We start from the raw sequence: 56985 nt of genomic DNA on the forward strand, positions 1-56985 counted from the left end.
TCCTTCTAGTCGCGCGTTTGTCAGCCCCGAGTGCCAGCGCCTGACTACCGCTTTAGCGTGTCGCTCAAGTGTCTCCAGCGCTTTCCCCATCGGCTTCAGTAGAGGCTTCTCAGAAACTGCTGCTTTCATGATTTTTAGGTAGTTCGTGATCCGCCAACGCGCTGCCCTGGGCGTTGACGCTTTCTGGATCCAGCTTAACTTTTCCTTGATCACCCAAGCATCGGCCGTGGCGCTCTGATCGGCAACCAGCTCCTGAAGTGCCGATATCTGTTTAGGTGTGTGGTTCTCATTTTCCAGGCTCTTCAACAGTGCCCAGCGCAGCGACTTGGGGTGTTTCTGCTCGCGGCGTTCTTTCTTGCGCACCTCGTCCAGTCGCTTGGTGAAGGTCTGCACGATATGGAACCAGTCGACCGTTACCTCCGCCTTGGGAAGAGACTCGGTGACGCCACTAAGGAAAGCAGGTGACATGTCACAGACAACCTCGACCACATTGTCCACATCGCCACCATGAGCCGCCAGGAAGGCACTGAACGCCTTGATGGTGTCCTTGCCGCAGCCTGGAACAGCGAAAATCACCGGTTCCTGCTTGCGCTGCATATCGAGGAACACGGTGACGTAACGATGCCCGCGTCGGGACGCGGTTTCGTCCACGCCAACCATGGTCACATTGGACAGATCCAGCTCTCCCAGCATGCGGTTCACGTAGTGGTGCACGATGCGCCATAGTCGTTTGTCGGAAATCTCCAACTGCCGGGAGACAGCCAGCACTGGCATCTCCTTGACGAGCGACATGGCCGCCTGCTCGAACAACAGGGTAAAGTCACTGCCGGGCCGCGCCCAGGGCACCTTTATGCGTTTGACGCCATGTTCAGGACACTTTGTACGAGGGACGCGAGCATGCAAGTAACAATGGTGCTGAAAGAAGTTCAGATGTCGCCAGGTTTTGTCAGCAAAGTCGTGGGCTTGGCAGGCCTTACCGCACTCTGGACAGGGATAGAGGCTGCCACGCTCCGCCTCGACATACAGCTCCAGGCGGTGAGGCGACGCAGCGGTATCCAGGTGCTGATCCTTGAGAATCCAGGGCGCTTCCAGGCCAAGGCCGAGTGTTAAAATCTGGGTGCCGTCCATGTCGTACCTCCTGCTAATATGGAGGCAATATTCTGGCTCAGCTCAGGGGGGCGAATTCCACACCCAACGACGAAGAGCCTTTTAAGGTTTCAACTATTTAGCAAGGATGGATTATGGAAAATGCGCCAACAGTGAGCATTCGAAGTATGATGGAGCAGTTTTTAAAAGACCGCTTCGATACCAAAACGGAAAAGCTGACACCTGATGATCCAAAATACCAAGCGCTTGTCGAGCAGTTTCAGTTCGATACCTGGATCAACGATGCGGCAAGGCGCGTTGGCCAGCTGCAAGTGGTTACCCATTCTCTCAAACCGATTCACCCTGATGCGAAAGGCTCTAACCTTTACGCTCCGCCCGAATCTTTAAATCATCATAAATTTGTCGGCAGTCATACGCTTCCCACTGATTTTCCAGGTGATGTGGTAGGTAACGCCGCTGCGCTGGATGTTTATAAATTCCTGAAGCTGGAGTTTGAAGGAAAGTCGCTACTTGAACGTGCCCTCGGAAATGATGCTGAGTTTGCCAAAGCGTTAAGCGATAACCCCGAACAAGCTCAGACGTGGATCAGCGCCTTTGCGGCGATTACTGAGCCGCGTGGCGAACATGCCTCACATACCCGAGGGAAACAGCTCTATTGGCTGGTAGGTGATGATGCTTTAGAAGAGGAAGGTTTCCACCTGTTAGCACCGCTCTATGCGACTTCGTTGGCGCATCGCGTCTTTCAGACCATCAACCATGACCGCTTTAGCGACGAGGCCAAAGAGGCACGCAAAGCCAAACGGGAAGGCAAATACGCTGAGCAAGCGGTACACAATTATCCCAACTTGGCGGTGCAGAAAATGGGCGGCACCAAGCCGCAGAATATCTCGCAACTGAATAGCGAGCGGGGCGGTAATAACTACCTATTGGCATCGCTGCCGCCCAGTTGGAATGTCCGCGATATTCGCCCTCCACTAAAAGTAACCTCGGTGTTTTCTGACCCTGGGGTCTTCGGCAGTCGTTCAGCGGTACGCTCCCTGATTAGAGACCTCAAACGTTTTCTTGAAGCCAATCCCTCCTCTGACATGCACACTCGTGACTTGCGCGATGATTACACTGCCATGTTGATGGATGAGCTGGCGCTGTTTGCCATGCAGATGCATAGCCTGCCTGCAGGTTGGAGCGACGATGAAAAGTGCGAGTTGTCGGCAGAAGAAATTTACTGGCTAGACCCAGGCCGTGCCGAGGAAGATGCCACTTTTCGTGAAGCGAGAAACAGTATGGAGTGGGCAGAGGTTATTCGTCATCGCTTCGCTAACTGGCTGAATGCTGCGCTAGGTGGAAAGCTACCCTTTGGTGATGTGGAGTTCCGTCACTGGCAGAAAACGTTAGCTAATGATGGCACACACCAGCGCCTGTTGGATCGAGATCGCCGTTGGATGGAAACCCTCATGGAGGATCTCGATAATCTGCCAGGAGGCGATGACGATGAGTAATGTAAGCAACCTTCTGGTGCTGCCGCGCCTAAGGGTGCAAAACGCCAACGCTATTTCCAGCCCGATGACCTGGGGCTTTCCTGCCATGAGCGCCTTTGTTGGCTTGATGCATGCCCTGGAGCGCAAGCTATGTGCCGCAGGCACGAATATTGCCTTCGAACAGGTGGGCGTTATCTGCCACGACTTTGAAGCGCAGGCAACCGAAGGCGGGTATATTCGCGGCTTTCACCTCACCCGCAACCCGATAGACAAAACAGGCGGCACAGCGGCTATTGTAGAAGAAGGGCGCATCCACTTGGATATCACCCTGGTCTTCGCGGTTGATACCGCCGCTGATGAAAATGAGCGCGGCCAGATTGTCGAAAAAGTCGCTGAAACCGTAGCGGGCATGCGTATTGCCGGGGGCAGTGTGGTGCCTAACCGCAGCGTGCCCAGCTACAAGCAGCGCCCGCAATGGGTCTCGCTGGATGACGATGAAGACAAAAGGCAGAAACAGTTCGCCAAACTTAAACGCCGTTGGCTGCCGGGCTTTGCGCTCACCCTACGCGATGACTATCTCACCGAACACTTGCAAACGCTGCAACAGCACAACCCCGAGGCCAGCTTGCTGGATGCCTGGTTAGATCTCTCGCGCCTTAACCATGACTGCATCTTGGAAAATGAAGGCGAGCCCAACGAGAAGCCCGTTTGGCAAGTACGGCGCCCTTATCGCGGCTGGCTGGTGCCAATTCCTGTGGGTTACGGCGCTATTTCTGAGCTTTTTCAGCCTGGCGACGTGGCTAATGCCCGTGATGCCAGTACCCACTTCCGCTTTGTCGAAAGTCTCTATTCAATGGGCGAATGGGTTAGCCCGCACCGTATGAAGCAACCCGAAGACCTGCTTTGGTATCTGGATAATGACGTAGACGCAGGGCTTTATCGACTCAACAACGATTACCAACATCGTGCCACGGCACAGTAAAAAAGGAGCTTTACCATGGCCAAGAACGATACCCTTAAAACTGCTTCCGTCCTCGCCTTTGAGCGCAAGCTTGACCCCTCCGATGCGCTGCTCTATGCCAGCAGCTGGGCTAACCGTGAAGATGAGCCCCAGTGGCAGCCAGTCGCGGTGCGAGAAAAATCGGTGCGTGGCACTATCTCCAACCGTCTTAAAGCTAAAGACCAAGATCCTGCCAAGTTGGATGCCGCGATTGAAAACCCCAACTTGCAAACCGTGGATGTCGCCACGCTGCCCCATGATGCGGATACGTTGGTTGCCCGCTTTACATTGCGCGTATTAGCTGGCGCCGGAACCCCATCGGCCTGCAACAACGCCGTGTACCAAGCCAAGCTGGAACAGGCGGTTGCGGAGTACAAACAAGAGCAAGGTTTTGCTGAGTTGGCGCACCGCTACGCCAATAATCTCGCCAATGGTCGATTCCTGTGGCGCAACCGCATCGGGGCTGAGCAGGTAGAGGTCAGTATCCGCCAGCTTGCCCAAGGTAAAACCACCAAAGAGTGGACCTTTGATGCGCTATCGCTTTCCTTACGTGCTTTTGAGGACACTACCGAACTTAAAGAGCTAGCCAGTGTTATCGCCCAGGCGTTGGCCGGTGAACAGCACTTACTGCTTGAGGTAGTGGCCTATGTACGCGTTGGCGGCGGCCAGGAAATTTTCCCCTCCCAAGAGCTGATTCTTGACCGAGGCCGTGGCGATAAAAGCAAAACGCTCTATCACGTGGGAGGCGTTGCAGGCATTCACTCCCAGAAATTGGGGAATGCCATTCGAACCATTGATACCTGGTATCCGGCAGAGGCCGATGAAGATCTTGGCCCCATCGCGGTAGAACCCTATGGTTCCGTCACCACCCAAGGTAAAGCCTATCGCCAACCCAAGCAGAAAGCCGACTTCTATTCATTGCTTGATAACTGGATGATCAAGGATCAGATGCCGCCAACCGAGCAGCAGCACTTTGTGATGGCAACTCTAATCCGTGGTGGTGTGTTCGGCGAAGCGGGGTGAACCATGGATCACTATATTGATATCCGGTTAAGGCCCGACCCGGATTTCCCAGAACCCATGCTAATGGGCGCACTGTATAACAAGTTGCACCGGGCGCTTTTCGACCTGGAAGCAACGGACGTAGGCGTTAGCTTTCCCCTGCATAAGCACGGTGTTCGCGCCCGTACCTTAGGTAGCCACTTGCGCCTGCATGGCAGCCATGTGCGACTTGAAGAGCTAATGAATGCTAGCTGGTTACAGGGGATGCGTGACCACACCCTCGTCAGCGAGATGCTTACGGTGCCTGCCGATGCACAGCACATCAATGTGGCACGTAGGCAGTTCAATACAGGTAGCCCGAGCCGAGCAAAACGCTACGCCAAGCGGCATAGCATCTCGGAAGACGAAGCGCGGAGGATCTACGCCAAGTTGGCCGAAAAACGTATTGAACTGCCGTTTGTACAGATCAATAGCCGTTCTACCCAGCAGCGTTTTAGCCTGTTTATCGAACATGGCAAACCGCAGGAAAAGCCGGTGGCGGGTTCGTTTAATCACTATGGCTTAAATGCCATCGCTACCGTGCCCTGGTTTGACCCTTTTTTCCAGCATGAAAATAGGTAACCAATAATCAACCACTTAGCGGTATTGCTCAAAAAAGGGTAATACCGCTTTTTTCTACCAAAGTTCTTTAACAATCAGCACATTATTTTTGATATGCTCTAGTTGGCTGCCGCCCAGGCAGCTCAGAAATCGAAACGGGCGAAACAGCAACGTTTCTCGCCGTTGGCTGCCGCCCAGGCAGCTCAGAAAGACTATTACAGACGGCAAGTGCGTCACGCCCTGTTGGCTGCCGCCCAGGCAGCTCAGAAAAGCTACGGCGCGGTCGAAGACGGCGACAAACGGTTGGCTGCCGCCCAGGCAGCTCAGAAATATCAGTTAAGTTGCTGCTAAGTCGCTGCATTGTTGGCTGCCGCCCAGGCAGCTCAGAAATTCACCGAAACCATCGTTGGACGAAAGGAGCCGTTGGCTGCCGCCCAGGCAGCTCAGAAAACTTCACGAGTGACAGATTCAAGAGTAGGAGCGTTGGCTGCCGCCCAGGCAGCTCAGAAATAGCTGCCCAGGAAGGAAAAAGCGTAAAGGAAGTTGGCTGCCGCCCAGGCAGCTCAGAAATATGCAGGTGGTGTTTCTGCCTGTACTGACATGTTGGCTGCCGCCCAGGCAGCTCAGAAACTCACAAATAGCCAGCACCGCCTCGAAAGCCGCGTTGGCTGCCGCCCAGGCAGCTCAGAAATGTCGGCATGAGTTCGGCGGGCGCGGCCCTGCGTTGGCTGCCGCCCAGGCAGCTCAGAAAAGACCCATCGGGCAGTGTTGTCGTGCTGCCGCGTTGGCTGCCGCCCAGGCAGCTCAGAAACATCCGTCCGGCTGTGTTACCACCGACTGGGGGTTGGCTGCCGCCCAGGCAGCTCAGAAAATCAAACAGAGACCGGATTGATGAATAGCCGAGTTGGCTGCCGCCCAGGCAGCTCAGAAAAAAAGGCATGTAGGCGTCTAGTGCGGCCTCAAGTTGGCTGCCGCCCAGGCAGCTCAGAAATCAACCATCTCATCAGTAGCCTCAACGGGTACGTTGGCTGCCGCCCAGGCAGCTCAGAAATTCAAAAGTCCGTTGATGACGTTTGCCGTTACGTTGGCTGCCGCCCAGGCAGCTCAGAAATGATGCCAGTTCCCCACTGCGCACCTGCTCAGGTTGGCTGCCGCCCAGGCAGCTCAGAAAATCGCGCCCAATCGTGTGGTGATTGCGCAGTAGTTGGCTGCCGCCCAGGCAGCTCAGAAAGGACGGATGGGCCGACGGGTTAGGGCACCATCGTTGGCTGCCGCCCAGGCAGCTCAGAAAGTTGATCGAAGCGGCGCTCTGTGTGCCGTTCAGTTGGCTGCCGCCCAGGCAGCTCAGAAACCGACCAGTGACGCGCTAATCCGAACCCTAGAGTTGGCTGCCGCCCAGGCAGCTCAGAAATGCCGTTGATGCTGGTTTTAATCTTTCTGGTCGTTGGCTGCCGCCCAGGCCGCTCAGAAACGTTTGCGCTGGCTGCAAGAACACTCGCTTGAGTTGGCTGCCGCCCAGGCAGCTCAGAAACTCATTGAGTGAAGAATCAGGATAAGGAAAAGGTTGGCTGCCGCCCAGGCAGCTCAGAAACTGGGGATCGGCTCGCAACACTCGGCTGAAAAGTTGGCTGCCGCCCAGGCAGCTCAGAAAAGCACCCGCCAAAGCCCGCACAATAAATTGAGGTTGGCTGCCGCCCAGGCAGCTCAGAAAAGCGGCAAGAAAGGCAAAGAGCTGATTGCCAGGTTGGCTGCCGCCCAGGCAGCTCAGAAAATATCGAGTTTCCGTTGGTACCAGTGCTCAGCGTTGGCTGCCGCCCAGGCAGCTCAGAAAATCAGGTGTGCCGTCACAATTTGCTGCTGGGTGTTCGCTGCCGCCCAGGCAGCTCAGAAAACGCAGAGTAAGGTGCCCCGCACTGATTGCACGTTCGCTGCCGCCCAGGCAGCTCAGAAAATATGATGACGGATTACAGCAAGCCCGTTCAGGTTCGCTGCCGCCCAGGCAGCTCAGAAATTTTCCAGCCATAAAAATCGACGAAGAGCCGCGTTCGCTGCCGCCCAGGCAGCTCAGAAATGGTCTGGTGTTTGCTGATTCTATTCGTGTTGGTTCGCTGCCGCCCAGGCAGCAGATCCCCGCGGAGAAATTTCTGGTGTTGGTAATGCTGTCGGGGCTTGTGTGCTTCTTCCCTACGCGTATAGGAGGAGCGACCTTTCCTGCAGCAGCAAGAACACCAAGGTCAAAATGGATTCCCGCTAAAAGCATGCGGGAATGACGGGTTCGAGGGCATGCGGGAATGACGGGTTCGAGGGCATGCGGGAATGACGGGTTCGAGGGCATGCGGGAATGACGGGTTCGAGGGCATGCGGGAATGACGGGTTCGAGGGCATGCGGGAATGACGGGTTCGAGGGCATGCGGGAATGACGGGTTCGAGGGCATGCGGGAATGTCGTGGTGGGGCGTGGGATTTATGGCGTAAGGCTGAGACGCACAGCTAACATCAATCTGTTATGTATCTGCATGGCTGATAACTAATAGCGTCCTCAAAGGTATACAAACACTGCTCAGGAAACGCTTCTGGTTCCTGGTCGGTGTCAATGGCTGCTGCGCGACGAGCATCTGCGTAGGCTGATTGCATAAGGTTGGGGAGCATGGTTTTGAAGCTGGGGTTTTCGTTCAGTAGGCGCAGCGTTTTGTGTTGTGCATCCTCAATGGTTAGCCGTTGGCTGCGAGTACGATTTTCTGGTTGCTGCTCCCATTTCAGCAGGTGCATCAACAGGCGTGCCAGCTGGTTGATTAACGCGCGACGCTCGCGTTTGGCAACGCTTTCAATTTCATCTGCTAGATGTTCAATATCCAGTTTTTCCAACTTTCCAGTGCGCAGTAATTCCGTTTGCTCCAGCGCCCAGGCATGGGTGTCGTGCTCGTATTGAACGGTCATTGAGTGGTCATCCTGTTAGCGGGTCAGCATCGGCTATAATAATGATAACCCCGCACGCGCGCGAAGGAGCCGCCACATACCCATTTTTGTATTCAGTACTGGTTGACCGATATAAATAGAAGGCGCTAGGTTTGTCTCGGTGAGCCAAGAGACCAATAGTCGCCTGGTGTACCCTGCGTTAGCAGATGAGGTATCTGGGGATGGCGAACCAGCATTGGCTTACCCTGCGGCTGATCTTAACTATCATACCCTTGGGTGCATTTGACTGGCGCAGGGGCATAGCATGAAACTGGAATTGTCTTCTTTTGAAAAGGCGCTCGCTTCGCTGGACGAGGCGCTGGCGGAATATGACCGCACCCAAAACCAATTCGTCAAAGACGCCTGCATCCACAGGTTCGAGTACACCTATGAATTGGCCCACAAATGGAAAGTGGATGTGATTGACCTGAATGCCGTTTCGCCACAGTTTCGGGCGATTGTAGAGCGGCAAAGAGCTGGCGGCTTGATCAAGCCAGGCTCAGACAACTGATCTAACCTAGCCTCAACGCCTCTTTATTCATCCCCTTGCTGATTTTCTTCATCCCAGCGTTCAATGCTGCGTTTGTTGTCCGGCAGGCGGACGATGTCGCCCAACTGCAGGTCGTGGTGGCTTTCCTTGCGTTCGCCGCTGGGGGTGATGAGAGCCACAACGCTGGCGATGCTGACGGCGTCATCCTCGCGGTAGGTTTCTACCTTGACGCGCACATTGCAGCCTTTGTAGCGGGCAGAAAGGATCTCGCCCGGGTAAGGGGTGTCGGGGTTGAGGTTGGCGGTAACGCTGTCGCCGTCGGTGGCGTCCCATTCGATGTGCTTGTGCATGATTACTTCCTTGGCAAGAGAGGGTGGTGGAACCTGGCTGTCTGGCAGCTGACTGACAACGCCCAGGCAGCCTGGTTGGCAATACCTACACCCTAGCACATATGGGGTGGGAGAAAGGGGAGTCGACCAGAGGGCTGCAATAAACTTATTGCACTTATTTGGTGCGTTAAGGTTTTTTGATGTTCTTTTATGGTGCGCCAATAGTTGTCTTAGGCGGTTTTTAGTGTCTTTTTGGGACTGTGAAATACTTTTTGCCCTTTTATGTGGCATTAGCTGTTTTTCTTGAATTAGCTAAAATATAATAAAAACAATATTTTATAATTTTTATACCCTGTATTGGTGCGTGGTTGGCATGCAACATGCATTATAAATGCTAGCGGCTAATGTCATAGGCAGTGGATGCCTGGACGTGCTAAAACAGTAGCCGATTTAACGTTGCACCATGTTTTACCTGTTCTGCGTTTTGCCTGATTGGTCATGTAATACGCAATGTTCAAACGGGTGCCCAGATACGCTCAGTTTCGCTTAAACCGGAGGACACCATGTCAACCAAGACAATTGCACTCATCGAAGAAAACGACATCAAGTGGGTCGACCTGCGCTTTACTGATACTCGCGGCAAGGAACAGCACGTGACGATCCCTGCGCGTGACGTTGATGAAGAGTTTTTTGAAAACGGCCAGATGTTCGATGGTTCCTCGATTGAGGGCTGGAAAGGCATCAACGAATCCGACATGATCCTGCGTCCAGATGACGGTACTGGCTACCTGGATCCCTTCACTGAAGACGCTACCCTGGTGCTGCGTTGCGATATCATCGAGCCTGCTACCATGCAGGGTTATGATCGTGACCCGCGCTCCATCGCCAAGCGCGCTGAAGCCTACCTGCAGTCTACCGGCCTGGGCGACACCGCCTTCTTTGGCCCAGAACCTGAGTTCTTTATCTTTGATGAAGTACACTGGAAAGCCGATATTGAAGGCGCCATGTACAAGATTTCCTCGGAAGAGGGCGCCTGGTCAACAGACCGTCAGGTGGAAGGCGGCAACCTGGGTCACCGTCCGCGCGTGAAAGGTGGTTATTTCCCGGTTCCGCCGGTGGACAGCTTCCACGATATCCGTGGTGCCATGTGTAACACTCTGGAAGCTATCGGCCAGTCGGTAGAAGTGCATCACCATGAAGTGTCCAACGCCGGTCAGAACGAAATAGGCGTCAAGTTCAACACTCTGGTGAAGAAGGCTGACGAAGTTCAGGAAATGAAGTATGTGATCCACAACGTGGCACATGCTTACGGCAAGACGGCTACCTTTATGCCCAAGCCGTTGGTGGGCGATAACGGTTCCGGTATGCACGTGCACCAGTCGTTCTGGAAAGACGGCCAGAACCAGTTCGCCGGTGACGAGTACGCGGGCCTGTCTGAAATGGCGCTTTATTACATTGGCGGTATCATCAAGCACGCACGCTCACTGAACGCCTTCACCAATGCGTCCACCAACTCCTACAAGCGTCTGGTGCCGGGTTTTGAAGCGCCGGTCATGCTGGCCTACAGCGCGCGTAACCGTTCAGCGTCTATCCGCATTCCGTACACCGCCAGCCCCAAGGGCAAGCGTGTCGAGCTGCGTTTCCCTGATCCGACCGCCAACCCCTACCTGTGCTTCTCAGCCATGCTGATGGCCGGTATCGACGGTATCAAGAACAAGATCCACCCTGGCGATGCGATGGACAAGAACCTGTATGACTTGCCGCCGGAAGAAGGCAAGGCCGTGCCCACCGTTGCACACAGCCTGGATCAGGCGCTGGAAGCCCTCGACGCTGACCGCGCCTTCTTGACCGAAGGTGGCGTTTTCACTGATGAAATGATCGATGCCTACATCGAACTGAAGGGTGAAGAAGTTGAGCGCCTGCGCATGGCAACTCACCCGATCGAGTTCGACATGTACTACAGCTGCTAAGTATAAAGCACTGACGCTGATCTGAACTGCTATTATCACCCAAGGGGAATAACCCGAGGTGATCAGTTACAAACCCCGCCTCGGCGGGGTTTTTTCGTTAGGGGGCGATAATGGCCAATCAAACAGCAGACAGAAGAGAGCGGTGGCTGTGGGCGGCGTTGCTAGGAAGTGCCTTGCTGGTTGGGGCACCACCGCTAGCGGCCCAGACGGTTTATCGGGTGGTGGATGAGCAGGGCCGTGTGACCTTTACCGATAACCCGGAGCGGGGCGGTGAAGCCGTGGTGCTGGCGCCACTGCCGGGGGTTTCTTCCTCATCGTCTGCGTCGCCACCGGCTTCCCAGCCTTCAGGCAAGCGCTCCCCCGGCCCGCCTTTCATGCCCTATGACCGTTTTACGATTGCCTACCCTGCCCATCAAGCGCGCCTGAATAGCGCTGCCACAGCGGTCGAAATTGCCCTAAGCCCGGCGCTGCGTGACGATCATCAGCTGCGTTTGCGCCTTAATGGTGAAATCAACCAGAGTGCGATGCACAGTGACGCCTTCTGGATGGCCAATCTGCCCGCCGGCGTGCACCAGCTTCAGGCCGAATTGCTGGATGCCCAGGGGCGGGTGCGCCATCAAACCCCGATGGTGCGGTTTCACGTTGCACCATAATGGTGCTTTGGTAAGTGAGTCATGAGCACCATCCTGGCGGTAAGAAGGCTATTTGAGCGTGATTAGCCGCGTTTCCCCGCTAGGTTAGCAAGGTGCGCTAAGTTGGCGCGCTTTTTGCAGATCCATCACCATGCCATTCGATCACAGGTAGTGATATGTACCAACGCTTGCTTGAACACCTCACCACAGCAGTTCTGCTACTGGATGGCGACCTGAAGGTGCGGTGGATGAACCCGGCGGCAGAAGCCCTGCTGGCGGTGAGCATCAGCCGTGTGCTGGGGGCGCGGTTGGAAGGGTTGCTGGGCGAGGAGGAGGCGATTGAGGATGTCCTGATCAAGGCCCGTGATGCGTTTCATCCCTATACCCAGCGTGAAGCCCGGATTATCCCGATGAGCGGTGAGCCACTGACGGTGGATTACACCGTGACACCGCTGTCCGCCGATGAGCTGCTGTTGGAAATTGAACCCCGCGACCGGCTAATGCAGATTTCCCGCGAGGAAGCACTCACCACCCGCCAGGAAACCATCAAGGTGCTGGCGCGCGGCCTGGCCCATGAGGTGAAAAACCCACTGGGCGGTATTCGCGGGGCAGCGCAACTGTTGGAGCGGGATCTGGCCGACCCGGCGCTGAAGGAATTTACCCATATCATTGTTGAAGAAGTTGACCGCCTGCGTGACCTGGTGGATTCCATGCTTGGGCCTAATCGCATGGTTCAGCATTCGCCGGTCAATATTCACAAGGTGCTGGAACGGGTGCGTACCTTGTTGATTGCCGAGCACCCTCAGGTGCGCATCGAGCGCGACTATGACCCCAGCCTGCCAGATCTGTCGGGGGATGAAGCTCAGATGATCCAGGCGATTCTCAACGTTGCCCGCAATGCGGTGCAGGCGATGACCGATGCTCAGGTTGAGGCGCCCAGGCTGGTGTTACGCACCCGGGCACGCCGGCAGTTTACCCTGGGGGCAGAGCGGCATCGGCTGGTGTGTGATGTGGGGATCATTGATAACGGGCCGGGGGTTCCGGAGGCACTGCAGGAGACGCTGTTCTTCCCCATGGTGTCCGGGCGCGCGGAAGGCAGCGGGTTGGGCCTGTCGATTGCCCAGTCGATCCTGCATCAGCACCAGGGCCTGATTGAATGCGAATCCCAGCCGGGACGGACTGAATTTCGTTTATTGATTCCCCTGTTTATTGATGGCTCAACCTGATGAGCCATTTATCGATTTGTTAGTTGATTTCACCGGAGAAGCGCCATGACTGAAGTTCACTCGACCGATGTTGCTCGCGTGGTGATTGTGGACGATGACCGCGCGATTCGTTGGGTACTGGAGCGCGCCCTGGCGCAGCCCGATCTGGACGTTGAATGTATTGAACGTGCGGATACGGTGCTTGAGCGCCTGATTGCCGAGCCACCGGATGTCCTGGTCACCGATATCCGCATGCCGGGGATTGACGGCTTGAACCTTATGGCGCGGATTCGTGACGCCCATCCGGACCTGCCGGTCATTGTGATGACCGCGCACTCGGATCTGGACAGTGCCGTCGCCTCCTATCAGGGCGGTGCCTTTGAATACCTGCCCAAGCCCTTTGATGTTGATGAAGCCCTGGCGCTGGTGCGCCGGGCGGTGGCCCATGCCCGCGAGCGCCAGCGGCCGGTCAGCGTGCCGGAAGGCCTGAACGCTGAAATCATTGGCGAGGCACCGGCCATGCAGGAGGTGTTTCGCGCCATCGGGCGGCTGTCGCATTCGCATATCACCGTGCTGATCAATGGCGAATCTGGCACCGGCAAGGAGCGGGTAGCCCAGGCGCTGCATCAGCATAGCCCGCGTTCGGGCAAGCCGTTTATTGCCTTGAATATGGCGGCGATTCCGCGCGATCTGATTGAATCTGAGCTTTTTGGGCATGAAAAAGGCGCCTTTACCGGGGCGGCGGCCCAGCGCCAGGGGCGGTTTGAACAGGCCAACGGTGGCACTTTGTTTCTGGATGAGATTGGGGATATGCCCGCCGAAACCCAGACGCGCCTGCTAAGGGTGCTGGCGGACGGCGAGTTTTACCGGGTAGGTGGGCATACGCCGGTTCGAGTTGATGTGCGGATTATCGCCGCCACCCACCAGAATCTGGAATCGCTGGTGGAAGACGGGCGTTTTCGCGAAGATCTGTTTCATCGCCTGAATGTGATCCGCGTGCATCTGCCTCGTCTGTCGGAGCGGCGCGAGGATATCCCCCGCCTGACCCGCCATTTTCTGGCTGAAGCGGCCAAGGAGCTGGCGACAGATATCAAGGTGCTGACACCCGAGGCGGAAGCGCACCTGACCCATCTGCCCTGGCCAGGCAATGTGCGTCAGCTGGAGAACATTTGCCGCTGGCTGACCGTCATGGCCTCCGGGCGGGAAATACTGGTGGAAGACCTGCCCCCGGAGCTGCGCGAGGCCGACACCCTGGAAGGCACTCTGCACGGTGATTGGCGCAGTGCCTTTCGCAGCTGGGCTGATCAGGCCTTGGCCGAAGGGCATACCCATCTGCTGGAAGAGGCCGTGCCCGATTTTGAGCGGATTTTGATTGAGACAGCGCTAAAGCACACGGGTGGGCGCAAAGGCGAGGCCGCCGAACTGCTGGGCTGGGGGCGTAATACCCTGACTCGAAAGCTTAAAACGCTGCTGCCTGCGCTGGCGGATGAAGTTTAAAAGCTATTAAGCTGGCGCCATAGGGGTCTTGTTATGTAACCTTAGTTAACAATTAACCTTCTGAAGAGCATAACAACGATGCCTATGGGCCAAGAGCGCCGCAGCCAGCCGGGGTTGGCCAAACCCGCTGATTCTTCATGGTTGGCGAGCACCTACACCTCATTACGGGACACCCTGACCAATCGCCACCATAGCCGTGATTTTGTGTTTGCCCATGCGTTTTATATGCGCAGCCGGGTCATGGCAATGGGGATCATCTTTCTGGTGATGTCGCCGGTGTGGCTGCTGGTGGATCAATGGGTGCTACCCAGCGGCTTGTTGCAGACAACGCTGGTGGGGCGCTTGCTGATGATGGCAGGGTTTGCCGTTGTGGTGTGGTGGGCCTGGCGCAGCGAGGATAATATCCGGCGAATCCGGTTTAGCGCCGGCGCCCTGCTGGCCTTGCCAGCACTGTTTTATCTCCTGGTGTTAACCCTGGTGCCGGATAATCACAGCTCGGCCCTGGTCGGCTACAGCTTTATTCCGTTCTTGCTGGTGGCGGTGTTGAGTGTGTTTCCGTTCACCCTGGTGGAATCACTGCTGGCTGGCCTTCTGTTGCAATCCCTGCTGGTATTCGCCCAGCACATAGACGGTAGCTGGATGACGCCCGCCGGACTGGAAGCCCAGTGGCTGATGTTTACGCTGCTGGCGGTGACCCTGACGGCTAACCATTTCCAGCTAAGCCTTTTATTGCGCCTTTATCGCCAGGCAACCCATGATGCGCTGACAGGCCTGCTTAACCGTGGGGCGTTGGAAGTCCGGCTGGCGGAAATCGAGCGTGCAGAAGCCAATGGCGGCAAACCGGTACCTTATGCGGTACTGATGATGGACATCGACCATTTTAAACGGGTCAATGATGTTTACGGCCATTCCGTTGGCGATAAGGTGCTGCGTGAGTTTGCTCGTTTGATAGCGCTACAGGTGCGCTCAGGCGACTTTGTGGCCCGCTATGGCGGCGAGGAATTTGTTGTCATACTGCTCGGTGCCAACGCCGAAGATTCAGCCCGGATTGCAGAGCGCATTCGTGACACCATCGAAAACGCCACCCTGTTTGATCACGATGGCAACCAAGTGGCTATCACCACCAGTATTGGCGTGGCCTGCCCGCGTTCACCGCAACATAGTGAAATCACTCTCAAACAGGCGGATGACCGTCTCTACAAGGCCAAGGAAAATGGCCGTAATAGGGTGGTCAGCACCGATTAATCAGAACAGGTTAATCAAAAGCGGTATTGCAGCTCAGGCTCGCTTTCCCAGGTGCCGCGTCGGGTGCCGTCGTCGTTCAATACAACGTAGCTTGCGCTTCCCCAGTGGCGCAGGCCGCGCATCAGGCGCATGGCGGCTTGCGGGCTGGTTGCGCTGATAACGCCCAACTGGGTGCCGGGTTGGCGCCACAGCTGCCCGGCTGGCGTGTCATCCTGTTCCTTTACTGGTGGCTGGGCCGGGGTTTCAAGGCCTTGGTCGGCCCACCACTTTTCAATCTCATCAGGCGTGCCGATCACCCAGAGAGGTGTTGTCGTCAGGTCATCCGGTAGCTCGTTCAGCTCAGTGGCGCCACGCGGCAGGGGTAGTTCTTTATAAGCCCCCAGGCGTAGCCAGCGAGTCTCTGCGGCCAAGCTTAGTTCACGCAGGGTTTCCGGGGCGTTGGGAAGTTGCCGCAATACCTGGTAATCCGGGTCGATGGCCAGCTGGCGAGGGCGCTTCAGGGTATCGAGGGTGAAACGCTCGGTGGCGCTTTCCAGGCTGAGCCAGCTGCGTTCGGTCTGACCCTGTGCAGCGTGGATCTCAACCGGCAGTCGCAGCGGCCATCGTCGATCCTCGTTGTTGCGGCTGTCACTGTGGCTAGCCGTCTGGCTCAGGTTGAAGGTTACCCTGAAGCCGTCAGCCGTCTCTTCCAGGCGGGGGGTGTTCATGTTCAATGTGGGGCGGCCGGGCTGCTCTACCCAGGCGTTAAAGAATGCGTCGAGAGCTTGGCCGGAAGCGTCTTCAAAGGCGTTTTGCAGATCCTGCCAGTTAGCTTGCCCAAAACGATGCTGTTCAATCAGTTGGCCGAGGGCGCTGTCGAAGGCGGCCGTGCCGATCTGCTGTTCGAGCATATAGAACAGCATGGCGCCGTGCTGGTAGCCAATCAGGCGATCCTGAGGCTGGCGCTGGTAGCCAAAGTCTTTCAGCGCCAGATGATCGGCCTCCGGCAGGGCGTTAAGGTCGGTCAGCCAGCGTTGGCGCAGGGCGCCTTCTTCACCTTTGAGTGTTTCCATGGCGTAGTCGGCCAAATAGGTGGTCAGGGCTTCACTCCAGTTACCTTCACCAGGCGTGGCCTGCACTGCGGTGCCCCACCAGCCGTGCATTAGTTCGTGGGGCAGCGAGGTATGTGGAATAAAAGGCAACGCTATGACCTGCTCGCCCAAAAGGGTAAAGCCTGCAAAGGCAAAGCCGATGGGGCGCGATGAGGCGGCCATGGTAAAACTTGAATACGGGTAAGGCCCCAGGCGCTGCTGAAACAGCTGCAGGGCGCGTTCGGTGGCATCCAAGTAAGTAGTAGCGAAAGGCGCGCTGAGTTTTTCCGGGAACAGGGTGCGTAATTTGACGTCTTCATTATCGTCGCCTGCAACTTCGCGAGTCATTGCCTGCCAGCGTCCAGCAGCGACAGACAGCTGCCGAGCCTGGGGGTGAGCAAAACGGGTCTGGCGTTGGTCGCCCTGGGTGGAAGTGCCCAGCCAGTGGCCGCTGACAACGGTTTCGATGCTATTCGGGGTGACAATCTCAATGTCTGCTGCAAAGGGTGCCTTGGTATCCAGCCTTGGGTACCAGGCCAGCTGGCCGGGTAGCCAGAGGTTGTCCTCAGACCAATAGCCGCCGTCGGGCAGCTGAGACGCTAGCTGGCCCTTCCAGCTCAGGGTGAGCGGTGCCTGTGGGTCAGGCGCGTTCAGGCGATAGCGGCCGGAGTCGCTTTCTTCCCAGTCAAGCGTGCTTCCAGCCTGTTCGGCCCGCTCAAGGCTCAGGCCAGGGGCAAGCGTGAAGGTGAGTGGTTCAGCGTTGGCACCATCAGGCAGGCTTAGCGTCAGAGTGCCGCTGATCGAGCGCTGAGCCGGGTCCAGGGTCACCTCAAGAGATTTCTTGATACCGTTTTCAGGCTCAGCCGCCAGGGCGAAGGTTGTCCATAGGCCGGCCCATAACCCCAGGCCGCATAGCAGGGCAAACAGCCTCATCGGGGGTTACCTCAATGATTCAGCGGGTGGAAAACGCACCAGTATTTCCTGGGGGTTGCCGTCACGCAGGATCTCCAGGGGGAGCAGGGTGCCCGGCGCCTGTTGCTGGACGATGGCGATCAATTCCCCGGGGGCGCGAATCTCCTGCCCGGCAGCCTGCGTCACTATATCGTCCGGCTGAAGCCCGGCCTCATGGGCCAGGGAATCTTCTCTGATGGCAACAATGCTGACGCCATCCTCACCCGGTGCAATCTGCACGCCCAGCCGTGGCGGCGGCGTTTCTGCGGCTTGTTCATCGCCCAGCAGATAAAGCACATCTGCCAGCTGGCTATCAGACGGCTCGCAGGCTTCCAAGGTAGTTGGCATCAGTGCCAGCGTATCGGCAATGCCCATGGCCTCTAACTGGTGGGGCACGCCATCGCCATACGCCAGGTGGCCCACGCCCATCAGCCCGACCACCAGGGTATCATCGTTAACCGCAGAGGCCAGGGCATCGGCCATGGCCGCATCCCAGATCAGCTGGGCGTTCAGGAAGGTTTCAAAGGCGGTGTTATCCCCCTGGCCCTCATTCCCCATGCTGGTAGGGTGCATCTGAAAGCTCTGCTCTAGGCGTTGACGATAGGCATTGCTGGCGGGGGCAGGCTCACTAATATTGAAGCGCTGCTCGGCACTGACGGCATCAAACCCCTCGGTGGCCAGCTGGCGACGCAGTTGCGGCTTGATGTTAAGGGCCAGCAGCGGAATCTGCTGCATGCGGGCAAAATGCAGGATCGGCAGGTAGAGATTAGGGTCGAAGCCCCAGGCTTCATGCCACTGGCTCTGCTGGAGAAACTGCGCTTCGGATAACTCACCGGCTACCCAGGCATCCAGGGCAGGCTGGGCTTCCCGGGGTAGCATTTCCAGCCCTATCACCATGTCATCGCGGTGGGCGGCCAGCCCTGCCAGGGTATGCAGCTGCCAGCGGTGATGGCTCATCCGATCATGGAACTCCCCCAGCAGGACGACATCCTGCTCGGCGACCTGTTCAAACAAGGCGCTTGCCGCCGTCGGTTGCCCCGCCTGCCACCATTGGCCAGGGTGAGCGCACTGGTCGCTATTAGTAGCTGCATCAGTAGCTGCAAGCAACGTGCCGGAAACACTCGCCAAGGGTACGAGCCATAAGGCGCGTAGGGCAGGAGGTAGGCGCAACATAGGGCTAGTCCTGGGCTTTGAGTTTATTGATTTCAGTCAGCAGGGCATTGGCTTCCTCGGTCAAGGTGGCATTGGCGCGCATATCGCCATTGCGGGATGCCTGCATTGCCTCTTCGAGTTTCTTCTCGTATTGCTGCTGTAGCTTCTTGGCGGGGTCTTTCTTGAATAAACCGAACATGATGCACCTCCATAAGTGTGTATACCATTTGTAGAGGTTTTGTTTGCTTATGTCTAACGTTATCGCGTCTTTTTTTGCGCCTTCAAACACGCTTTCAAACATTGTCGTCGCTCAGGCACTGCTTCAGAAAGGCGTCGAAGTCGCTAAGTATGGTCGGCATGCTGGCATGCAAACGGTGATCGTCATCGACCATGCGTAGGGAGAGGCGCTGCTGCCGGGCAATATCAATGACCGGGCCGGGGGGCACAATGTCATCCTGCCAGCCGTGAATGATATGTGTATGGCAAGGTTGCAGGGTGGGGGAGGTTTGTGGATAGTCGGGCAGACCAAGTGCCGGTGCCAGCATGAAACAGCCGCGGGTTTTGTAGCGTGCGCAAACCATGGCACTTAACCAGCCGCCGAGGCTGGAGCCTGCCATCACCCAGCAGGTGGCGGGTTCGTTACGGGCATCCAGGGTTGCGTAGAGGTGTTCCAGCCGGGTAGCAGGGTCGGGCATATTGCGGTAGTCCATTACCACCGCTTCGCAGTCATCAAGCGTTTCTACCACGCCTTTCAGGGCCTGCATTTTCATGGCGTTCGGCCCGCTTTCAAGGCCATGGGAAAGGTAGACGGTCAGCATCGCGTATTCCCTCAGTCAATGGTTCAATCCGCATCAATGAAACATTAACTTTTTTACCGCTGAAATGCGCGCCCTGCCAGTTATTCACACCTGTTGGTTATGCAAAAAAGGCTCAACCCAGTATCGCCAGGCTTAACAGGGCAAAGCCGTAGCCCATGGCGGCACCGGCAAGCACATCGCTGACATAGTGCAGGCCAAGCCCAACGCGGGAAATGGCGATCAGCACCGCCAGCGGCACGACAATCGGCAAAAGCCAGGGCGTGTGGGCCGCGACCAGCAGAGTAAACATGACCGCGTGCATGGTGTGGCCGCTGGGAAAGCTGTAGCGATCCCTGGCCGGTTCGCTGCATTGAATGCCACTGCAGTAGGTAATAAAGGGGCGCTCGCGGCACAGGCGCGTTTTGACAAAGCGGTAGACCACTACCGCAATCAGTGCCGTTACGGTGTATTGGATCAGGCGAAATCCGCCGTTGGGCACCAGCCAGGGCTGGGCGATGATCAAGGCCACCCAGACGGGCCAGTCGCCCAGCTTGCTGGCCGCCTGCAGGGTCAGCCGCCAGGGGCGGAAAAGGGAGAGCCGGGTTGCCCGTTGGCAAAACTGCCATTCGAGCAGGTCCAGACGGTCAAACACGCCAAGAAGCCGAGGTCGCATGATGCATCTCCTGAGTTTGATGAAGGTAGTTGATGAACTGGCTGGCAATGCCCGGCCAGCACTGTTCGCGGGCGCGCATCCGCGCCATCCGCCCGTAGCGGGCATAATCCGCCGGGTGCTGGCAGAGGCTGACCGCCGCCTGGCAGAAAGCATCGGCATCACCTGCTGGTACGCAGATACCGTTATTACCGCTTTGGATCAGGGTGGCACTCGCCGCCTGGCGGTAGGCGATGACTGCCAGACCGCAGGCCATGGCTTCTGTCACCACGTTGCCCCAGGTTTCCGATAGCGATGGAAACACAAAGATATCGGCGCTTGCGTAGTAGCGGGCAAGCGCCTGCTGGTGGATGAAACCAGTAAAATGCGCGTTGGGCAGCAGTGCTTCCAGCTGCCGGCGCGCCGGGCCGTCACCTACCACGACAAAGGCCATATCCGGGCGCACATTGGCCATGGCCTGATAGGCATCCTGGAGCAGCGTCAGGTTTTTTTCAGCGGCCAACCGCCCCACGTAAAGGGCCACCGGCTGGTGGTCGTTTACGCCCCATTGCTGGCGTAGCATGGGGTCGCGCAGGCTGGGCATAAACTGCTGGCTGTCGATGCCGCGGGCGAGCACGTCCACCCGTTGGATGCCTGCCGAGCGCAGCGCCCTTGCCTGAAGTTGAGTGGGCACCAGGGTCAGCGCACAGGCATTATGGAAGTAGCGCAGGTAGCGCTTGGTCATCCAGGTAAGCATGCCTATACCGTAATCACCGCAGTAGTGATCAAAATTGGTATGCCAGCCGGCAATCAGTGGAATACTCAAGCGTCGTGCTGCCTGGCGTGCCGCCCAACCCAATGGCCCCTGGGTAGCGAGATACACCACATCTGGCTTATGAGCCTGCATAAATTGGCGCAGCCTTTTGGGTGTGGCCAGGCCGATCTGTACGCCGCGATAGCCAGGTAGCGACACAGGCGTTACCTGCAGCTCAGCGTTAACAGGTACCTGAATGGAATCCGCTGTCTGCTCGTCAGGCGTTGGCAACGCGCGTGGCCTAACCAGGTCGATGGTGACGCCCTGCTGGCTGAGCTCCGCACTTAACCGGGCAAGCGTATGGGCAACGCCATTGATTTCCGGTAACCAGGTTTCGCTGACAATACACAGCCGCATGCTCGTCGCTCTATTTGTTGAGATGCGTTCAGCATGGCGCACGACAATGACATGCCCGCGACACTGGTATGAACAAGCAATGACAGCCGAGCCTGAAGTACTGAGGGAGGAGACAACAAAAAAGCCGGTGCAAAAGCACCGGCCAATCCATCAAAACGGCTTCGTCTTAACAGAAACGTCGAAACAGTCTTCCTACAACATCTTCCGCTCGGAACAGAGCGGGTCATACCAGATCAGAACTTGACGCGCATACCGGCCAGGTAGCCCATGTCGCTATCGTCAAGGTCGGTGTTCTTGATCTCGGCAAATACGCTAACGTTGCTGTGTGCCGGAAACTTGTAGGTGACGTTGCCGTAGTACTCAACAAAGTCTTCAGCGCCGACCTTGTCATCAAAGGAGGTATCCGTCATGCCAAGGGCAAGTTCCGTATCGCTTGAGGCTGCAAAGCTGGCTGCCAGATTGTATTGTGAAGCGTTATTGTCGCTTGTTTCGATATCACTATCAGAGGAGCTGTAATCCGCGGCGAGTTCGAACATGCCAAAGTCATAGGCAGCGCTGATACCATAAGTGTCGATACCTTCACCGCCGTCACCGTCCGCCTGGTTGAATTGCTGAAAAGCAGCGCCCAGTTCCAGGCCGTTAATTTCAGTCAATGCGAACAGATCAAAGTGACTATCGTTTGCTAGGTCAGAACCCTTGGCGGCCATCTCGTAAGACGCCATCAGAGTCACTGTGTCGAAGCCAGCTTCAATGTGAATAACGTCATCACCACTGGTGGCAATTGCGTCAAAACGATCGCCTTTGGCAGCGTCCAATTCAATCGCTTTTTCAACACCGAATTCATCCGTTGCGGTGGGGCGCTTACCGAAAGAAACGGCAACGTTGTTATACGCCAGACCCAGGTAGGCTTCTTCAAGTTCAGCTTTGCCGTCGCTCTCGTTGGCCAGATCCTTGAAGCCGAAATCAATCCGGCCAAAGGCCGTTGTAGAATCGTCCAATTCGTAGGTGACATAGTTTTTAAGTTCGAGATCATCAAACTCAATGTCAGATTCCCGGTCAATGCCTGCTTTCTGGCGGAGCTGTACCTGAATATCACCGTTAACCGTATAGGTGAGCCCTGCGTCTTCATAAATAGTAGCTGCGTTGGCAGAAACAGAAGCTAGTGAAACAGCGAGAGCGAGTAATGTCTTTTTCATGTTTAAAACCCTTGAATGGATGTTTGCTTGAATCCCGGTTGCTGGAAAATTCCAGCGAAATATTGATGACTGGTTTTATCCAGTTCTTAATGTTTACCCCGGCGCTCCTGCCAGGCATCTACTGCTTAAAGCCTTGATAGACAAGTTAGATGAGGTGATTAATAAAAACGCCATAGACTGGCTTTTCTAAATATTGGCTCATCAATAATGCCTATCTTTAGCTGCTGTGGGGAACACCCTAACCGGGTTTTATGACATTCAAGTGACGGATTCTATTCATTTAACAGAAAATTGATTGCGCTGCTTATTTAATAAAAATGCAATGCAAATGAAATAAATAGGCGCTATTTTCCTGGTTTTTTTATATTTTAAGAGTTGATGCTGTCAATTTTAAATTATGCATTTTCTACAAATGCTGTTAAAAGCAGTTTCTGTCTTAGCTAACTGCTTTTTAGGCAACTTGTTTACATGGTTTTAGTATTTCAGCCAGCCACAATCTGAATGATCTCGCCGTTATGTATAACGTCGGGTGCATTGCCACATAGCTGGATGAGTAATGCCTTGATCAGGCCGCTATGAGTCACCACCAGGCAGGAAGTCGACAATTCACCAGCAATGCTTTCAAACGCCTGGTAGGCCCGTGCATTCAGGCTGCTAAGAGGTTCTACACCTGCTCCTTCCTCGCTGCGTTCGCAGCGAGGTTTACCTTCGTAAATGCCCCAGTCGCGTTCGCGCAGCAAGGCGTTTTCTTCGATGCTTAAATGCAGCACCTCGGCGACGATATCAGCCGTTTGTCGAGCACGAATCTGGGGGCTGCTGATAATCCGCCCAATCCCCAGCCCTGAAAGCTCAAAAGCGGCGTCCTGTGCCTGTTTTCTGCCCACTGCGTTCAGCGGTTCTTCTATGGAACCCTGCAACACGCCGAGGGCGTTCAGGTCGGTTTCCCCGTGACGAAGCAAATAGATATGAGCGTTGTTTGTCGGGTAGTTTGTTACGTTTGCATCTGCGCTGAGTGCGCACTGGGTGATCATGTCATCTGGTCTCTTATTGTCGTATAGCGCGCATAATTCTCAAGCGTCTCGGGGGCTCCTCTTGAGGCCACAGTGAGAATCAGCGCATTCAGTATGGCCATGGGCACCGTCAGGGTGCCGCTTTCCAGGTCGGGGCCGCGAGAGGCCACCAGAAGGAAATCAGGTGTTGGCTTCAGGGTCAGGCCTGAAAGATCGCCAATCACCAGGCTGGTTGCGTTCAGCGCTGCGGCTTTATCAAGCACCGTGTGCAATAAAGTCGGCGGCTCGCGGAGGGTGAACCCCAAGGCGATATCCTTCGAGCTGAGGCACGTCAGGCCTTCAGCAACGGCGCGTGGATTGGCATCCAGTTGCACGGTGAATTGCCCGGCACGTCTCAACCGGTGGGTGGCATGACGTGCCAGCGCTTCAGCAGTACCTTCTGCAAATATCACAATGCGTTCAGCGTTCAACAGGCCGTCGGCCGCGCTATCAAGCTCTGCCTGCTGGATGAACTGGGTCATGTTGCTCAGGGCGTCAATTTCACGTTTGACGAGATGGGCCAGTATGCCTGTCTCGGCGCTGTCGAGCAGGCTGGTTCTGACCAGGTCGTCAGTCCGCTTGGGTTGTGACAGGCCGCTGCGCATAAAGGTACGCATTTCCGGAAAGCCAGAAAAACCCAGTTTGCGAGCAAGGCGCACCAAGGCTGAACCATGGGTCTCGGCTATGGCGGCAATCCTGTTGACGCTTTCAAAAACCGCCATTTCCGGGTTATGCATCAGCACATCGACCAGCCTTTTTTCCGTGGGGGATAAGGGTTTTTGCAGCTGCTCGATACGTTTCACGAGACTTTTATCCATCGCGTTTGGGCTTCCTATTTAAAAAGACAGGCGTCGCGAGTGCAAATTAAATTGCAAATTTTTATCGAATGGAATTTTTGTAGCAGTAATGTCATTTTTCACGGCTACTCTCAATCAGTGTAACAAGCTTGATGGCTAACTTTGTGAACAGATTGAGTGAGGAGAGTGTCATGAAAAAGTGGATTGTGGGTGCTGCAATCAGTGCGCTGGGGGTTTCATCGCCATTGTTGGCCGAGGATTTTGATCAGTGGTTGCAGGATGCCCAGATGGGCGCTTACGCGCCAGAGCAGGAGAACTGGGAAGCCGTGTTGGCCGCCGCGCTGGAAGAGCCGCCGCTGCAGGTCTACATGACGTCCAGCCGAGTTAATCAGCCGATTGAAACTTTCGCTGAGATGTATCCGGAGCTGGTGGTTGAAGGTGTCAATATTCCGGCTGCCGAGATGCAGGAGCGGGTGCGCCGTGAGCGTGCGGCAGGTAACTATAATATTGGCCTGCTGCACGCTGACGCGCCGGAAACCTATCTGGCCATGTTCGCTGATGAGCTGGTGTCCTATGTGCCGCCCGAATTCAAGGACGTCATCCCTGAAAGTTCCCGCGACCCCTTGCTGGTTTACCGCTATTTGCCCACCGGGGTGACCTATAACCCATCCGTGTACCCGGATGAAGCACCGGTAACCAATATCTGGGATCTGACAACCGAAGCGTTTCGCGGCAAGGTGCTGATTGCTGATCCGCTGCAGACAGGTTCTGTACTGACCTACCTGACCTCGCTGGTAGGCATGGAAGAGGAAATGGCCGCTGCCTATGAGGCGCGTTTTGGTGAGCCGGTCGAGTTGAGTGAAGCTTCGGCGGGCTGGGAATTCATGCGCCGCCTGCTGGACAACGACCCGGTGATTGTCGGAGGAACCCGTGATGTGGCTGAGGCGATTACCAACAGTGATGAGCTTTTAGTCGGTTTCAATAATTTCAGCCGTATGCGTGAAGTACCCACCGGGCGTTACAACTTTACCTTTGTCATGGGGCTTGAGCCTTTTGATATGGTTAATTTGCCTACTCACCTGACCGTGATGGCCGGTAATCAAAGCCCCAATGCGGCCAAGCTGTTTGTGCGCCATCTGTTGAGCAACGAAGGTGGCGCCCCCTGGTTTGAAGCAGGTAACCCTCCGTCGCGTACTGACTGGACGCCGTCTGAAGAATGGGCGCAGCCGATAGTTCAGCACACCAAGGTCGCCGTTGATTACCAGCATCTGCTGGAAACCACCGATGACTTTATCGATTTCTGGACGATTAATCGTTGATGTGCGGCGCCGCGGCTGAGGACGCGGCGCTTTTCCATTCAGCACAAGATCGACACACGTTTTGCAACGGATGGCGGTTAATCACCATAAGGGTATGTCATGAGTCGAGCCTTACAGCGAATCCGGCAGCGTCTGATGCGCCCACACATTATTGTGGGTCTTATTGTATTAGCGATCCTGTCAGTGCTGGTGATAGTACCAGTGGCAGAAATCCTGTTTGAAAGTTTTCGGCTGCAGGAAAGAGACATGCGCCGCTTCCCCGGCGCTGAAGCGGGCCAATGGGTGCTGTTTTACTGGGAACGCGTCCTAGCGAGTTCATTGAGCCAGCGGATATTTTATGGCCCCTTGATCAATACCCTGATCGTGACGGTCTGCTTTACCTTTTTATCGATGCTGATTGGCGTGGCGCTTGCCTGGCTGGTGGCGCGTACCGATATACCTTTTAAAGGGCTGATATCGGCATCGGTGGTACTCCCTTACATTCTGCCTGCCTGGACAATTGCCCTGGCCTGGACAACCCTTTTTCGTACGGATTCTCAGACCCTGGGAGCCGCAGGTTTCCTGCAGACCCTGACGGGGGTGGCCGTTCCCGACTGGGTTACCTTCGGGCTTTTCCCGATCATCATGGTGATGGTGATCAACTATTATGCTTATGCCTTCCTGTTAACCACGGCAGCACTTTCATCCATGAACCGCCAGCTTGAAGAAGCCGCCATGGTACACGGTGCCAGCTTGTGGACAGTGATTCGGCGAATTAACCTGCCGTTGGTCATGCCGGCCCTGGTGTCGTCATTTGTCCTGACGTTTGCCACTGGCCTGGGCGCCTTTGGCGTGCCCTACCTGCTGGGCCTGCCAGCCGATGTGCAGGTGATGGCCACCTACCTTTACACCTCAACCACACTGGGCCGTTACGGCGATGCCTATGTGCTGACGGTGATCCTGATTGCCATGGCGGGCATTACCATTCTGCTTACATCGCGGCTGATCGGTTTACGTCAGAGCTTTGCTACCTTGACGGGAAAAGCCGGTTCCAGCCAGTTGATTCCACTGGGACGCTATCGGCGTGCCATCGGGATAGCGGTCGTCACCCTGGTGGGTATTCCGGCTTTCTTACCGCTAGGGCTAATGGCGCTGCAAAGCCTGCAGACAGGCATCGGTAACTTTACCTGGGATGGTTTTACGCTGGATTACTGGGTGGGTCAGGATGTGCGTGGCTTTGATGGTGTGTTGGTGGATGGCCGTATGCTTAAGGCGATCTGGAACACCTTCTTTATCAGCTTTGCAGTGGGCATTATTTCGGTACTGGCGGCCTTTGCATCAGGCTACGCCGTGGCCAAGGGGCGCGGTTCACGCATGGCCAACCTGATTGAGCAGGTTGCCTTTGTGCCCTATCTGGTGCCGGGTGTAGCACTAGGGGCTGTTTTCCTCGCCATGTTTGCAGGCCCCATTGGCCCGCTGCCAAGCCTGTATGGCACCACAACCTTGTTGATTCTGGCCTGTTTTGTTGCCCAGTTGCCTTTTGCTGTGCGCTCGGGCACCACCGCCATGATGCAGATTGCCGGTGAGTTGGAGGAAGCTGGCGCCATGCATACCCGTTCATGGCTGACCATTGCACGACGCATCCTGATACCGCTGGCCAAACGCGGTTTGCTGGTTGCCTTTGTGCTGACCTTTATCTCAACGGCCAAAGAACTCAATCTGGTCATCATGTTGGTAACACCCAACACTGAAATGCTTTCAACCGTTGCGATTGGCTTTATGGATCTTGCCATGGAGCAGTTTGCCAATGCTATCGCCCTGATTCTGGTGGTCATCACGCTCCTCGGCGCGCTGGTTGCAAAAGTCTTTACCCGTGAGCGTAAATAAGGAAATCTCATGCCAACTATCACACTTTCACAGGTCGAAAAGCGTTTTGGGCAGGATGTGGCTGTCGCGCCCATGGATATCACTATTGCCGAAGGGGAGTTCTTCTCGCTGGTAGGCCCTTCAGGGTGCGGCAAGACCACCACCATGCGGATGGTCGGTGGCCTGGAAACGCCCAGCTCAGGAAAAATCAGCATTGGTGATAGCGATGTGTTTGATGCCTCAGCAGGCATTATGACACCACCTGCCACCCGGGGCGTTGGTATGGTGTTCCAGTCCTATGCGCTGTGGCCACATATGACGGTTCGCGCCAACGTCGGGTTTGGCCTGGAGGTAAGAGGGATCAAGGGGGCGAAGGCCACTGAGAAAATAGCAGCGACATTGGAACAGCTGCAGATCGGCCATCTGGCTGACCGCTACCCAGGGGAGCTTTCCGGAGGGCAGCAGCAGCGCGTTGCCCTGGCGCGAGAATTGACCGTTGGCGCCAGGATACTCCTGCTCGACGAACCCTTATCAAACCTGGATGCCAAGCTGCGCATGGAAATGCGTGTAGAGCTCAAGCGCTTGCATGCTGAAAGCGGCGCCACCTTTATTTACGTGACCCACGACCAGATGGAGGCGTTGACCCTGTCCACCCGTATGGCGGTGATGCACGAAGGGGTGGTGCAGCAGATTGGTACGCCGCGTGAAATCTATGAAGCCCCGGTGAATCTTTTTGTGGCTGAATTCTTAAGCATTAATCGCTTGAATGTTATGCACGGTGAGATCAGCAAGGAAGTCGTCGCGGTGACATCGGGTGAGATTCCTTTCAACCCTACTGACAATACCCAGGAAGGCATGAGGGTCAAGGTTGGTCTGCGCCCGGATGATCTGCGTCTCAAGGGCTCTGGGGGTATTCCCTGCACGGTTGATGTCAGTTTTGTAGCCGGTTCCATGACCCTGACCACCGTGCTGACAGCGGATGGCGACAAGCTTCTGGTGGTTGAGCCGTATCGGCATGAAATGTTACCGGGTGCCAAGGCTCACGTTATCTGCGATCCGGCATCGGTACTGCTGTTTGATGCTGTCAGTGAGGCCCGGGTCAGCTGACCTGGCTGCTTGACCTGATGGTGGATTTCGGTTTCGATGAGGATTGTTATCTCATTGTTTCAGGAGTCTGGCATGCAACACACTGTACTTGTTACGGGTGCAAACCGAGGCGTCGGCCTGGCGCTGGCCGAGCAGTATCACAAAGCTGGCTGGCGGGTGATTGGCGCCTGCCGTGAGTCGTCTGATGACTTGCAGGCGGTGGCCGATAAAGTAATCGACAAGATTGATGTCACCCAGGTAGACAGTGTCGCAGCCCTGGCCAAGGCGCTGGACGGCGAAACCCTGGATCTGTTGATCAATAATGCCGGGCTTTTACAGGATGAATCCCTGGGCAGCATCGATTTCGACAGTATCCGCACCCAGATGGAAATCAACGCCTATGCGCCGCTGCGCGTATGCGAGGCTTTGCTACCGTACCTGAAAAGCGGCAGCAAGATTGCCAATATCACCAGCCGCATGGGCTCGATTGCGGATAACGACTCCGGTGGCCGCTACGGTTACCGGGCCTCCAAGGCAGCGCTCAATGCCTTTGGTAAATCCCTGGCGATGGATTTGAAACCGCAGGGTATTGCCGTGGCGCAATTGCATCCGGGCTATGTGAAAACCCGGATGGTCAATTTTGGCGGGGTAATCTCACCTGAAGAAGCCGCCGCAGGTATCGTGGCGCGTATTGATGCCCTGACCCTCGATAACACTGGCGGCTTCTGGCATTCCAATGGTGAGCAATTGCCCTGGTAATCTGCCTGGGTAAACTGTTCAGTCGCCGGTGCGTTTGCCGCTGGCGCTATTGAACGGATGTATCGCCTCACGGGTGATATGGAAGGTCAGGGTGTCCCCCTCGCTGACCGGCGGCTGGCCAGAGGTGCGAATCACAATGGGCTGCTCGCTATCGGCTAGCTGCACATAGAGATGGCTTTCCGCCCCGGCGGCTTCAAACAGGACCAGCGTCGCCTCCACCGTAAAGTGGGGACTATCGGGAGCGTGCAACAGCATATCGTCGGGACGGATGCCGACAATGTCGGTGTTGTCCGGCAGGTCGTGCAGCAGCGCCCCGGAACCTTGCCCGTGCAGGTAGTTCAGCGCCAGCATGTTCATCGCCGGTGAACCGATAAACCCGGCCACGAACATGCTGGCCGGGCGGGCGTAGATCTCCATCGGCGTGCCGACCTGCTCGATCTGCCCACCATTGAGGACGACCAGACGGTCACCAAGAGTCATGGCTTCCAGCTGGTCGTGGGTGACGTACAGGCTGGTGGTTTTCAGGCGGCGCTGCAGCTGCTTGATTTCTACCCGCATCTGCACGCGGAGCTTGGCATCCAGGTTGGAAAGCGGTTCATCAAACAGAAAGGCTGCCGGGTCGCGTACCAGGGCGCGACCCATGGCCACCCGCTGGCGCTGGCCGCCGGACAGCTGGCGCGGCTTGCGCTGCAGGAAGTCGGTAATTTCCAGCATCTTGGCGGCGGTCTGCACGCGCTCCTCGATCTGCTCCTTGTTGAACTTGCGGTTTTTCAACCCGTAAGCCAGGTTGTTATACACCGTCATATGCGGATAGAGCGCATAGTTCTGGAACACCATGGCGATATCGCGCTCGGCGGGTTCCAGGTTATTGACCACTCGGTCGCCGATTTTCAGGGTACCGTCGGTAATGCTTTCAAGGCCCGCCACCATCCGCAGCAGGGTGGATTTACCGCAGCCCGAGGGGCCGACCAGCACCACAAATTCACCGTCCTCAATGGCAAGATCAATGCCTTTTACGGCATCAACATTGCCGCTGTAGGTTTTTTTAAGCCCTTCCAAAGTAATACTGGCCATGGTTATTTCTCCGTCTCGGTCAGGCCTTTCACAAACAGGCGTTGCATAAACAGGATCACCAGCACCGGGGGCAGCGCCGCGAGCACCACGGCGGCCATGATCAGGTGCCACTGGGGATTTTCCTCGGAGGTCATGCGCTGAATGCCCATCACGATGGTGTAGTAATCCGGGTCAGTGGTGATCAGCAGCGGCCACAGGTACTGGTTCCAGCCGTAGATAAACATGATCACAAACAGAGCCGCGATATTGGTGATGGATAGCGGCATCAGGATGTCCTTGAAAAACTTCAAGGGGCCTGCGCCATCCACCCGGGCGGCTTCGAGCATTTCTTCCGGAACCGTCATAAAGAACTGGCGGAACAGGAAGGTGGCGGTGGCCGAGGCAATCAGCGGAATCGACAGCCCGGCAAAGCTGTTCAGCATGCTGAGATCCGCCACCACCTGATAGGTAGGAATAATGCGCACTTCCACGGGCAGCATTAAGGTAATAAAGATCAGCCAGAAAAAGAACATCCGAAAGCGAAAACGGAAATACACAATCGCAAAGGCGGAGAGCAGCGAAATGCTCAGCTTGCCGATGGTAATGGCCATGGCCATCACAAAGCTGTTCCACAGCATCTGGCCCGCCGGTGGCGCGCCAGCCCGGGAAAGCCCGGTACTCCACATGGCCTTGTAGTTTTCCCAGCCGTGGGAGCCAGGCAGCATCGGCAGGCTGCCGCGCAGCAGGTCACCGGGCGCCTGGGTGGAGGCGACGATGGCGATATACACAGGAAATACTACCAGCGCCACACCGCCGATCAGCATCAGGTGGGCAAAGAAATTGGCCCAAGGGCGGTTCTCAACCATGGTGGCGCTCCTGTGGGATAAAAGATGGAATTGTCGGGGTTGGCAGCATCAGTAATTCACCCTGCGTTCAATAAAGCGGAACTGGACAATTGTCAGCGCGACCACGATGGCCATCAGAATCACCGACTGCGCGGCGGATGAGCCCAGGTTCAGGCCGACAAAACCATCGGAATAGACCTTGTAGACCAGGGTGTTGGTTGCCTGGGAGGGCCCGCCTTCGGTGGTGGCATGGATGATCCCGAAGGTATCGAACATGGCGTACACCACGTTAACCACCATCAAAAAGAAGGTCGTGGGGGTCAGCAGCGGGAAAACGATGGTCCAGAAGCGTTTGATCGGGCTGGCGCCATCAATGGCCGCCGCTTCAATCAGGGATTGCGGGATGGACTGTAAACCGGCGAGGAAGAACAGGAAATTATAGGAAATCTGCTTCCAGGCGGCGGCAAACACGACCAGCATCATGGCATCTGCCCCTGAGGTGCGGTGATTCCAGTCATAGCCGACCACATTCAGCACATAGGGAATCACCCCAATCGAGGGGTGAAAGATAAACCACCACAAGACCCCGGCAATGGCTGGTGCAATCGCATAGGGCCAGACCAAGAGCGTGGTGTAGGTGCTGCGTGAGCGAATCATGCGGTTAACCGTGCTGGCCAGCAACAGGGCCACCGACATGGAAAGCAGGGTGGTGCCAATCGCAAACACCGCCGTCACCGACAGTGAGTTGAGGTAGGCGCCATCACGGAACAGGCGGGCAAAGTTTTCCAGGCCAACAAAGGTGCTGCGCAGCCCAAAGGCATCTTCACGCAGCAGCGATTGATACATGGCCTGGCCAGCCGGCCAGATAAAGAAAATCAGCGTAATGATGACCTGAGGCGCCAGCAGGGCATAGGGCAGCCAGTGGCCGGGAAACGTCATGCGTTTGGTTTGCATGGGCGACTCTTTTTTATTACGGCGCGTTTTATGACGGGGTCGGCACGCGTACATCGCGCCTGATCGTCAGCGGGGTGGATGAAAACAGCAAAACCACCGCCCGGCCAGCGGCCAGACGGTGGTTCAGTTAACGACGCTTACTGGTTGGCGGCTTCGAAGTCGCGTAGCAGGGCATTGCCCCGCTCTACCGCATCAGTGGCGGCTTCCTGGCCGGTCTTGTCGCCGCTCATCACCGCTTCCATCTCTTCGGAGATGATGTCGCGGATCTGCACGAAGTTACCAAAACGCAGCCCTTTAGAGTTTTCCGTTGGCTCGTTCAGGGTCATCTGCTTGAGCGAAATATCGGCGCCAGGGTTTTCGGTGTAATAGCCCTGCTCTTCACTCAGATCCCAGGCGGCCTGGGTGATCGGCAGGTAGCCGGTCTGCTGGTGCCACTCAGCCTGGACTTCCGGCTGGGAGAGGTAGTCGAAGAAGGCCGCAACACCAGCATATTCTTCATCCGTATGGCCCTGCAGGGTCCACAGGGTCGCACCGCCGATAATCGAGTTCTGCGGGGCGCCTTCTATGTCGTCGTAGTAGGGCTGCATGCCGAAGCCGACTTCAAACTCGGCGTTGGCAGCCACATCCGCACGGGAGGCGGAAGAGCCAAAGAAGATCGCGCAGTCTTCAGAGTAGAACATCGGCTCGGCATCCGGGCCGGAACCTGGGCCACCCCATTGGAAGGCGCCTGCATCTTCCCAGGCTTTGAGGTTATCCCAGTGGCGGGCGACGTGCTCGTTGTCGAAGACAAATTCGGTTTCAATACCACCAAAGCCGTTTTCGAGGGTGCCCAGCGGCAGGTTATGCCAGGCAGAGAAGTTTTCCAGCATCACCCAACTTGGCCATGAGGTGGTAAAACCACAGGAGGCGGCGCCAGATTCCATCAGCTGAATGCTTGCGTCTTCCATTTCCTGCCAGGTGGTGGGCGGCTGGTCAGGGTCGAGGCCAGCGGCTTCGAACATGTCTTTGTTGTAGTACATGATCGGCGTGGAAGAGTTGAACGGGAAGGACAGCATATTGCCGTCAGTATCCGTGTAATAGCCGACAACAGCGGGCAGGAAGGCACTCTGGTCAAAGCCACGGCCGTGATCTTCCATCAGTTGATAGGTCGGGTAGATGGCGCCTTCGGCGTTCATCATGGTGCCGGTGCCGACTTCGAATACCTGCAGGATGTGCGGCTGCTCGCCAGCACGGAAGGCGGCGATAGCGCCGGTCATGGTTTCTGTGTAGTTGCCGCGATAGCTGGGCACCACGCGGTAATCATCCTGGGACGCATTGAACTCCTCGGTCATGCCTTCGAGGATTTCACCTAGCTGGCCACCCATGGCGTGCCACCAGGTGACTTCGGTGGCGGCCTGGGCGGAAAAGCTCAGGCTGGCACTCATGACGCCCAGCGCGAGGGCGTGAAACTTGAAGCGTGACATGACGTCTCCTTTTATACCGCGTGCTATTTTTTTGGTTTGGGTTATCTAGAAACATTAATTATTGTAGATGACACTTTCATGAATACCAGATGAACAGCGCATGACGCCAGTGCTGTGATAAATATCATCTCAACATTGGCGCCTACCGTCTGGCCGTGTAGTCTCATGAGTAGTGGCGTGATGCTTGGCATACAAGAGAAGGTGAGTGATGCAAGAGGCAATAGATCTACTCGGACGTCTGGTGGCGTTCGACACCACATCCAGTGAGTCCAACCTGGCGCTGATCGAGTTTGTGGAAGGTTATCTGGCAGGCTACGGGGTGGAAAGCGAACGGGTAATGAGCCCGTGCGGCCAGAAAGCCAACCTGATTGCCCGCATCGGGCCGGATGCCCCTGGCGGTGTCATGCTCTCAGGCCATACCGATGTGGTGCCGATAACCGGTCAGCCCTGGTCCAGTGACCCTTTCACCCTGCGTGATGGCGGTGACGGCCGCCTTTACGGGCGTGGCACCTGTGACATGAAAGGCTTTATTGCCTGCGCGCTGGCCATGGTGCCGGAGTGGTCTCGGGCAGCGCTTGAGCAGCCGATCTATTTCGGCTTTTCCTATGATGAGGAAATCGGCTGTGTCGGTGCGCCGGATCTTATCCGCCGCTTCCATACCCACTACTCCACCACCGCCCATGTCATCGTGGGTGAACCCACCAGTATGCAGCCCGTGGTGGCCCAGAAAGGCGCGTCCAATCTGCGTACCACGGTGACAGGCCGTGAAGCTCACAGCAGCCAAGTCAACCAGGGGACATCCGCGATTCATGTGGCGGCTAGGCTGGTCACCTTTATTGAAGATACCATGGCGGCACTGATTGATGAGGGCCGCGTTGATGACGCCTTTAATGTGCCGCATACCAGCCTCCACGTAGGTAAGATCAAGGGCGGCACGGCGATCAATATCATGGCCCGGGAGTGTCAGTTCGAGTGGGAGATTCGCCATTTACCAACCGACACTTTTGACGAGATCTTTGCCCGCTTCGAGGCCTACTGCCAGACATTGACAGCAGAACTGCATGCCAGGGGCAAGCAGCTATCTATTGACACTCAAGCCTTGAATACCACGGTGCCGGGCCTGGCTGATCATGATAACGACCGGGTTCTGCGCCTGGCCAACGCCCATCTGCCTGAGGCTTGCTGCCAGCATGCGGTGGCCTACGCCACTGAAGCAGGGCAGTTCCAACAGGTGGGTTTGCAGACCATCATCCTCGGCCCCGGCAGTATTGCCCAGGCCCATCAACCGGATGAATATATTGATAAAAGTGAGCTGGAGGCCTGCGTGGCTTTTATGCGCCGTATGGGCAGTGCGTTGGAAACACCCTATCGGGATGGGTGAAAAAGCAGGGGCTGAATGACAGCCACAAAAAAACCCCACACGCATTAGCGGGTGGGGCCTTGCACCATGTAGCTTTCAGCTTTAAAGACGCGGCGTTTAATGACAACTTACGCTAAAGGCGGGTTAGAAGCCTTGTACGGAAGGTTGCTCATCGTAAAGTTCCGCCTTCGCATGGCGCATGATATCTTCACACGCTTGCTGGTGGGCCAGCTGGGTTAACAGCTGCTGAGTCACTTCAAACCCTTTACCCAGACAAGTATCCACTTCATCCTGGCTGACCGCCGGGGTTACGTTGTACGCTACTTTCAGCGTACGGCCACCGCTATCCAGCCAGTCAGCCATGCCCCGCAGTCGCCATGCCACTTTCTCTTTCCAGTTTGCCGATTCTTCCGCGCCTTCGTTTACGCTAAACGTGCACTGCCATTCCGGTTTAAAGACCTTCATAGGAGAACCTCCATTGCTTGTTGGAAAGATGATCGATCGTGATGCTTACTCCGTGTGATATTCTTGCGCATCCACTATACCGAATTATCGGTGAATACCGAAACAAAACATCTGTTACGCAGGCAAAGGGTTAAAGAAAGCTAGCCATGACACCTTCCTCACCGCTCAACTGCCCTTGCGGTAGCACTCGCCCACTGGCTGACTGCTGCCAGCCCTATCATCAGGGCAAGCTGTTTCCGGCAACGCCAGAAGCCTTGATGCGCTCGCGTTACAGCGCCTTTGCGCTATTGCTGACGGACTATCTGTTGGCTACCTGGCATACCAGTACCCGGCCAATGTACCTGGCGCCCGATCTGAAGACTGACTGGAAAGCCCTGTCTATCCTTGATGCCCCGGTGCCCCAGGGCCACCACGGCAGGGTGCATTTTCAGGCCTTCTTTCGTGAGCGGAACCGCTGGCAGGTGCTGGAAGAAACCTCACGCTTTGTGTTTGAAGACGAGCGCTGGTGGTATCTGGACGGCACGCCGAGCATTGAGCGTCTAAAGCCGGGCCGCAATGATCCCTGCCTGTGTGGCAGTGGGCGGAAAATCAAACAATGCTGCGGTGACTAGTTAATCGTCATGCTATCCGAAACGCATCAGGGCGAACCTGAAATGCCGCCTACCAGTACCGATGGCCAGTGGTATCTTTACCTGCTGGAGTGTCGCCGGGGCACCTATATCGGCATTACCAACAATCTGGCAAAACGTTATCAGGCCCACTGCGACGGGAAGGGTGCCCGCTATACCCGCGCCAACCCGCCGCTGGCACTGCTCGGCGCGCAGCCATTCGACGACCGCGCCGCTGCCAGCCGCGCAGAGTACCAGCTGAAACAGAAGTCACCCGCGCAAAAGCGCCAATGGGCAGCGGAGTGGCCAGCGGCCGTGGGGTAACGACCGTGGCGTTGGGGGTTGGGAATTAGCGCTGGGTGTCCAGGTGCTTGCTCAGGAAGTGTTGGGTGCGTTCCTGCTGTGGGGTGCTGAATAGCATGCTGGGAGGGCCTTCCTCGACCACCACGCCGCCGTCCATAAACATCGCCCAGTCGGAAACATCGCGGGCAAAGGCCATTTCGTGGGTTACGATCAGCATGGTCATATGCTCTTCGGCCAGGCCACGCATCACGCGGTTGACCTCTTCCACCAGCTCCGGGTCGAGCGCCGAGGTGGCCTCGTCGAACAGCATGACCTTAGGCTGCATGGCCAATGCGCGGGCAATCGCCACCCGCTGCTTCTGGCCGCCGGACAGCCGCGAAGGAAACACATCCGCCTTGTCTGCCAGGCCCACCCGATCCAGCAGCTCCATCCCTAACTGGTTGGCTTGTTTGGTGGCCATACCCTTGAGCTTGCGCGGGGCCAGGGTGACATTGTCGAGGGTCGACAGGTGAGGGAAGAGGTTAAAGTGCTGGAACACCATGCCCATGTTCTGGCGGATATGGTTGATATGGCGTTCAAAGGCCAGGCCCTGGAGATCCGGGCGGTTGACCTGAGCGCCATCCAGCAGAATATCGCCGTCATCAATCACTTCCAGGTGATTGACCGAGCGTAGCAAGGTACTTTTGCCCGAACCGGATGGCCCGATGATCGAGACGATCTTGCCGCGTTCGACGGTCAGGTTGATGCCCTTGAGAACTTCAAGGTCGCCAAAGCGCTTGTGCACATTGCGCATTTCGACCATGGGTGTATCAGTGGAAGGTGAGGTGCTCATAAAGTGTCCAGTCAGAGGTTATTCCAGTTGTTTTTTCAGACCGCTGCCTTGCTGGCCGCTTCAGCGGCGATAGGCGGTGCGCCGTTCGAACCATGCCTGGCCCAGCTCCATGGCAATATTGAGCAGGTAATAGATGACGGCAATGGCAATAAAGAATTCGAATGGCCGGAAAGTCACGCTGATCGCATACTGGGAGGCATACACCAACTCGGCCACGCCGATGGCGGATAACACTGAGGTGTCCTTGACCATCAGGATCATATTGTTGCCCAGCTGCGGCACAGAACGGATAAACGCCTGGGGAACAATGATGTAGACGATGGTTCGCCAGTGGCCAAAGCCCAGCGAACGTGAGGCCTCATACTGGCCGTCGGATACCGATGAAATAGTGGCGGTGAAAATATCGGCGTTATAGGCCATATAGTGAAAACCAAGCCCCAGGATGCCGACCACAATCGCCGGAATCAGGATCAAATCACCCAGGCCGAAATAGAGAAAATACAGCTGCAGCAGAAGCGGCGTGGTCATGAACAGCCAGATAAAGAAGCGCAGCGGCCAGCTGACCACCTTATTGGTATACAGAGTGATGACCGCAATCACCAGGCCACCCACAATGGAAAAAAACGCAACGGTGACGGCGATCATCAGCATAACGCCAATGCCGCTTAGCAAGGTCGGGAAATAGGTAATAACAGGCGTAAAATCAAACTGCATCGGGGCGCTCTCCTAACGGGTACGGTATCGACCGGCCAGCGTTTAATGGGTTGGGTTAGCGGGTCTGGTAGCGCGTGGCGCGCCGAAAGGCCAGCTCCATCATGCCCATCACGGCGTAGACGATGACGATGTACATCAAGGCGCTGAGTGTGAAGATCTCCAGCGGCTTGTAGGTAGAGCCGATCAGACGCTGGGCCTGATAGGTAAGCTCGACCACAGAGATAATCGATACCAGTGAGGAATTCTTGACCAGCACAATGGCCAGAACCCCCACCGAACGGATCATTAGCCCGGCTGCCTGAGGCAGGACAACAAACAGCAGGGTGCGCAGCTTGCCAAACCCGAGTGAGCGCGCCGCTTCATTCTGGCCACTGTCGACGGACTCGATAGCCCCGCGAATCGCCTCACTCATATAGGCGCCGATGTTGAAGGCACCGACGACAACCCCGCAGGTGAAGGGGTCAAGCCGCAACCCAATGCTGGGGCCACCGTAAAACACCAGCAGCAGCTGAACAAAATAGGGCGTGCCGCGCACCACGCTGATATAGCTGCGTGCCAGCCAGCGCAGCGGACGTATGCGAGCGGTGCGCAGAAACACCAACCCACAGGCGATGAAAAACCCGAAGAAGATGGCACGGGCCGAGATGTCGATCGTGACCCCGGCTGCCTGTATCAGCAGCGGCGTGATCTCGACCATCAGGTTGAAGTCCATGAAGTTACCTTGTTGTCGTTTTGTGTTGAGGTAATCAGGTAATGATGATGGGTACTCAGGTATCAACGCAGTAGAAACCACTGATCTGTCGATCAGCCAGCCGGGCAGCTCAACGTTGTAAACTGCCCGGCCACAGGGTTACTCGATGTTGGCGCCTTCGCCGATCCACTTATCAACAATCGCCTGATAAGTGCCGTCTTCCTTGATGTCGGCCAGTGCCACGTTCAATGCGGCAAGCAGCTCAGGGTTGTCCTTTTGAATCGAAATGGCGGCAGGCCAGCGCGGCAGCTCGCCCACATCAATCATCTTGATATCCCGCTCGCTCTCCTGCATGGCAACCAGTACCGGCACATCGTCGGCGATCATGACGTCAATGCGGCCTGAGTTCAGCGCACTCATGATGTCAGGCAGGCCCTGGAACGTCTGGTTACGCCACTTGCCGTCACCGTTTTCCACTGCCCACTGGTTACCGGTCTCACCCAGCGTCGAGCCGACCCGCTTACCTTCGAAATCGTCAATGCTGCTGATGTCGTTGGTCTCTTCCTGCACCCAGATGGACAGGCCAGAGCTGTAGTAGGGGTCGGTAAAGTCGAGCACTTCCTGACGCTCTTCGGTGATGCTCATGCTGCAGATACAGGCATCAAAGCGCCCGCCGACCATGGCGGCAATAATGCCGTTCCAGGGCGATGACTGAACGTTGACCTCAACGCCCATTTTCTCGGCCAGTGCTTGTGCAATATCAACGTCAAAGCCAACCAGCTCGCCCTGGGTGTTAACAAAACTGAACGGCGGGTAGGCACCGGAGTTCACCACCTGAAAGACGTCGTCGCGAATTTCTTCCAGGTCACGAGCGTGGCTGGGCATAGCGAGTACGGCAGTCGCTCCCATCACGGCAATGGCAGTGGTGAAAGTCTTGGAAAAGCCTTGGGTAAAGTTTCTCATGATAAAGTTCCTTGTCATTATTATTGCCTGTTGATCCGTGGGGAGATAACCCTCAAGGGTGGCACGGTTCAGGTGGCATGCATTGCATGGTTGATGAGTGAATACTTGGGTCAATTATGATGCGCTTGCAAGGTTGTCTTGCACCTTGATGATGCATTTCTCCTTTGTTGAGGGCGAACCCGATCTGCCGATACAAATCCTGCGCCTTGATAGAAAATGATAAGGCATAACTTTGCAATTTCTATGCCAGCATATCAGTGATTAACGTTGACCGTCTGGTGCTTTGGCTTGGCCTATCGTTATTAATTATTAACGGACAACGGTGACCGTACATTCTGCCTGGCGCACCACGTTCAATGCCGTTGAGCCCATAAACTGCTCTGTAAACCCAGGGCGCTTGGATGAAATCACAATACAGTCAATGTGATGGCGTTTGGCAAATTTCACTACCTGATGGGCGGCATTCCCTTCGACGATATGAATATCGTAGTCATGAGCACCGACATTGCGCTGAATACCTTCGCGGATGCGCTGGGCGGTGGTTTCACGGTAATCGCTCGGCAGTGAGGGTGCTATATAAGGCGGAATACGCTCCATGACAGAAATGATCTGCAGAGTGCTGTCTTCGTCGGCCAGCTTGCGGGCAACCTCAATTTTCTGCCTGATAGTGGAGTTGTTGTCGGCTGCTGTCGTGATCAGAATATTCTTGTACACCTTGTAGCCCTCCGTTGGATAGTGGGAAGGGCGGCCACTGCCGCCCTTGGCTCTGGTTGTAGCTTAATGCTGAGCGCTCTGCGGCGCTGGCTCTGAGCCAGTATCCGGCTGATTATCAAGGCCTGATTGGCTGTAGGTGTTAACGTCGTTACGCTCGCCTTCCCGCCAGATAAAGATGTTGAACAGGCCATAGAGAATGGCGATGATCGGCGTGATGATTGCCAAAAACGTCCAGCCCATATAATCCCATGCGGAAACGTCCAGCACGCCCATGTAATAGGCGCCACCCAGCCCCCAGGGCACCAGGGGTGAAGTGACGGTTGCCGAGTCTTCACAGGTGCGGGAGCATACCGAGGGCAGAATTTTCAGCTTGCGGTAGGCGGGTACAAACATGCGCCCCGGAATGATGATGGCAATATACTGGCTGGCCGAGAACAGGTTAGTGGCCAGCGACGAGAAAACGTGTGTGACGATCAACCCACGTGAATTGCTCACCAGTTTGCCCATTTTTTCCAGGATAACTTCCAGCATACGGGTTTTTTCCAGCAAACCGCCCAGGCTCAAGCCGATGAAGCCCAGTGAGATGGTCCACATCATGCTTTGCAGGCCTCCGCGGCTGAGCAGTTCATCCACCGCTTCCACGCCGGTTTCCGAGACATAGCCGTAGTTCATGTAGTTCATCATGTCGCCTAGCGCAACGCCCTGGTTGGCCACGGCAAGGCCCGCACCCAGCAGGCTGCCGATCACCATCACCGCCAGCGCATTAATGCGCCGATAGGCCAGTACCACAACCACCAGTGGCGGAATAAAGGTTAACAGCCCAACCGAAAAATTCTCCCGAATACCGGCCAAAAGTTCAGCGGTGCGAGAGATATCTGCGCCTTCACCATCAAACTGCATGCCGATGAAAAAGAACAGAATAATGGTAATGATCAGCGCAGGGCCGGTGGTGTAGAACATCGAACGGATGTGATCAAACAGGTTGGCTTCGGCCACCCCGGCGGCCAGGTTGGTTGAGTCTGATACCGGTGAAATCTTGTCACCAAAGATCGCCCCGGAAATCACCGCCCCGGCGGTCATCGCCGGAGAAATGCCCAGCCCGCTGCCGATGCCGATAAAGGCCACGCCAAAGGTGGCGGCGGTGGTCCATGAACTGCCAGTCACCAGTGAGGCAACGGCGCAGACAATCACCGCAGTGAACAGGAAATACGAGGGGTTGATCAGCTGCAGGCCGTAATAGACCAGGGATGGAATGGTCCCTGAGGCGATCCAGCTGGCCACCAGAATCCCGACCATCATCAGAATCAGCATCGGCAGCATGGCAATTTCGCAGCCATACAGGATGCCTTTCTGGATATCCTGCCAATTGAAGCCGGAAGCCAACGCGACGATGGCGCAGACCACGATGGCAAAAATCAGTGAAATATGCGTTACCCAGTCTTCACCGAGGATAAAAATCTGCGCAAACATCATGAAGCACAGAAACCCGATAACGGTAATTGCGCCCAGAAATGAAGGGCGCTTATGGGTGTCTTGCGTGGTTGTTGACATTGTTATTCCCCCTGCAAGGAGTCAAGCGTTGGTAGCGTAACGTTGTTCTCGTAACGTTATTCTCGTAGATTCGGCGGCAGTCAGCAGCGTTCCAGAATGATGGCGATGCCCTGACCACCGCCGATGCAAGCCGCCGCACAGCCGTAACGCTGTTGGCGATGCTGCAGCAGGCGGCCAAGGGTGCCTGCTAGGCGAATGCCAGTCGCACCTAACGGATGCCCGAGTGCCATGGCGCCGCCCCAGATATTGACGTTTTCGGGGTCAATCGAAAGCTTACCCATGGCATCCAGCGGCACAGCCGCAAAGGCCTCGTTGATTTCCCATACGCTGATATCGTCAGGCGTTAGCTGGGCCTGTTTCAGGGCGCGCTGGATAGCGGCGGCAGCACCGGCCCCCATTTCTTCCGGCTTGACGCCGCAGTCGGCAATCGCCACAACCCGCGCCAAGGGGGTCACCCCATGCTGGTGCAGGGCAGGCTCTGACATCAAAAGCGTGGCGGCGGCGCCTGAGGTCAGCGGTGAGCTGTTGCCTGCGGTGACCATGCCGCCTTGCATGAAGACCGGATCCAGCCCCGCTAAACGCTCGGCGCTGGTATCGGCGCGAATGTTGCTGTCCACACTGATTGGCTCACCGGCTGCGTTGCTCAGGGTCAAACGTTCGCCAGCGAAGTGGCCCGCTGCATCGGCGCTCGCCGCCCGCTGGTGGGAACTGAGGGCAAGGGCGTCCATGGCAGCACGGGAAATGCCCGCTGACGTGGCGAGTCGCTCAGCGGTCAGGCCCATATTGAGCACCACGTCCAGCGCGAGCCAGTCAGCCTGTTGCAGCGCGTCAGGGCTAGTCAAAATGCCTTCCTTGAACAGAGCCGGGCCCATGGGCACACGGGTCATGTTTTCCACGCCACCGGCCATACCCACTTCAACGGCACCGGCCTGAATCTCCCGCGCGGTGTTGCGCAGGGCAGCAAGGCCGGAGCCACACTGCTGATCAATCTGCCGGGTGGCGCACGCCTGGCCTTTGGGGCCTAGGCGTGCGGCTAGCCACAGCGGGTAGCGGCCACCAAAGCTCCATTGTTCTTTCACTGGTAGGGCGCAGCCAATACTCAGGTCTTCCACCGCTGCGCCATCAACATCGCTGCGCGCCAGTAAGCCATCCAGAACGCTGGCCAGCAGGGCATCGCTGCGGGTGTCGGCCCAGGCATCCACCTCGGGTTTGCGGGGGTGGGCGCGACTGAAGGCACTGCGTGCATAGTCAGCCAGGTAGACGTTTCTCATTAGTTGCTCTCCTGCTGTTCAGCCATCTTTGCCCAGCGATGGATAAACAAGGCATAGGTGGTCATTACATGGCGGATTGAGTCGATCTCCACGCACTCATCCACACCGTGAATGCGCTGGGCAACAGGGCCGTAGCAGGTACCGTTGATATTGCCGGATACGTGGAAGGCGCGCAGGTCGGTGGTGCAGGTGGAGATATAATGGCCGGGAGGGGCGCCAATCAGCGCTTCGTGGCATTCCGAGAGTAGCTGGATGCCCGGGGTGTCGAGATCAACCACATGCCCTTCAGAGCGAAAACCGTGGAAGCTCACCTGGGGCGCCGGGGTGGCGTCATCAAGCTCAGCGTGGCGGGCCTGCAGGGTATCGCGAACCCGCTGCATGGCCTCTTCCGGCGACATGCCGGGCGGGAAGCCAACGCGGCCTTCCAGAATGGCGTGGGCCGGCACGCTGGAAGCCCAGTTGCCTGCATCTACCCGGCCAATGCTCAGGTTGAAGGGGTGAGGGTGGTCGGCATAAAGCTCAGGCCGCGCCAGGCTGTTCATTTCCGCTTCCAGAACCTTCAGCGCGGGCAGGTAGTCCTGCAGGGCTTCAATGGCATTGCGCCCGGCGGAAGGGTCAAGCACGTGGGCGGGTACGCCATCCAGGCGCATCCGGAACCACAGCACACCTACCTGGCCTGCATAGATCTGAGCGCCGAACGGCTCTGGTATCAGCACGAAATCGCCGCTGTAGCCTTGGTGCAGGCAAGCCAGAGCGCCGTTGCCGGTACACTCTTCCTCAATCACGGTTTGCAGGGTAAGCGGGAAATTGATCTCGACGCCTGCCTGGCGCACCGCCTCAACCGCCATCACCATGGCGGCAATACCGGCTTTCATGTCGCCGGCGCCGCGGCCATACAGCCAGCCATCTTTTTGCCAGGGCTCCCAGGGCGGGCGGGTCCACATATCGGTGGGTTCGGCGGGCACCACATCGAGATGGCCGTTAAACACCAGGTGCGGCCCTGGCGCACCGGGGTTGAGGTCTGAAATCACATTGTAGCGCCCAGTGCTGGGCCACTCGGCAGGCGCTCGATGAGGATGCTCCGCAAAGCCCGGGGCATCCAGCGGGACCCGGGTGACCGGCAGGCCCAGGCGCTCAAGGTGGCGTTCCATGGTATCCAGCGCGCCCTGTTCCTGGCCGATCACACTGTAGCCGCGCACCAAATCACTGGTTAGCGTTACAGTGTCGTCCATCAGCGCGTTGCAGCAGGCAATAATGCGTTGTTCGGTAGCATCAAGCATCAGAATCTCCCTAAACGTGATTCATCAATCAGCAGGGTGGCGTCGGTGGCATCGCGCAGCGCCGCAACGCTCAGCCCTTCAGCAATTTCCACCACCTCAAGCCCCTGTGGAGTCACGTCCATCACGGCTTTTTCGGTGATAATGCGCGACACACAGCGGCTGGCCGTCAGGGGTAGCTGGCAGCGGGTCAGAATCTTGGGGTTGCCGTGCTTGTCGTTATGCGAACACAGCACCACCAGTCGGGCGACTTTCTGGGCCAGCTCCATGGCGCCGCCAATCCCTGGTGAGAACTTGCCGGGAATTTTCCAATTGGCCAGGTTGCCTTCCTGATCGACTTCGAAGGCGCCCATAAAGGTAACGTCCACGCGGCTGCGGCGGATCATCGCAAAGGAGGTGGCGCTGTCGAACACGCTGGCTCCCGGGCGAGTAGTGATATACGCGCCGCCGGAGTCAATCATATCGATATCCGGTGCTTCGCCCTCGTGGCGTGGGCGGCAGCCGAGTACGCCGTTTTCAGAGTGCACCAGCACATTGATATCGTCAGGTAGAAAGTGGAACAGGCGGGTGGGCAGCCCGATGCCCAGGTTGACGATCTGGCCGTCGATGACTTCACGGGTGGCGCGGGTCAACATGCGTTGCTGATCAGAGGTCATGAGGGCGAACTCCTTGCTGGCTGGACGCGCGGTCGACCTGCACCACCTGGCTGACAAAGGCACAGGGCGTGTGAATGGTGTCGATGGGCAAGTCGCCGGGTTCGGTGATGCGGTAGGTTTGCGCGATCACCCGGTCGGCCGCCATGGCCATCAGAGGATTGAAGTTGCTGGCGGTGGCGCGATAGATGAGGTTGCCGTAGCGGTCAGCCCGCTCGGCATGTACCAGGGCAAAATCTGCCTGAAGCGCCGGTTCGATGGCCCAGGTTGCGCCTTCGATAGTGACCTCATGGCGCCCTTCGGCAATTTCCGTTCCCATCCCGATATCGGTGAGAAAGCCGCCGTGGCCAACGCCTGCACAGCGGATTTTTTCCGCCAATAGCCCCTGCGGGTGAAAGGTGACTTCCATCTGGCCAGTATTCATCGCTTCGATAGCCGTCCGGTTCAGGCCGAGATGCGAGGTGATCAGGCGTTTGACCCGGCCCGCTTCAATCAGCTTGCCAATCCCGATGCCGGGCTCGTTGGCATCGTTTTTGATCAGCGTCAGGTTGCCCTGACCGGATGCCAGCAGGGCATCAAGCAGCGCAAAGGGCGTGCCCGGCGAGCCAAAGCCACCGACCATGACGGTGGCGCCATCAGGAATCTCGGCAATGGCCGCGTCAATCTCACAGACCTTGTGGTTAAGCAGCGTCATGGTGTTCAGCTCTCCCTGGTGGGTTGTGTGTTCAGGTCAGGCGACGGCGTAAGCGCTTGGTCAAAACGCGCCATGGCACGTGCCAGACGTTCCAGCAGGGTGTCCACTTCCTCGGCTTGAATGGTCAGCGGCGGGCAGACCAGGAAATGGTCACCGGCCAGGCCATCCAGGCTGCGGCGCGGGTAGATCAGCAGCCCTTCCTGTTTGGCCAAGGCGGTGATCTGGGCAAAGCGGTTCTGCTCTGCGGGGAAGGGCTTGCGCGATGCGCCATCGGCGATCAGTTCGACGCCCCATAACAGGCCAGCGCCGCGTACATGACCGACCCAGTCATAGTGCTTGGCAAGCGCACGCAGCCCGGCTTCCAGCTGCGCGCCGCGGGCCTGGGTGTTGTCCAGCAGGTGTTCGCGCTTGATGGCGTCGATGACGGCCAGGCCAGTGGCACAGGAAAGCGGGTTGCCCGCATAAGTATGGCCGTGCTGGAAGCCGCCGCTGGCCATCACTGTTTCGACGATGTCAGTGCGGGCCAGCATGGCGCCAATCGGGTAGTAGCCCGCGCCCAGGCCTTTGGCGGTGACCAGAATGTCCGGCACCACGTCATAATGCTGGCAGGCAAACCAGGCGCCGGTACGGCCCACTCCGGTAAGCACTTCATCAGCAATCAGCAGGCAACCGAACTCATCGCACAGGGCGCGAATGCCTTGCAGATAGCGCTTGCCCAATAGCCGCGCGCCGGTGCTGGCACCACCTATTGGTTCGAGGATAAAGCCAATCAGCGATTCCGGCCCGGCGGCTTGCATGGCAGCGCGGGTTTCTGCCAGGAGGCGATCTACATGGGTGTCGTCATCGCTATCCTGATGGCGGAAGAAATCCGGCCCTGGCACTTTGATGGAAGCGTGGGTCATGCTGGTGAAAGGGGCTTCCAGCGGTTGATAGCCGGTCATGCCCAGTGCCCCCATGGTGCTGCCATGGTAAGAAGGGCGCAGTGAGACAAAGCGCTGGCGTTGGGGCTGGCCGAGTGCAAAGAAGTATTGGCGTGCCAGCTTGAGGGCAGACTCCACCGCCTCGGAGCCACTGGAAACAAAGAATATCTTGCCCAGCTCGCCGTCAAACAGCTCAACCAGCTGTTGGCCAAGGGCTTCGGCGGGCGCGCTTTCAAACTGGGTGCGGTAAGTGAAGGCCACCTTGTCCATCTGGGCGAGCATGGCATTACGAATGTCCTGGCGCCCGTGGCCAAGGTTGCAGGAAATGGCCCCGGAGCAGCCATCCAGATAATCTTTGCCCTGGGTGTCCCAGAGCATGACGCCATCAGCGTGGCTGACTTCCGGCAGGGCAGGGCCTGTCTGGTAGAACAGCGGAGAGTTGGTCATCAAGGTGTCCGTTTATCGTTGTGGTCATTGTTTGCTGCTATCAGCACTAACGTAAAAATAACGTTGTGCTTGCAGTCTAGGTAGTCTTGGCGGAATATTTCAATATATGATCGTTTTTTGATTTTCAATGAGTAAAAGTCATGCCTGAAGTTACGATTAACTCCTTGAAAGCATTGGCAACCTTTAAAACGCTGTTTGAGGTGGGGAGTGCCTCGGGTACCGCGCGGCTATTGGGAATTACTCAGTCAGGGGTCAGCCGCTCGCTGGGTCAGCTGGAGGAAAATCTTGGTATTCAGCTCTTTCTGCGCGAAAAGAATCGCCTGATTGCCACCCCGGAAGCGCGGGAGCTGTACGATGAAATTCTGCGTCTGATGGGCAATATTGAAGAGCTGCGCCACAGCGTGCTGGCGTTGAAGGAGTTTGGTACCTCGCGCTTACGGATTGCGGCGATTCCTGGGCTTAGCTTTGGTTTTGTACCCCGGCTGGTAGCGATGCTACTGGCGGAAAATAGCCATGTCAGCGTCAGCCTGGATATGATGTCCAGCCACGATGTGCAAAGTGCCGTGGAGTCGAGCCATGCAGATATCGGCTTTATTACCTTGCCTGCGACCTCACCGCAGCTTTATAGCGAAACGCTGCTGACCACTGAGGCCGTTTGTCTGGTGCCGGAAACGCACCTGCTTGCGGAGCGGCAGGTAGTGGATGTCAAGGAACTGCGTGACCAGCATCTGGTGATCAGCAACCAGCCCAGTATCAGCACCAACCCACTGTTGGAACTGGTGACCGCACATGGGGTGAGAATCGCTGGCAAGACCGAAGCCAATATCGGCACCATTGCCTCTCTGGTGGCCAACAATGTAGGTATTGCCGTGATCAACCCAATCACCGCCAATGACCAGTTAAACCATCAGGATAAAGTCACTATCCTGCCGTTTACACCGCGTATCTCATTCAGCTTTGGTCTGGTGTACCGCGCTGAATGGCAGCAGTCCAAGGTGCTGGCTTTCTTGCGCAAGAGCGCTGAAACCTTGCTGACAGAAGGTTATGCGGTAAAGAGTAGCGCCTGAATCTGGTGCTTTGTCAGCCTGTTGCGATGGCCGTGTGCCAGGCTCTGCAGGCGGCAGGCAGGCGTTTTATGGCTAAATACGTTACGATGTCGGCAATAGCATTTTACACTGGCATGGGCGCGGTTTTGCGACCTGGTTTCCATTGCGGGTGAGCTGAGGTTTTATGGACATGCATTCAAGGGAGGGCAGAGGTGGCTGTTTATGGCGGCATACAGGCGCGGGAGCTGGATTACTGGCTTAATGCGCTTATCAATGCAGCGTATGATCGACGCTATCCACTGGCCAACGTCCATGGCAGCCAACCGCGTGCCCGTACGGCGCGTCAGGATCTTCTGGATATGGCCAATGGTTACCACACGAACCGTCAAGGTAGTGAAGCGACCGCCATAGCGCTGGGGCGCTGGTGCCAGACTTACCTGACCGAAGAAGAATGGTATCAGCTCACCGGTGCTCGCCTGAGTGGTAATGATACACCGGCTGATTGGCTGGTGCGTCATCATGTCGGCTGATGGCAGGCTAAGGCCGGTTCAAACTGAATTTTTGTCGTTAAACGGCGGCAGTTATTACGAGAAGGAGACTATCCGCCATGCGCTTTGTTCCTCAGTTCACTGATGGCCAGAAATTTACCCATCCATTGGGCAAAATAGTATGTGTGGGTCGCAACTATGCAGACCATGCCAAGGAGCTTGAAAACCCGGTGCCTTCCGAGCCGCTGCTGTTCATCAAACCATCGACCAGTGCGCTAGGCTTTGATGCGCCGCTGGCGCCGCCTTTCTCGCGTGGCGAGGTGCATTTTGAGCTGGAGCTTGCTCTGCTGATTGGTGAAACACTGACCGATGCCACCCAGGATGAAGCCGAGCGGGCGATTGTCGGCATTGGCTTGGCATTGGATCTGACCCTGCGCGATGTGCAGACTCGGCTGAAGGAAAATGGCCACCCCTGGGAAATTTCCAAGGCCTTTGACGGTGCCTGCCCGCTTTCCTCCTTTCTACCGCTGACCCGGGTGCCCAACTGGAATGCACTGGCGTTCAGCCTGGAAATTGACGGCGAGGAGCGCCAGTACGGCGAGGGGGCAGATATGCTATTCCCGATCCCGACTCTGGTGGCGGAAATGAGCCGCCATTTCACCCTGGAAGCGGGCGATGTCATCCTGACCGGCACGCCAGCAGGCGTCGGTGAGCTACCGCGTGGAGCGCAGCTGCGTATGACGCTGACCGGTGGCCTGGAGGTCACCGCCAGCGTCATTGAGTAAGTCATTGAGTAAGTGGATGCGTGTTATTGCAGACAGTTATCGCAAGACCGTTATTGCAAGACAGTTGTTGTAGATAGTCATTGTAGATAGTCATTGTAGATAGGTATATCCATTCAGGCCGTCACGCAGGCTGTCAGCAAACTGGGCCTGATCCTGGGGCGTTAGCTGGCTGGCAGCCAGCTGCGCCATCAGGCGCTGTTGAAGCTTGTCAGCATCAAAGTTGACGTAGGCCAGCACATCGGCCACCCGATCGCCCGCCAACGGGTTGGAAAGCACCCAGTTGCCCTGGGCATCCAGGGCCGCATCAACCGAGTCCGTATCGCCAAACAGGTTGTGCAGGTCACCAAGAATTTCCTGATAGGCCCCCACCAGAAAGAAACCTAGCCAGCGTTGATCCTCATTGGCCCACTCCGGCAGTGGCAGGGTGCTTTCCACTCCCTGGCCATCGACGTAGCTGTCGATGCGTCCGTCGGAATCGCAGGTGATATCCTGAATCACCGCGCGCCGCGTGGGCGTCTGCTCCAGCCCGGAAAGCGGCAGCACAGGAAAGATCTGCTCGATTCCCCATACATCCGGCACCGACTGGAACAGCGAAAAGTTGACGAACAGCTTGTCGGCGAGCTTTTCCGCCAGTTCATCCTGAATTTCACGGTGGGCCCGATTGCGGCCATCAAGCTGCGCGCGCAGGCGGTGACAGGCAGCGGTATAGACGCGCTCGCCTTCAGCCCGCACTCCCATATCACACAGGCCAAGTACAAAACGGTCCTGGAGTTCGCTGACGGCCTGCAGCAGGTCGTGCCAGGCTTCTACCAGTATGCGGGGTTCCTGAAAGCTTTCCAGCTGGTCGAGTACCCGCCACAGGGCTTCCAGCTGCGGGTCTGGCGTCTCTGGGCGGGGCGGTGGCGTCGTGTCGACACGTTCCTCATCAATCACATTGGTGATCAGTACCGCATGGTGAGCGGTCAGGGCGCGACCGGATTCGCTGATCAGGTGAGGCTGAGGCAAGCCGGTTTCCTGGCAAAGTTGGGCAAAGGCGTTGACCACATTGCGAGCATATTCGGCCATGGAGTAATTGGCCGAGCAGAAGCTGCGTGAGCGGGTGCCTTCGTAATCAACGCCCAGTCCACCGCCCACATCCACACAGTCAATCGGGGCGCCCAGTTCCACCAGGCTCTGGTAGAAGCGCGCGCATTCACGCAGGCCGCGCTGGATATCGCGGATATTGGCAATCTGTGAGCCAAGGTGAAAATGCACCAGCTGCAGGCTGGCCAGGGCATCATGTTCGTGCAGGGTATCAACGACCTGCAGAATCTGGCTGGCAGTGAGGCCGAACTTGGACTTTTCACCGCCGGTATTCTGCCACTTGCCCTTGCCGATCGAGGCAAGCCTGGCCCGCAGGCCGATACGTGGCTGAACGTTCAGCGCACGCGCTTCTTCCAGCACCTGAGTCAGCTCGGAAAGTTTTTCCACCACCAGATAAACACGATGGCCAAGCTTCTCTCCTAACAGCGCCAGGCGGATATACTCGCGGTCTTTATAGCCGTTACATACAATCAGCGAGGAATCCCGGTCAGACAGCGCCAGCACGGCGAGCAGTTCCGGTTTGCTGCCGGCTTCCAGCCCCACACGGCCATTGCCGCGCTCGGCCGTGGCGAGGATTTCTTCCACCACGCGGCGCTGCTGGTTGACCTTGATCGGGTAGACCGCCGTGTAGCCAGCCTGGTAATCGGCGTCCTGCATGGCCTGATCAAAGGCGCCGCACAGCTGCTCCACCCGATCATGCAGAATATCGCTGAAACGTACCAGCACCGGCAGGCGCAGGCCGCTGGCCAGCAGCTGTTGCACCAGGCCATTCAGCGGCAGGGCCGGGCCGGGCCTGGCAGAGCCGAGCGGACGTACCAGGGTGTGGCCCTGGTCATCGACATCAAAGTATCCGCTGCCCCACTGGTCAATGTTCCAGGTGCGCCGGGCGCGCATGGCAGGCGTGGTGGCAAGGCTGTTGGCGGATGCCGTAGAGCTCATGAGGTGACCTCGGGCAAGGGCAGCGCGCCCTGGGCAATCCGTGCCTTCAGAATGGTTTCAAAGCGCTGCGGGTCGTGGGGCGTTAGATCGTGAGCGGGCGGGTCGACGTAGACCACCAGCAGCCGTGACAGCCAGTAGCGCAGGGCGGTCATGCGCAGCATCACCGGCCAGACGGCCTGTTCATCGCTATTCAGCGGGCGGCGCGCCTGGTAAGCGTTGAGAATGGTGTCGTAACGCTCGCGGTCAAGGTGGCCATTCTCATCTGAGGCCCAATCGTTGATCACAATTGCCAGATCAAACAGCAAATCGCCAGTGCAGCCATTATAGAAATCAATCATGCCGCCCAGCTGGTTGCCGTCAAACAGGGTGTTATCGCGGAACAGGTCGCCATGCAGGGCGCCTTGGGGCAGTTCGTCATACTGACTGAAGACACTTTCAAACTCGTCGATCTCGTCTTTCATCAGTATCTGGTCGGCAGGGCTGATATAGGCCAGCACCTTATGGTGCATGGCCTGCAGCCAGTGCAGGTCGCGCGGGTTGGGGCGGCGACCGGGAAAATGCTGGGAGATGGCATGCATATGCCCGAGTGTTTCGCCCAGCACCTGGCACTGAGTGAGGTTGGGGGCTTCAGGGTGGCGCCCCGGCAAGCGCGGAAACAGCAAGGCGGGCTTGTCTGCCAGGCTATGTAACGCGATGCCGTCACGGTCATGCACCGGCCCAGGCACTGGCAGGCGATGCTCATCGAGATAATCCAGCAGGTCGACAAAGAACGGCAGTTCTTCGTGTTCGCCCTGCTCGAACAGGGTGAGTACCAGCTGGCGTTGGTCAGTGGTGACAAAAAATGTCGAATTTTCGGTGCCGCCCGCTACCCCTTCCAGGGTTTGCAGCTGGCCGACATCAAACTTTTCCAGAAACGCTGCGACCTGTGCGTCGCTAAGCGGAGTAAATACAGCCATGAGAGTCTCGCCCAGGTTGCCAAGGCCAACATTGTAGCGGTTTGGGCGATAACTTGGCAGCATTCACGTGTTAACAGTAAAAGACGTTGTTTCCATTCGGCAGGGACTGCCGGGCGCGTTATCATGATGACCATTATTCTCAGCAGGTGGATTTCTGGTTATGGCGCGCGCTCCTATTGTGCTGGTGGATGGCTCATCCTATTTGTATCGTGCATTTCACGCTTTACCGCCATTGACCACTTCCCAGGGTCAGCCCACGGGAGCGGTCAAAGGCGTGCTGAACATGCTCAAACGGCTGATCAAGGATTATCCGGATAGCCCCATGGCCGTGGTATTTGATGCGCCGGGCAAGACCTTCCGCGATGACCTTTACAGCGACTACAAATCCCATCGTCCACCCATGCCTGATGACCTGCGCAGCCAGATAAAGCCTTTGCATGCCTGCGTGAAAGCGCTGGGGTTGCCGCTGTTATGCGTTGAAGGCGTAGAAGCCGATGATGTGATTGGCACTTTGGCTCACCAAGCTACCCAGGCCGGGCGTGATGCGGTGATTTCTACGGGTGACAAGGATATGGCGCAGCTGGTCAACGCGCATATCACCCTGGTCAATACCATGAAGGATGAAACCCTGGATGAAGCCGGAGTGGAAGCCAAGTTTGGCCTGCCGCCTGGCTTGATCATTGATTACCTGGCCCTGATGGGCGACAAGGTGGACAACATTCCGGGCGTGCCCGGTGTGGGCGAAAAGACCGCCATTGGCCTGTTGCAGGGAATGGGCGGAGGTCTTGATACCATTTACGCTGATCTCGAACGCGTCAAGACGCTGAGTTTCCGTGGCGCCAAGACGTTGCCTAAAAAGCTTGAGGAGCACCGCGAACAGGCGTTTCTTTCCTACCAGCTGGCCACCATCAAGACCGACTGCGAGCTGCCAGTCGGGCTGGATGACCTGGAAATTGCCCAGCCTGACCAGCAGCAGCTGGCCGAGCTGTACCGGGAAATGGAGTTCAAACAATGGCTGAACGAGCTATTAAGCGGCCAGGATGAAGCCGTAGAGGCCACCGTTGAGCAGCCTGATACCACACCCACCGCTCAGCCACCTGCGGCAGAGCGGCGCGACCAGGTGATTACCGAACAGGCTGACTTCGATGCCTTGCTGGCTCGGTTGGATAAGGCCGCACAGTTTTGCGTAGACCTGGAAACCACTAGCCTCAACTATATGGACGCCGAGATCGTCGGCGTTGGGCTAGCGCTGGAACCAGGCGAAGCCTTCTATATTCCGCTGGCCCATGATTATCTGGATGCACCCGCCCAGCTGGATCGCAGTGCAGTACTTTCAGCTCTGCAGCCGCTGTTGGAAGACCCGGAAAAAATCAAGATCGGTCAGAACCTCAAATACGATATGTCAGTGCTGGCCAGTGCCGGCATTAACTTGGCTGGCCCGCTGGCGGATACCATGCTGGCCTCTTACGTGCTGAATGCCACGGCCACCCGCCATGATATGGATTCGCTGGCGCTGAAATACCTGGGTGAAGCCACGACCTCGTTCGAGGACATCGCCGGTAAAGGCGCCAAGCAGCTGACCTTCAACCAGATTGCCTTGGAGCAGGCCGCGCCTTACGCCTGTGAAGATGTGGATATTACCCTGCGCCTGCAGCACACCCTACGCCCTCTGGTGGAAGCGGAAGGGCAGCTGGCCAAGGTGCTGGATATCCTTGAACTGCCCTTGGTGCCGGTGCTTTCACGCATTGAGCGCAATGGCGTGGCGCTGGATGCCGAGCGTCTGCATGCCCAGAGCCAGCAGCTTGAGCAGCGGATTCATGCGCTGGAAAAACAGGCTTTTGAGCTGGCCGGGCGTGAGTTCAACCTGGGCTCGCCTAAGCAATTGGGTGAAATTCTGTTCGAAGAGCAGAAAATCCCGGTGCTTAAGAAAACCCCCAAGGGCGCGCCCTCAACGGCGGAAGCGGTACTTGAAGAGCTGGCGCTGGATTACCCGCTGCCCAAGGTCATCATGGAGCATCGCGGCCTGGCCAAGCTGAAATCCACTTATACCGACAAACTGCCGCGCCTGATCAACCCAGGCACCGGGCGGGTACATACCAGCTACCATCAGGCGGTGACCGCCACGGGGCGCCTGTCATCGTCTGACCCCAACCTGCAGAATATCCCCATCCGCACCGAGGAAGGCCGCAAGATTCGTCAGGCGTTCATCGCCCGCCCGGGCTACCGCATTGTGGCGGCCGACTACTCCCAGATTGAGCTGCGCATCATGGCGCATCTCTCTGAGGACAAGGGGCTGCTGACAGCTTTTGCTGAGGGCAAGGATATTCACAGCGCAACCGCCGCAGAAGTGTTCGGCACACCGCTGGAAAAGGTCTCCGACGAGCAGCGGCGCAGCGCCAAGGCAATCAACTTCGGGCTGATCTATGGGATGAGCGCTTGGGGTCTATCGCGTCAGCTGCATATCGAAAGAGGGCAGGCGCAGACCTACATCGACCGCTACTTTGACCGTTATCCGGGCGTGGCTCGTTATATGGAACGCATTCGCAGCCAGGCGGCAGAGGATGGCTTTGTCGAAACTGTTTTTGGGCGGCGTTTATATCTCCCCGAGATTCACTCTCAGAACCGCAACCGTCGCCAGGGTGCCGAGCGCACAGCGATCAATGCGCCCATGCAGGGCACGGCTGCGGATATCATCAAGCTGGCCATGATAGAGGTGGATGCCTGGCTGGCAGAAGGGGAGTTTGACGCCCTGATGGTTATGCAGGTACATGACGAACTGGTGTTCGAAGTGGCGGAGAGTCAGGTCGAGGCTTTCATTACTCAGATTCAGGCGCGTATGCAAGCCGCTGCCAGCCTCAGCGTACCGCTGACGGTCGAAGCTGAAAGTGGCGCCAACTGGGATGAAGCGCACTAAGGCTAAGGCGTTTAATCAAGGCCGTATCACAGGTATTTTGATGCGGCTGATGGACTTCCACAGCAAGCGACAACGCACGTGTACGTTTTTCAGCATGCTAGACTGCCATCAACAGGATGATAAGGAAGGCCCGCATGCCATCTGATCAGCGTCGTAAACTCCCTATCGGGATCCAGACCTTCTCGGATATCCGTGAAGATGGCTACTACTATGTCGATAAAACGCCCTTTATCGAGAAACTGGTCAATCAAAACAAGTACTACTTTCTCTCCCGCCCGAGGCGGTTTGGCAAAAGCCTACTGCTGGATACCTTGCGCTGCCTGTTTGAAGGTCGGGAGGCCTTGTTCGAAGGACTTTATATCCACGATAAATGGGACTGGCAGACCTGCTACCCCGTGGTGCGCCTGAGTTTTGGCAGTGGTGTGCTGCAAAGCCGTTGGGAGCTGGACGTGCGTATCCGCGAGCAATTGCGTACCGAGCGTGAGCGGCTCGGGCTGACCCTTGATCATGACACCGATATTGCCGGTGAGTTTGAGACCCTGATTCGTCAGGCCCATGCTCATGCAGGCCAACGGGTTGTGGTGCTGATCGACGAATACGACAAGCCAATACTGGACAACCTGCTTAGCCCTGAGCTTGCCCGCGAGTTGCGCGAGGGGCTGAAAAACCTCTATAGCGTACTCAAGGATGCTGACCCCCATCTGCATTTTGTGCTGCTCACTGGGGTCTCCAAGTTCAGCAAGGTTAGCCTGTTTTCGGGGCTTAACAATCTCAACGATATCACTCTGGATGCGCCTTATGCGGCCATCTGTGGCTATACCGATGATGATATTGATAGTGTTTTTGCACCAGAACTGCTGGGCCTCGATCGGGATGAAATCCGCCGCTGGTATAACGGCTACCGCTGGGGTGGCCAAAACGTTGACTCGGTTTACAACCCTTTTGATGTACTGTTGCTATTACAGAAGCGCAAATTCAGCCCTTATTGGTTCGAAACGGCCACCCCCACTTTTCTGGTCGATATCCTGAAACAGCGCGGTGTTTTTACTCCTGCACTTAGCCAGTTGCAGACTGAAGCTGAACTGCTTGGGCGCTTCGATATCGATCATATCGCCACGGAAGCGCTTTTGTTCCAGACCGGCTACCTCACTGTGCATTCAGTAGAAGAGCCGATGACCGGTTATTGGCTCTATACGCTTGGCTATCCCAACCACGAAGTGGCTACCAGCCTTAACCAGGCATTATTGCCTGCCTTGGGTGTTCAAGAACCTGCCAGAGAGCGGCTGACGCTGTTTCGTGCCCTGCAGCATCATGACCTTGGTGCATTGGAAACTCATCTGAAAGCGCTTTTTGCTGGCTTGCCCCACGACTGGTATCGCAACAACCCGATTGCCCGCTATGAAGGCCATTATGCGAGTGTTTTTTACAGCCATTTTGCCGCACTGGGCGTCGGCGTGACGGTGGAGGATGCCAGTAATAAAGGCAAGGTGGACATGAGCGTTGATTTCGGCGGCCATCTCTATCTGTTTGAATTCAAGGTCGTAGAGCAGTTACCTCAAGGTAAGGCGCTGGAGCAGATCAAAGCACAAGGTTATGCTGACAAATACCGTGCCAGTGGTAAGCCCATTCATTTGGTCGGGGTGGAGTTT

General features: G+C 56.8%; 52 protein-coding genes and 1 CRISPR repeat array (2 of these 53 only partly in view). Of the genes, 22 read left to right on the top strand and 30 right to left on the bottom strand.

Annotated elements, in window-relative coordinates:
• Positions 1-1128, bottom strand: the 5' portion of a protein-coding gene (locus OR573_01955; protein ID XGA80447.1) for an ISL3 family transposase. Its footprint begins 129 nt before the window's first position; only the first 1128 of its 1257 coding nucleotides appear in the window; its start codon is at positions 1126-1128; the stop codon falls past the left edge of the window.
• A 113-nt stretch (positions 1129-1241) separates the two neighbouring features.
• Here OR573_01955 and csy1 point away from each other — a divergent pair, with 113 nt between their 5' ends.
• The 4 genes from csy1 to cas6f are packed head-to-tail and all read left to right on the top strand — an operon-like array spanning position 1242 to position 5205.
• A complete protein-coding gene (gene csy1 / locus OR573_01960) occupies positions 1242-2603 on the top strand; it encodes a type I-F CRISPR-associated protein Csy1 (protein XGA80448.1) in 1362 nt (453 codons plus the stop codon).
• Positions 2596-3564, top strand: coding sequence for a type I-F CRISPR-associated protein Csy2 (gene csy2 / locus OR573_01965; protein ID XGA80449.1), 969 nt, complete (start codon positions 2596-2598; stop codon positions 3562-3564). Before csy1 ends, csy2 begins: the two co-directional genes overlap by 8 nt.
• A gap of 15 nt (positions 3565-3579) precedes the next feature.
• The gene (csy3, locus tag OR573_01970; GenBank protein XGA80450.1) at positions 3580-4605 is read left to right on the top strand and encodes a type I-F CRISPR-associated protein Csy3; all 1026 of its coding nucleotides are present in this window, start codon (positions 3580-3582) and stop codon (positions 4603-4605) included.
• Between the two features lie 3 nt (positions 4606-4608).
• Positions 4609-5205 carry a type I-F CRISPR-associated endoribonuclease Cas6/Csy4 gene (gene cas6f, locus OR573_01975; GenBank protein ID XGA80451.1) on the top strand — a complete coding sequence of 199 codons (597 nt, stop codon included), beginning with the start codon at positions 4609-4611 and terminating at the stop codon, positions 5203-5205.
• Between the two features lie 101 nt (positions 5206-5306).
• Positions 5307-7315: direct repeats of the CRISPR family, unit length 28 nt; unit sequence GTTGGCTGCCGCCCAGGCAGCTCAGAAA.
• Positions 7316-7679: 364 nt separating this feature from the next.
• Here cas6f and OR573_01980 read toward each other — a convergent pair.
• Positions 7680-8120, bottom strand: coding sequence for a DUF29 domain-containing protein (locus tag OR573_01980; GenBank protein ID XGA80452.1), 441 nt, complete (start codon positions 8118-8120; stop codon positions 7680-7682).
• Between the two features lie 283 nt (positions 8121-8403).
• Here OR573_01980 and OR573_01985 point away from each other — a divergent pair, with 283 nt between their 5' ends.
• Positions 8404-8649 carry a nucleotidyltransferase substrate binding protein gene (locus tag OR573_01985; protein XGA80453.1) on the top strand — a complete coding sequence of 82 codons (246 nt, stop codon included), beginning with the start codon at positions 8404-8406 and terminating at the stop codon, positions 8647-8649.
• A 23-nt stretch (positions 8650-8672) separates the two neighbouring features.
• On the opposite strand, the gene OR573_01990 is transcribed toward OR573_01985, so the two are convergent.
• Positions 8673-8978 carry a hypothetical protein gene (locus OR573_01990; protein ID XGA80454.1) on the bottom strand — a complete coding sequence of 102 codons (306 nt, stop codon included), beginning with the start codon at positions 8976-8978 and terminating at the stop codon, positions 8673-8675.
• Between the two features lie 542 nt (positions 8979-9520).
• On the opposite strand from OR573_01990, the gene glnA reads away from it, so the two are divergent.
• From glnA to OR573_02015, 5 genes are all read left to right on the top strand, one after another.
• Positions 9521-10927 carry a glutamate--ammonia ligase gene (gene glnA, locus OR573_01995; GenBank protein ID XGA80455.1) on the top strand — a complete coding sequence of 469 codons (1407 nt, stop codon included), beginning with the start codon at positions 9521-9523 and terminating at the stop codon, positions 10925-10927.
• 110 nt (positions 10928-11037) lie between these two features.
• Positions 11038-11580, top strand: a complete 543-nt coding sequence (locus tag OR573_02000; GenBank protein ID XGA80456.1) for a DUF4124 domain-containing protein — start codon at positions 11038-11040, stop codon at positions 11578-11580.
• 155 nt (positions 11581-11735) lie between these two features.
• Complete coding sequence (gene glnL, locus OR573_02005; protein XGA80457.1) at positions 11736-12785, top strand: nitrogen regulation protein NR(II); 1050 nt, start codon at positions 11736-11738, stop codon at positions 12783-12785.
• A gap of 45 nt (positions 12786-12830) precedes the next feature.
• On the top strand, positions 12831-14261 hold the full coding sequence (gene glnG / locus OR573_02010; GenBank protein XGA80458.1) for a nitrogen regulation protein NR(I): 1431 nt from the start codon (positions 12831-12833) through the stop codon (positions 14259-14261).
• A 78-nt stretch (positions 14262-14339) separates the two neighbouring features.
• Positions 14340-15506, top strand: a complete 1167-nt coding sequence (locus OR573_02015; GenBank protein XGA80459.1) for a GGDEF domain-containing protein — start codon at positions 14340-14342, stop codon at positions 15504-15506.
• A 14-nt stretch (positions 15507-15520) separates the two neighbouring features.
• Here the strand turns inward: OR573_02015 and OR573_02020 are convergent, their stop codons facing one another.
• The 9 genes from OR573_02020 to OR573_02060 form a co-directional block, all read right to left on the bottom strand.
• On the bottom strand, positions 15521-17509 hold the full coding sequence (locus OR573_02020) for a M1 family aminopeptidase (protein XGA80460.1): 1989 nt from the start codon (positions 17507-17509) through the stop codon (positions 15521-15523).
• A gap of 6 nt (positions 17510-17515) precedes the next feature.
• A complete protein-coding gene (locus tag OR573_02025) occupies positions 17516-18700 on the bottom strand; it encodes a ChaN family lipoprotein (GenBank protein XGA80461.1) in 1185 nt (394 codons plus the stop codon).
• A gap of 4 nt (positions 18701-18704) precedes the next feature.
• Entirely contained in the window at positions 18705-18878 is a 174-nt protein-coding gene (locus OR573_02030) for a DUF6435 family protein (protein XGA80462.1), read from the bottom strand.
• A gap of 94 nt (positions 18879-18972) precedes the next feature.
• Complete coding sequence (locus OR573_02035) at positions 18973-19497, bottom strand: alpha/beta hydrolase (protein ID XGA80463.1); 525 nt, start codon at positions 19495-19497, stop codon at positions 18973-18975.
• Positions 19498-19609: 112 nt separating this feature from the next.
• Positions 19610-20149 (bottom strand): phosphatase PAP2 family protein, encoded by a 540-nt coding sequence (locus tag OR573_02040; protein ID XGA80464.1) that lies wholly within the window; start codon positions 20147-20149, stop codon positions 19610-19612.
• The gene (locus tag OR573_02045) at positions 20121-21296 is read right to left on the bottom strand and encodes a glycosyltransferase family 1 protein (protein XGA80465.1); all 1176 of its coding nucleotides are present in this window, start codon (positions 21294-21296) and stop codon (positions 20121-20123) included. Before OR573_02045 ends, OR573_02040 begins: the two co-directional genes overlap by 29 nt.
• A gap of 233 nt (positions 21297-21529) precedes the next feature.
• On the bottom strand, positions 21530-22492 hold the full coding sequence (locus OR573_02050) for a porin (protein ID XGA80466.1): 963 nt from the start codon (positions 22490-22492) through the stop codon (positions 21530-21532).
• A gap of 482 nt (positions 22493-22974) precedes the next feature.
• Complete coding sequence (locus tag OR573_02055) at positions 22975-23523, bottom strand: histidine phosphatase family protein (GenBank protein XGA80467.1); 549 nt, start codon at positions 23521-23523, stop codon at positions 22975-22977.
• Complete coding sequence (locus OR573_02060; GenBank protein XGA80468.1) at positions 23520-24359, bottom strand: MurR/RpiR family transcriptional regulator; 840 nt, start codon at positions 24357-24359, stop codon at positions 23520-23522. The genes OR573_02055 and OR573_02060 overlap by 4 nt, the downstream gene beginning before the upstream one ends.
• A gap of 170 nt (positions 24360-24529) precedes the next feature.
• On the opposite strand from OR573_02060, the gene OR573_02065 reads away from it, so the two are divergent.
• The 4 genes from OR573_02065 (at position 24530) to OR573_02080 (ending at position 29347) form a co-directional block, all read left to right on the top strand.
• Positions 24530-25657 (top strand): extracellular solute-binding protein, encoded by a 1128-nt coding sequence (locus tag OR573_02065; GenBank protein ID XGA80469.1) that lies wholly within the window; start codon positions 24530-24532, stop codon positions 25655-25657.
• A 99-nt stretch (positions 25658-25756) separates the two neighbouring features.
• Positions 25757-27523 carry an iron ABC transporter permease gene (locus OR573_02070; GenBank protein ID XGA80470.1) on the top strand — a complete coding sequence of 589 codons (1767 nt, stop codon included), beginning with the start codon at positions 25757-25759 and terminating at the stop codon, positions 27521-27523.
• Positions 27524-27532: 9 nt separating this feature from the next.
• Entirely contained in the window at positions 27533-28609 is a 1077-nt protein-coding gene (locus OR573_02075) for an ABC transporter ATP-binding protein (GenBank protein ID XGA80471.1), read from the top strand.
• Between the two features lie 72 nt (positions 28610-28681).
• Positions 28682-29347, top strand: coding sequence for an SDR family oxidoreductase (locus tag OR573_02080; protein ID XGA80472.1), 666 nt, complete (start codon positions 28682-28684; stop codon positions 29345-29347).
• An 18-nt stretch (positions 29348-29365) separates the two neighbouring features.
• Here OR573_02080 and OR573_02085 read toward each other — a convergent pair whose 3' ends face one another.
• The 4 genes from OR573_02085 to ugpB form a co-directional block, all read right to left on the bottom strand.
• Positions 29366-30421 carry a sn-glycerol-3-phosphate import ATP-binding protein UgpC gene (locus OR573_02085; GenBank protein ID XGA80473.1) on the bottom strand — a complete coding sequence of 352 codons (1056 nt, stop codon included), beginning with the start codon at positions 30419-30421 and terminating at the stop codon, positions 29366-29368.
• A gap of 2 nt (positions 30422-30423) precedes the next feature.
• Positions 30424-31266, bottom strand: a complete 843-nt coding sequence (ugpE, locus tag OR573_02090; GenBank protein ID XGA80474.1) for a sn-glycerol-3-phosphate ABC transporter permease UgpE — start codon at positions 31264-31266, stop codon at positions 30424-30426.
• 48 nt (positions 31267-31314) lie between these two features.
• Positions 31315-32199 (bottom strand): sn-glycerol-3-phosphate ABC transporter permease UgpA, encoded by an 885-nt coding sequence (ugpA, locus tag OR573_02095; protein ID XGA80475.1) that lies wholly within the window; start codon positions 32197-32199, stop codon positions 31315-31317.
• Between the two features lie 137 nt (positions 32200-32336).
• Positions 32337-33662: a sn-glycerol-3-phosphate ABC transporter substrate-binding protein UgpB gene (ugpB, locus tag OR573_02100; protein ID XGA80476.1), complete on the bottom strand. Its 1326-nt coding sequence runs from the start codon at positions 33660-33662 to the stop codon at positions 32337-32339.
• Between the two features lie 208 nt (positions 33663-33870).
• Here ugpB and argE point away from each other — a divergent pair, with 208 nt between their 5' ends.
• Positions 33871-35043: an acetylornithine deacetylase gene (gene argE, locus OR573_02105; protein ID XGA80477.1), complete on the top strand. Its 1173-nt coding sequence runs from the start codon at positions 33871-33873 to the stop codon at positions 35041-35043.
• 123 nt (positions 35044-35166) lie between these two features.
• Here argE and OR573_02110 read toward each other — a convergent pair whose 3' ends face one another.
• A complete protein-coding gene (locus OR573_02110) occupies positions 35167-35487 on the bottom strand; it encodes a hypothetical protein (GenBank protein ID XGA80478.1) in 321 nt (106 codons plus the stop codon).
• A 146-nt stretch (positions 35488-35633) separates the two neighbouring features.
• Between OR573_02110 and OR573_02115 the strand changes: the two genes are divergently transcribed.
• The gene (locus tag OR573_02115) at positions 35634-36098 is read left to right on the top strand and encodes a YchJ family protein (protein ID XGA80479.1); all 465 of its coding nucleotides are present in this window, start codon (positions 35634-35636) and stop codon (positions 36096-36098) included.
• Positions 36099-36107: 9 nt separating this feature from the next.
• The gene (locus OR573_02120; GenBank protein XGA80480.1) at positions 36108-36419 is read left to right on the top strand and encodes a GIY-YIG nuclease family protein; all 312 of its coding nucleotides are present in this window, start codon (positions 36108-36110) and stop codon (positions 36417-36419) included.
• A gap of 25 nt (positions 36420-36444) precedes the next feature.
• Here the strand turns inward: OR573_02120 and OR573_02125 are convergent, their stop codons facing one another.
• The 11 genes from OR573_02125 to OR573_02175 all read right to left on the bottom strand — a co-directional run bounded on the left by OR573_02125 (position 36445) and on the right by OR573_02175 (position 47125).
• Entirely contained in the window at positions 36445-37200 is a 756-nt protein-coding gene (locus tag OR573_02125) for an amino acid ABC transporter ATP-binding protein (protein XGA81644.1), read from the bottom strand.
• Positions 37201-37290: 90 nt separating this feature from the next.
• The gene (locus tag OR573_02130) at positions 37291-37944 is read right to left on the bottom strand and encodes an amino acid ABC transporter permease (GenBank protein ID XGA80481.1); all 654 of its coding nucleotides are present in this window, start codon (positions 37942-37944) and stop codon (positions 37291-37293) included.
• Positions 37945-37999: 55 nt separating this feature from the next.
• Entirely contained in the window at positions 38000-38656 is a 657-nt protein-coding gene (locus OR573_02135) for an amino acid ABC transporter permease (protein ID XGA80482.1), read from the bottom strand.
• Positions 38657-38794: 138 nt separating this feature from the next.
• Positions 38795-39598, bottom strand: coding sequence for a transporter substrate-binding domain-containing protein (locus OR573_02140; GenBank protein ID XGA80483.1), 804 nt, complete (start codon positions 39596-39598; stop codon positions 38795-38797).
• A gap of 309 nt (positions 39599-39907) precedes the next feature.
• Positions 39908-40312 carry a universal stress protein gene (locus tag OR573_02145; protein ID XGA80484.1) on the bottom strand — a complete coding sequence of 135 codons (405 nt, stop codon included), beginning with the start codon at positions 40310-40312 and terminating at the stop codon, positions 39908-39910.
• A gap of 63 nt (positions 40313-40375) precedes the next feature.
• Positions 40376-41863, bottom strand: a complete 1488-nt coding sequence (nhaC, locus tag OR573_02150) for a Na+/H+ antiporter NhaC (GenBank protein XGA80485.1) — start codon at positions 41861-41863, stop codon at positions 40376-40378.
• A gap of 80 nt (positions 41864-41943) precedes the next feature.
• Positions 41944-43134 carry an acetyl-CoA C-acyltransferase gene (locus OR573_02155; protein XGA80486.1) on the bottom strand — a complete coding sequence of 397 codons (1191 nt, stop codon included), beginning with the start codon at positions 43132-43134 and terminating at the stop codon, positions 41944-41946.
• On the bottom strand, positions 43134-44414 hold the full coding sequence (locus OR573_02160) for an ArgE/DapE family deacylase (protein ID XGA80487.1): 1281 nt from the start codon (positions 44412-44414) through the stop codon (positions 43134-43136). Before OR573_02160 ends, OR573_02155 begins: the two co-directional genes overlap by 1 nt.
• Positions 44414-45067: a 3-oxoacid CoA-transferase subunit B gene (locus tag OR573_02165; protein ID XGA80488.1), complete on the bottom strand. Its 654-nt coding sequence runs from the start codon at positions 45065-45067 to the stop codon at positions 44414-44416. The genes OR573_02160 and OR573_02165 overlap by 1 nt, the downstream gene beginning before the upstream one ends.
• Positions 45057-45758 (bottom strand): CoA transferase subunit A, encoded by a 702-nt coding sequence (locus tag OR573_02170; protein ID XGA80489.1) that lies wholly within the window; start codon positions 45756-45758, stop codon positions 45057-45059. The genes OR573_02165 and OR573_02170 overlap by 11 nt, the downstream gene beginning before the upstream one ends.
• A gap of 5 nt (positions 45759-45763) precedes the next feature.
• A complete protein-coding gene (locus OR573_02175; protein ID XGA80490.1) occupies positions 45764-47125 on the bottom strand; it encodes an aspartate aminotransferase family protein in 1362 nt (453 codons plus the stop codon).
• Positions 47126-47265: 140 nt separating this feature from the next.
• Between OR573_02175 and OR573_02180 the strand changes: the two genes are divergently transcribed.
• The 3 genes from OR573_02180 to OR573_02190 all read left to right on the top strand — a co-directional run bounded on the left by OR573_02180 (position 47266) and on the right by OR573_02190 (position 49444).
• Positions 47266-48192, top strand: a complete 927-nt coding sequence (locus OR573_02180) for a LysR family transcriptional regulator (protein XGA80491.1) — start codon at positions 47266-47268, stop codon at positions 48190-48192.
• A gap of 191 nt (positions 48193-48383) precedes the next feature.
• Entirely contained in the window at positions 48384-48701 is a 318-nt protein-coding gene (locus OR573_02185) for a hypothetical protein (protein ID XGA80492.1), read from the top strand.
• Between the two features lie 77 nt (positions 48702-48778).
• Positions 48779-49444, top strand: coding sequence for a fumarylacetoacetate hydrolase family protein (locus OR573_02190; protein XGA80493.1), 666 nt, complete (start codon positions 48779-48781; stop codon positions 49442-49444).
• 90 nt (positions 49445-49534) lie between these two features.
• On the opposite strand, the gene speA is transcribed toward OR573_02190, so the two are convergent.
• Positions 49535-51466 (bottom strand): biosynthetic arginine decarboxylase, encoded by a 1932-nt coding sequence (speA, locus tag OR573_02195; protein XGA80494.1) that lies wholly within the window; start codon positions 51464-51466, stop codon positions 49535-49537.
• Positions 51463-52422, bottom strand: coding sequence for a homoserine kinase (locus tag OR573_02200; GenBank protein ID XGA80495.1), 960 nt, complete (start codon positions 52420-52422; stop codon positions 51463-51465). The genes speA and OR573_02200 overlap by 4 nt, the downstream gene beginning before the upstream one ends.
• A gap of 160 nt (positions 52423-52582) precedes the next feature.
• On the opposite strand from OR573_02200, the gene polA reads away from it, so the two are divergent.
• The gene (polA, locus tag OR573_02205) at positions 52583-55336 is read left to right on the top strand and encodes a DNA polymerase I (protein ID XGA80496.1); all 2754 of its coding nucleotides are present in this window, start codon (positions 52583-52585) and stop codon (positions 55334-55336) included.
• Positions 55337-55470: 134 nt separating this feature from the next.
• Positions 55471-56985, top strand: partial view of an ATP-binding protein gene (locus OR573_02210; GenBank protein XGA80497.1) — the 5' portion only. 54 nt of this gene lie beyond the right edge of the window; only the first 1515 of its 1569 coding nucleotides appear in the window; the start codon lies at positions 55471-55473; the stop codon falls past the right edge of the window.

Source organism: Halomonas sp. CH40, assembly GCA_041875495.1.
In the GTDB taxonomy this organism is placed as follows: domain Bacteria; phylum Pseudomonadota; class Gammaproteobacteria; order Pseudomonadales; family Halomonadaceae; genus Vreelandella.

What these genes read in the sequence shown, in the direction of transcription:
- OR573_02055 (XGA80467.1), bottom strand. Translation starts at nt 23,523, where the DNA reads ATGATCACCCAGTGCGCACTCAGCGCAGATGCAAACGTAACAAACTAC.
- OR573_02085 (XGA80473.1), bottom strand. Translation starts at nt 30,421, where the DNA reads ATGGCCAGTATTACTTTGGAAGGGCTTAAAAAAACCTACAGCGGCAAT.
- OR573_01985 (XGA80453.1), top strand. Translation starts at nt 8,404, where the DNA reads ATGAAACTGGAATTGTCTTCTTTTGAAAAGGCGCTCGCTTCGCTGGAC.
- cas6f (XGA80451.1), top strand. Translation starts at nt 4,609, where the DNA reads ATGGATCACTATATTGATATCCGGTTAAGGCCCGACCCGGATTTCCCA.
- nhaC (XGA80485.1), bottom strand. Translation starts at nt 41,863, where the DNA reads ATGTCAACAACCACGCAAGACACCCATAAGCGCCCTTCATTTCTGGGC.
- csy3 (XGA80450.1), top strand. Translation starts at nt 3,580, where the DNA reads ATGGCCAAGAACGATACCCTTAAAACTGCTTCCGTCCTCGCCTTTGAG.
- OR573_02025 (XGA80461.1), bottom strand. Translation starts at nt 18,700, where the DNA reads ATGTTGCGCCTACCTCCTGCCCTACGCGCCTTATGGCTCGTACCCTTG.
- OR573_02130 (XGA80481.1), bottom strand. Translation starts at nt 37,944, where the DNA reads ATGCAGTTTGATTTTACGCCTGTTATTACCTATTTCCCGACCTTGCTA.
- argE (XGA80477.1), top strand. Translation starts at nt 33,871, where the DNA reads ATGCAAGAGGCAATAGATCTACTCGGACGTCTGGTGGCGTTCGACACC.
- OR573_02070 (XGA80470.1), top strand. Translation starts at nt 25,757, where the DNA reads ATGAGTCGAGCCTTACAGCGAATCCGGCAGCGTCTGATGCGCCCACAC.
- OR573_02115 (XGA80479.1), top strand. Translation starts at nt 35,634, where the DNA reads ATGACACCTTCCTCACCGCTCAACTGCCCTTGCGGTAGCACTCGCCCA.
- OR573_02135 (XGA80482.1), bottom strand. Translation starts at nt 38,656, where the DNA reads ATGGACTTCAACCTGATGGTCGAGATCACGCCGCTGCTGATACAGGCA.
- OR573_02015 (XGA80459.1), top strand. Translation starts at nt 14,340, where the DNA reads ATGCCTATGGGCCAAGAGCGCCGCAGCCAGCCGGGGTTGGCCAAACCC.
- glnA (XGA80455.1), top strand. Translation starts at nt 9,521, where the DNA reads ATGTCAACCAAGACAATTGCACTCATCGAAGAAAACGACATCAAGTGG.
- OR573_02180 (XGA80491.1), top strand. Translation starts at nt 47,266, where the DNA reads ATGCCTGAAGTTACGATTAACTCCTTGAAAGCATTGGCAACCTTTAAA.
- OR573_02125 (XGA81644.1), bottom strand. Translation starts at nt 37,200, where the DNA reads ATGGTCGAAATGCGCAATGTGCACAAGCGCTTTGGCGACCTTGAAGTT.
- OR573_02050 (XGA80466.1), bottom strand. Translation starts at nt 22,492, where the DNA reads ATGAAAAAGACATTACTCGCTCTCGCTGTTTCACTAGCTTCTGTTTCT.
- OR573_02155 (XGA80486.1), bottom strand. Translation starts at nt 43,134, where the DNA reads ATGAGAAACGTCTACCTGGCTGACTATGCACGCAGTGCCTTCAGTCGC.
- OR573_02065 (XGA80469.1), top strand. Translation starts at nt 24,530, where the DNA reads ATGAAAAAGTGGATTGTGGGTGCTGCAATCAGTGCGCTGGGGGTTTCA.
- OR573_02080 (XGA80472.1), top strand. Translation starts at nt 28,682, where the DNA reads ATGCAACACACTGTACTTGTTACGGGTGCAAACCGAGGCGTCGGCCTG.
- OR573_02000 (XGA80456.1), top strand. Translation starts at nt 11,038, where the DNA reads ATGGCCAATCAAACAGCAGACAGAAGAGAGCGGTGGCTGTGGGCGGCG.
- csy1 (XGA80448.1), top strand. Translation starts at nt 1,242, where the DNA reads ATGGAAAATGCGCCAACAGTGAGCATTCGAAGTATGATGGAGCAGTTT.
- speA (XGA80494.1), bottom strand. Translation starts at nt 51,466, where the DNA reads ATGAGCTCTACGGCATCCGCCAACAGCCTTGCCACCACGCCTGCCATG.
- OR573_02060 (XGA80468.1), bottom strand. Translation starts at nt 24,359, where the DNA reads ATGGATAAAAGTCTCGTGAAACGTATCGAGCAGCTGCAAAAACCCTTA.
- OR573_02035 (XGA80463.1), bottom strand. Translation starts at nt 19,497, where the DNA reads ATGCTGACCGTCTACCTTTCCCATGGCCTTGAAAGCGGGCCGAACGCC.
- OR573_01990 (XGA80454.1), bottom strand. Translation starts at nt 8,978, where the DNA reads ATGCACAAGCACATCGAATGGGACGCCACCGACGGCGACAGCGTTACC.
- ugpB (XGA80476.1), bottom strand. Translation starts at nt 33,662, where the DNA reads ATGTCACGCTTCAAGTTTCACGCCCTCGCGCTGGGCGTCATGAGTGCC.
- OR573_02040 (XGA80464.1), bottom strand. Translation starts at nt 20,149, where the DNA reads ATGCGACCTCGGCTTCTTGGCGTGTTTGACCGTCTGGACCTGCTCGAA.
- OR573_02075 (XGA80471.1), top strand. Translation starts at nt 27,533, where the DNA reads ATGCCAACTATCACACTTTCACAGGTCGAAAAGCGTTTTGGGCAGGAT.
- OR573_02170 (XGA80489.1), bottom strand. Translation starts at nt 45,758, where the DNA reads ATGACGCTGCTTAACCACAAGGTCTGTGAGATTGACGCGGCCATTGCC.
- OR573_02175 (XGA80490.1), bottom strand. Translation starts at nt 47,125, where the DNA reads ATGACCAACTCTCCGCTGTTCTACCAGACAGGCCCTGCCCTGCCGGAA.
- OR573_02045 (XGA80465.1), bottom strand. Translation starts at nt 21,296, where the DNA reads ATGCGGCTGTGTATTGTCAGCGAAACCTGGTTACCGGAAATCAATGGC.
- OR573_02200 (XGA80495.1), bottom strand. Translation starts at nt 52,422, where the DNA reads ATGGCTGTATTTACTCCGCTTAGCGACGCACAGGTCGCAGCGTTTCTG.
- OR573_02120 (XGA80480.1), top strand. Translation starts at nt 36,108, where the DNA reads ATGCTATCCGAAACGCATCAGGGCGAACCTGAAATGCCGCCTACCAGT.
- OR573_02165 (XGA80488.1), bottom strand. Translation starts at nt 45,067, where the DNA reads ATGACCTCTGATCAGCAACGCATGTTGACCCGCGCCACCCGTGAAGTC.
- OR573_01980 (XGA80452.1), bottom strand. Translation starts at nt 8,120, where the DNA reads ATGACCGTTCAATACGAGCACGACACCCATGCCTGGGCGCTGGAGCAA.
- glnL (XGA80457.1), top strand. Translation starts at nt 11,736, where the DNA reads ATGTACCAACGCTTGCTTGAACACCTCACCACAGCAGTTCTGCTACTG.
- csy2 (XGA80449.1), top strand. Translation starts at nt 2,596, where the DNA reads ATGAGTAATGTAAGCAACCTTCTGGTGCTGCCGCGCCTAAGGGTGCAA.
- OR573_02110 (XGA80478.1), bottom strand. Translation starts at nt 35,487, where the DNA reads ATGAAGGTCTTTAAACCGGAATGGCAGTGCACGTTTAGCGTAAACGAA.
- polA (XGA80496.1), top strand. Translation starts at nt 52,583, where the DNA reads ATGGCGCGCGCTCCTATTGTGCTGGTGGATGGCTCATCCTATTTGTAT.
- ugpA (XGA80475.1), bottom strand. Translation starts at nt 32,199, where the DNA reads ATGCAAACCAAACGCATGACGTTTCCCGGCCACTGGCTGCCCTATGCC.
- OR573_02190 (XGA80493.1), top strand. Translation starts at nt 48,779, where the DNA reads ATGCGCTTTGTTCCTCAGTTCACTGATGGCCAGAAATTTACCCATCCA.
- OR573_02030 (XGA80462.1), bottom strand. Translation starts at nt 18,878, where the DNA reads ATGTTCGGTTTATTCAAGAAAGACCCCGCCAAGAAGCTACAGCAGCAA.
- ugpE (XGA80474.1), bottom strand. Translation starts at nt 31,266, where the DNA reads ATGGTTGAGAACCGCCCTTGGGCCAATTTCTTTGCCCACCTGATGCTG.
- OR573_02160 (XGA80487.1), bottom strand. Translation starts at nt 44,414, where the DNA reads ATGCTTGATGCTACCGAACAACGCATTATTGCCTGCTGCAACGCGCTG.
- glnG (XGA80458.1), top strand. Translation starts at nt 12,831, where the DNA reads ATGACTGAAGTTCACTCGACCGATGTTGCTCGCGTGGTGATTGTGGAC.
- OR573_02140 (XGA80483.1), bottom strand. Translation starts at nt 39,598, where the DNA reads ATGAGAAACTTTACCCAAGGCTTTTCCAAGACTTTCACCACTGCCATT.
- OR573_02020 (XGA80460.1), bottom strand. Translation starts at nt 17,509, where the DNA reads ATGAGGCTGTTTGCCCTGCTATGCGGCCTGGGGTTATGGGCCGGCCTA.